A 41,802-nucleotide genomic window follows, 5' to 3' on the forward strand; every position below is an offset into this window, starting at 1 on the left:
CTGCAGTGCAGGGCGCCACCGCCCACCCACAGCAGCGAGGAAGTGGCGGCGCTGGCGGATCTGGGGGTGGCGGTGATCTCCTCCACCCATGGCCGCGGCATCCTGCCCGATGCCCATCCGCGCAGCCTGGGCGCCTTCCACAACTCGGCGGCGGTCGAGGCGCTGATGGCCGAGTGCGATCTGGCGCTGGTGGTGGGCTCGCGCCTGCGCAGCAACGAGACCCGCACCTATTCCCTGGCCCTGCCGCGCCCCCTGTACCAGGTGGACGCCAGCCCGGCGGCGGCCCAGCGCAACTACCCGGTGGACCATTTCGTGTGCGGCGACGCCAAGGCGGTGCTGGCCGCCCTGGTGGCGGCGCTGCAGGGGCAGGCCAAGGCCAACCCCGAGTTCGACCGGGCCATCGCCGAGGCGAAAACGGCGGCGGTGGCGGCGCTCACCGAGCAGCTCGGCCCCTATGCCACCCTCTGCGGCCAGCTGCGGGCGGCGCTGCCCGATGACGGCATCCTGGTGCGCGACATCACCATGTCCGGCAGCACCTGGGGCAGCCGGCTGTTCCCCATCCAGGCGCCCAACACCAATATCCACTCCCTGGCCGGCGCCATCGGCATGGGCCTGGCCATGGCCATCGGCGCCGCCGTGGCCAACCCGGAGCGCAAGGTGGTGGGCCTGGTGGGCGACGGCGGCCTGATGCTGGGGGTGGGCGAGCTGGCGACCATGGTGCAGGAGCAGACCAACCTGATGCTGCTGGTGATGAACGACGGCGGCTACGGGGTGATGCGCGGCATCCAGAACCAGTACTTCGGCGGCCGCCAGTACTTCAACCAGCTGCACACCCCCGACTTCAAGGCCCTGGGCGAGGCCGTGGGCCTGGCCAGCTGGAAGGCGGCCAGCCTGGCCGAGTTCGAGCAGGCCATCGGCGAGGCCATGGCGGTGCAGGGCCCGGCCCTGGTGGAAGTGGAGATGAACGGCATAGGTCCGCTCAACTTCGCCGGCCCGCCCCAGAAGAAGCTGTACTGAGCGGGAGCGGGGGCCGACCGGGCACCGGGCAGGGTAAACGCTGGCCTGCATCAGGTGGTGGCGCGGGTCTTGTCCTCCGCAGAGAGGACGGCCGCCTGCTGGCTCAGCCATCCGACGACACTAGAGCACCGCTCAGTTTAAAACTTAGGCAGTGGTGATTCTTGGGGCGCGGGCGGCCCGCCCGCATAAGGATGGCACCGAGGCGGGCGAAGGCACAGGACAACCCGTGATGCCTGTTCTGCCTCAAGCCTCTTTAAAGCTGTGGTGTGGTAGGCCAGTCCGAGGGTTCCCGCTGCGCGGGAAAGCAGGCGGGCCGCCTGCGCTCCACCGGCAAGGCGCATATCTGCCAACGGCGGTGTTTTGCTGCCGGGGAGAAAGCGGAGCCAGGAGCGCCCTTTGTTTCACCGGAGCGTAACGGCCAGGCTTTGCAACCTTCATAAACAGGTGCCTGGGCACGCTGCGGCCCCGTCGTGCCCGCCGTTCTGGTGTTGCCGGCCGGCTTGCTTTTTACCGCTTGCGCGGTGGCTGTCGGCCCTGCCGGCAGGGGTCGGGATCCGGCCGGAGGGGTGTTAAAAAATTGTTTCAATTTTGGTTTGACAGGGGGAAACAAAGCGTTTTAGAGTTCGCATTGTCACATAAGAAACATTGTTTTGTATGTAAAACATTATGCCGGGGGCCGTTGGCACCCGGTGTCCTCGGATTCAACGGCACTTTTCAGGGTGCCAAGGAGAGCAAAATGGAATTGACTCGCAGACGCTTTATCGGCGCGGCCATGGCCGCCGCCGCCCTGCTGGCCGGAGGCGTGCAGGCCGACGGTTATCCCAGCAAGCCGGTGTCCATCGTGGTGTCCTACCCGCCCGGGGGCGACGTGGACGCCATCGCCCGGCTGTTCGCCGACAAGCTCACCAGCCGCCTGGGGCAGCCGGTGATCGTGGAGAACCGCCCCGGGGCGGCGGGCACCATCGGCAACAGCTATGTCAGCCGGGCCAAGGCCGACGGCCACACCCTGCTGTTCACCCCCAACACCTTCACCACGGCGCCGCTGGTGATGGCCCTGCCCAAGGAATCCCGCTACGACGTGCTCAACGGTTTCGAGCCGGTGATCCTGGCCAGCAAGCAGTCGGTGCTGCTGGTGGCCAACCCCAAGTCCGGCATCAGCAGCGTGGCCGACCTGGTCAGCCAGTCCCGCGACGGCAAGCGCCTCAACTACGCCAGCCCCGGTGCCGGCTCGCCCATGCACATCGCCGCCGAGTGGCTCAACAGCGCCGCCGACATCAAGGTGCTGCACATCCCCTACCGGGGCATCGGGCCCATCATCCCGGATCTGCTCGCCGGCCATGTGGACCTGGGTTACGTGGTCTACGGCCCCGTGGCCCAACTGATCGAGTCGGGCCAACTGGTGCCGGTGGCGGTGACCGATCCGGAACGCTCGCCGGTGCTGCCGGAGCTGGCCACCGTGGCCGAACAGGGCTACGACCAGGTGCGGCTCGGCGCCTGGCACGGGCTGATGGCGCCGAAGGGCACACCCGACGAGGTGGTGCGCCTGCTCAACCAGCACCTGAACGAGATACTGCAGCTGCCCGAGGTGGCGGAGCAGCTGGCGAGCTTCGGCGCCGTGCCGGTGGGCGGCGAGCCCGAGGCCCTGGGCGCCATCAACGCGGACGATCATGCCCGGCTGTCGGCCCTGATCGAGCAGCTCGACATCCGGGGCAGTTGAGTCCGGCCGACGGGGCCTGGGCCCCGCCGCCGGCGAGAGAGGAGTTCCCTGGCGGGGATAAATCCCGCCAGGGGATGGCGAAACAAGGAGGAGGGTTTTGCCATGTTGAAGCGAGACATCAAAGGCATTCTCGGGGGGGCCGGCCTTGCCGCCGTCGGTCTCTTCGCCGCCTGGTACGGCCAGGTGAATTATGAGTTCGGCGGTGTTCACAACATGGGGCCCGGCTTCCTGCCGGTGATCCTGGGCGGCGTGCTGGCGCTGCTGGGCGCCCTTATCGCCATACCGGCCTGGTTCCGTGCCGGCGCGCCGGTAAGCACCGAGTGGGGCAGCGCCGGTTTCGTCATCCTCAGCATAGCGGTGTTCGGCGGCCTGCTGGCCCTGGCCGGCCTGGTGGTGGCCACCCTGGTCGCGGTGTTGCTGGCCCTGGTGCCCGACCGCAAGCTGGGCTGGGGCACCAAGTGCAAGGTGGCGCTGGGGATCGCCCTTATCACCTATTCGATCTTCTCCCTGGGGCTGGGCATGGCGATCAAGACCTGGCCCTGGAGCGGCTGAGGTCCGCGAGGCTTACCGTCGTGGCCGCCACCTGCCTGGGCAGGTGCGCCGGCCGGTTCGAAACCTGAGGATAAACCGGAACAGACAATGGGTATTTTTGACGGACTATGGCTGGGGCTGCAGGCCGCTATCCAGCCGACCATGCTGCTGTATTGCTTCATCGGCGTGTTTCTGGGCACCCTGGTCGGGGTCTTGCCCGGGGTGGGCGCCATGGCGGCGATCTCGCTGCTGCTGCCCATCACCTACTACATTCCTTCCACCGCCGCCATCGCCATGCTGGCCGGGGTGTTCTACGGCTCCCAGTACGGCGGCTCCATCGCCTCCATACTGCTCAACCTGCCGGGCACCCCCTCGTCGGCGGTGACCAGCCTGGATGGCTACCCCCTGGCGAAACAGGGCAAGGCGGGGGTGGCGCTCTTCACCGCCATGACCGGCTCCTTCGTGGGCTCCATGCTGGGCCTGCTGTTGCTGATCGGCTTCGGCTCCGCCCTGTCCCGGGCCGGGCTGGCCTTCGGCCCGGCGGAGTACTTTGCGCTGATGCTGCTGGGGCTGATCGCCGCCTCGGCGGTGGGCTCCGGCTCGCCGGCCAAGAGCCTGGCCATGGTGGTGCTGGGGCTGCTGCTGGGGGTGGTGGGCACCGACGTGAACACCGGCCTGCCGCGCTTCACCTTCGGGGTGCCGGAGCTGATGGACGGCATCAACCTGGTCGCCCTGGCCATGGGGCTGTTCGGCATCTCCGAGGTGATCACCAGCATCAGGGCGGGGGGCGCGGGCAGCGTCAACGCCCGCTTCAGCCTGCGTTCCATGCTGCCCGGGCGGGACGAGGCCCGGCGTTCGGTATGCCCCATGCTGCGCGGCACCGCCATCGGCAGCTTCTTCGGCGCCATGCCGGGCACCGGGGCGGCCATCGCCTCCTTTATTGCCTACGCGGTGGAGAAGAAGGTGTCCCGGGAGCCGGAGCGTTTCGGCAAGGGTGCGCTGGAGGGCGTGGCCGGGCCCGAGGCGGCCAACAACGCCGGCGCCATGACCGCCTTTATTCCCACCCTGACCCTGGGCATTCCCGGCGACGTGGTGATGGCGCTGATGCTGGGCGCCATGATGATCCACGGCATCCAGCCCGGGCCGCTGATGGTGTCGGAAAACCCGGCCATGTTCTGGGGGCTGATCGTCAGCTTCGGCCTCGGCAACCTGATGCTGCTGGTGCTGAACCTGCCGCTGATCGGCATCTGGGTGTCGCTGGTCAGGATCCCCTTCAGCATGCTCTACCCGGCGATCCTGGTGTTCATCTGCCTCGGGGTCTACAGCGTCAACAACAATGTGTTCGACATCTACGTGGTGGCCCTGGTGGGGGCGGCCGGCTACCTGCTGGCCAAGCTGGGTTTCAACCCGGCGCCCCTGCTGCTCGGCTTCGTGCTGGGGCCCATGCTGGAGGAAAACCTGCGCCGGGCCCTGCTGTTGTCCCGCGGCGATCCCATGACCTTCGTCGAGCGGCCGCTGAGCGCCGGGCTCTTGTTCCTCTGCGTCGCCCTGCTGTCCTGGGCGGCCTGGGGCGCGCTGCGCAAGCTCATCCGCGAGCCCAAGCCGCTGGCCGACCCACAGGTTTCCTAACCCCTGGCATCCCTATCCATCCCCGGGCCCCGTCGGCCCGGGCGGGCGGCCTTTGTCCCGCACAGGGCGCCGCCGGTTTTTTTCAGGAGTATTCCGGCCATCCGGGCCGGTATTTAACGGAGTAAGTAACAGATGAAATTGCACAAACTGGCCACCGCCGTCACCACCGTTCTCGCCCTGTCCGCCCCCTTGCAGGCGGCCACCTGGTCCGACACCTTCGTCGGCTACCGCTACGGTTCGGATTTTACCGAGCCGAACAACCCCGAGAAGGTGAGCAAGAACATAGTGCAGCTGACCCACGCCAGCGGTTATTCCCTGGGCCAGAACTACTTCAACCTGGACGTGCTCAAGTCCGGCAGCGAGGATCCGGCCAGCGGCAGCAGCGACGGCGCCACCGAGTTCTACCTGGCCTATCGCCACCAGCTGCACCTGGGCAAGCTGTTCGACACCGATCTCGGCTTCGGCCCGGTGAAGGATGTGGCGCTGACCGCCGGCTTCGATCTCAACACCAAGAACTCCGCCTTCGCGCCGCGCAAGCGCTTCCTGGCGGTGGGGCCGACCCTGAAGTTCGACGTGCCCGGTTTTCTCGACCTGAGCCTGTTCTATGCCTACGAGAGCAACCACTGCGGCCTGGCGTTCTGCACCCACAAGGATCTGAGCTTCGATCCCTACTACCAGATCAACCTGGCCTGGGGTCTGCCGTTCGAGGCCGCCGGCCTGCCGCTGAAGTTCCAGGGTTTCACCAACTACAACGGCGCCAAGGGCAAGGACTATTTCAACAACGAGACCAAGCCCGAGCATCTGCTGCGCACCTCGCTGATGCTGGATGTAGGCCAGTTGGCCTTCAACAAGAAGAACACCTTCTGGGTCGGGGTGGGCTACGAGTACTGGCGCAACAAGTACGGCAACCACGGCAAACCGGGAGTCGATACCGACGCCCCCACCCTGAACATGGAATGGCATTTCTGAGCCGGCTGACCTTGCCGGGGGAGACCCCTGCACTGTCATGAAATCGTGACAACGGCCGTCATGAAAGCGTGACGGCCGGGGGGGCGGCCGCAGGGGGCGGCTCTCTTGGCGGCCGCCCCCTGCGGCCTTAGGATCTCGCCCCCTTGTGTTGCAGCCGTCGCCCCTATGAACAGCCGCCATCCCCTGTCCGAAGACATCATCGCCCTCCTGTCCGGTACCCTGCTGGTGGCCCTGGGGGTGTTCCTGCTCAAGCAGGCCGGCCTGCTTACCGGCGGCACCGCCGGCATCGCCCTGCTGCTCGCCCATTTCAGCGGCACCGGCTTCGGGGTCTGGTTCTTCCTGATCAATTTACCCTTCTATGCGCTGGCCTGGCTGCGGATGGGGCCGGCCTTTACCTTCAAGACCTTTGTCAGCGTGTCGCTGGTGTCCCTGTTCAGCGAGCAGCTTCCCCATTTCCTGGCGGTGGCCTCGGTGTCGCCGCCCTTCGCCGCCCTGATGGGCGGCCTGCTGATCGGGGTGGGCATGCTGATCCTGTTCCGCCACCAGGCCAGCCTGGGCGGCATCGGCATACTGGCGCTCTACCTGCAGGGCCGCTTCGGCATCAGTGCCGGCAAGCTGCAGATGGCGGTGGATTCCCTCATCGTGCTGGTGTCCTTCACCGTGGTGCCGCCCTGGCTGTTGCTGCTGTCGGTGCTGGGGGCCGTGCTGCTCAACCAGGTGCTGGCCTTCAACCACAAGCCGGGGCGCTACAGCGCCCCGGCCTGAGGCAGCCCCCGCCGCTATACTTGTAATGACCGGCGGGGAGGGGAACATCATGACCACAAGCGAACTGCGCGAGCTGTATCAGGCGGGAAAACTGCGCTCGGCCCGGGTGTGCCACGACACCCTGAGCATGGGCTGGCTGGTGACCTTTTACGACGACGAGGGCAACCAGTTCGAACTGACCGACACCCTGGGCTGCCGGGTCAGTTACGAGAGCCCCAAGGCTGCGGAAGACAAGGTGCACCAGGTGGCGGATTGCCCGACCCGGGTCGACAGCCTGTACCGTTTCTTCGAAGTCTGAGCCGGAGAGCCCGGCTCAGCGTCCTTCTTCCATCAGGATCTGGGTGGCCTGGATCTCGTGTTCCTGCAGGAAGGCGAGCAACTTCATCATGTTGTCCACCGTCACCTCCCGGTCGGAGGCCAGCACCAGCTCGGCTTCCTTGAGTGCGGGCAGGCGCTCGAGCAGCACCGGCTTGAAGCTTTCCCAGTCGGCGTATTTCTCCCCCTGCAGGGCCCAGGCGGGATCCCCGGCCAGCAGGTTGATGGTCATGGCCTTGTTGTCCTGCACGCTGTTCAGCGCCTCGCTGTCGGTCTTGGGCAGATCCACCTCCAGCGATTGCAGCGGGATATTGGCGGTGAGCATCAAAAACACCAGCACGATAAAGATGATGTCGAGCAGGGGGGTGATGTCGGGAGTGAGCGCCCGCCAGCCGGACTGGGCGGGCTCGGGGCGGCCTATCATGCCTTGCCTCCCAGCGCCACGCCTTCCAGGTAGAGGTTGCACTGGTTCAGCTCATGGGTGAGCTTGTCGAGCAGGCGGTCGGCCCAGAGCCCGAACAGCTGGGCGCCGGCGATGGCCGGCAGGGCGATCAGCAGACCGGCGGCGGTGGTGCTCATGGCCAGCCCCAGGCCGTCCGCCAGCAGCGACGGGGTCACCGGATCCTGGCTCTGGCTGATGCTCCTGAACATCTCGATAAGTCCCAGCACGGTGCCAAGCAGGCCCAGCAGCGGGCTGATGACGCCCACCAGGGTGAGCACCCGCAAACCGGCGTGCAGCCGGCGGCGCTGCTGCTGCAACCAGACCGAGGCCAGATCCTCGCGGGTGGACTTGTCGCATTGCCGGTGCCGGACCAGCAGGGAGCAGCCCTGCAGGGTCAGCGACCTGGCATGGCTCATTTCCGCGTCCGGATAGGCGTGGCCCTGGCGGCGCAGGCGGCGCTTTTCCTGCTCGCCGCGCAGGCTGGTCCACAGCAAAGTCAGGCCGCGCTCCAGCCAGAGCGCCAGGGTGAGCACCGAGCAGAGGATCAGGGGCCAGCTCATCGGGCCCAGTTGTTGATGCAGTTGGTTCAGAAACGACATGTGTTTTAGTCCAGTTTGAAACGAACGGGGATCTGTACGCGGTGCGCCAGGGCGCGGCCGTTTTCTACATAGGCGGAGAAATGCCATTTGGCGATGGCGGTCAGCGCCGTCTGATCCAGCACCTTGACGCCGGACGACCTGGCCAGCAATCGCTTGGTCTGCCGGCCGTTTTCATCCAGCCAGACCTCGACTACCACAGTGCCTTCGAGTCCCCGGCGACGGGCCTGGGACGGATAGGGGATGGGCGCCGGCCGGGTCTTGAAACTGGGGGTGTCAATCCGCTTGGGCGCGCTGCTCTGGGTCACCTGGGGCTGCGGCTTGGGATCGACCTTGGCGGTTGGCTCGGACACGGGCTCAGGTGCCGGTTTGGGCTCGGGCTTGGGCACCGGCTTGGGCTCGGGTTTGGGCACCGGCTTGGGCTCGGGCTTGGGCACCGGTTTGGGCTTGGGCTCCGGCTTGGGTTCGGGCTCCGGCAGCGGCGGTGTCGGTTCGGGCCTGGCCACGGCAGGCAACATCTGCACGCTGATCGGGCCCGGGTTGCTGTCGGGCGCCAGGGTTATTTCCAGCTCCTGGCGCTCCATGGCCTGAACCATCAGCCCGTGCAGGATAACGGAAGCCAGTGCGAACAGGGTGTAGCGACGAAAACTCAAGGTAAATCCCCGGATCCAGATAGCGATGACATACTGGGGCAATAGAATACGTATTTTAAAAAGGATGTCTATTGTTATGGCTAATGATAACCACTTTCATTTGTTTTGGCGGCACTTGTCCCGCTGCGCAACAGGCCTGACCACAAGCCAGGGAAGTGACTGAATTTCCCGGGCTTTTTTGTTTTTTTGTTTGCAAGAGCGGGGCCGCTGTGTCACAACATGGTGCATACTATGATGAGCCCCAACGCGAACAAACGAAAAGGAAGACCCTCATGGCTGTAGAACATGTCGGCGATATCATGGCCCGCCAGTTGTTGACCCTGAGCCAGGATGCCACCCTGAAGGACGCCCACGATCTGATGCGGGAGAAAAGCATCCGCCATATTCCGGTGGTGGACAAGGACAGCGGCAAGCTGCTCGGGGTGTTGACCCAGAAGCGGATGATCGCCACCGTCATGAGCCTGCTGGCGGATTACGGCGTCAGCGCCCTGGAGCGGCGCGAGCGCCAGGTCCGGGTGATGGACATCATCGACTCGGACTTCGAGAGCGTTGACGCCAAGGCTCCGCTGACCGAGGTGGTGCCCTTTTTCCTTAGCAACAAGCACGGTTGCCTGACGGTGGTGGACCAGGACGGCCGGCTGGAGGGCATGGTCACCTCCTCCGACTTTGTGCGACTGTGCGCCGAGCTGCTGAAGGAAAGGTCTAAAGCCTGAAGCCTGATGCCGGAAGCCAGAAGCTGGGGGCCGGAAGCAAAAGCAGGGCGTTTCCGGCCTCCAGCCTATGGCTTTCCGGTCACGCCGCCGCTGACGATAAAGGTGGTGACGGTGCCGGCGGGGATGTCCAGCGGCCGTACCTTGTCCTTGTCGACGATCAGCACATTGCCGGCGAAGTTGTAGGACTGGGGCAGGTAGACGGCGACCTTGTCCTTGAGTCCGAATTCCTCCATTTCCTCCCGGGTGATAAAGCCCAGCACCATCACTTCTCCCCCCATCAGGCTGACCGCCACCGGCTTGTCGAAGCGTTTGTTGTCGCCGAGCAGGGCATTGAACAGATCCCGCAGGGAATTGTAGAGCATCTTCACCAGGGGAATGCGGGTGAGGACGGCGTCGAACAGGCTGAGGAAGAAGCGGCCGAGATAAAAAGAAGCAAACATGCCGGTGAGGATGATCAGCACCAGGGTCACCAGACCGCCGGCCAGATCCGACACCCAGCCCGCCTCCAGCGCCGGAAACACCAGTTGCAGCAGCGAACCCAGGGCCGAAAACAGGGTTTCGTTGAGCATGGTGAAGATCAGGTACACCAGGTAGACGGTCAGCACGAAGGGCAGCAGGATCAGCAGGCCCTGGAAGAAAAAGCGGATGAGTCGTTGCATGTCCGGGTTCCTTGAAAGGGGAAGGAGCATGATGGCAGAACTTTGGCCGAATGCCAGCCCGGCCGGGCCTGGCAGAGTCAGGACGGGTCGTGGGGCTAGTGCCGGCCTGCCAGGCCGCGCAGGACGTTCAGCCAGCGGGCGTACCAGGGCGGGCTGAACCGCCGGCTCTGTTCGGCGGCGAACAGCGCCTTTTGCAGCAGCAGGGAGCTGGGCCTGTGACCGTAGTGGGCGTGCCAGCTGCGAGCCACTTCATCCAGGATCAGCCGGCACTGGTGATCGTAGAGGGTATCATTGTTGTAGGAAGGCGGGCTCCGGCGGTAATCCACCCCGTAGTGATCCAGGATGCGGCGAAAGCTGGCCACCAGTTGCCGGTATTCGTGTTGGTTCATGCGCGCTCCTCTGTTGCTTCAAGTATACGCCGCCAGCCGTGCCATTCTGGCTCTTTTCTGCCCATTCGCCGCCATCAGGGTAAAATAACCGGTTTTTCACCGACATCAGGCTTTGCAAGGCCGCCCGGCCTTGGTATGGTGGGGGCGGTTGCGTAAAAGAGAAATCACTGTATGTCAAATAACGAGTGATTTTTCTTTAAGTTTGGTTGTAAAGATTTATTTACATGTGAGGATGTCATCATGCAGAAAGACACACTGAATAATATCCATATCCAATCCGAACAGGTGATGATCACCCCGGCGGAGCTCAAGGCCAAGCTGCCCATCTCCGAGCAGGCGCTGGCCTTCATCGGCCAGGCCCGGCAGACCATCTCCGATATTATTCATCGCAAGGATCACCGTCTGCTGGTGATCTGCGGTCCCTGCTCCATCCACGATATCGACGCAGCCAAAGAGTACGCAACCCGCCTCAAAAAACTGCATGATGACTACCGTGATAGCCTCTATATCGTGATGCGCGTCTATTTCGAGAAGCCGCGCACCACCGTCGGTTGGAAAGGCTTTATCAACGATCCTCACCTGGACGGCAGCTTCGACATCGAACTGGGCCTGCACAAGGCGCGTGAGCTGCTGTGCTGGCTGGCCGAGCTGGAGCTGCCCCTGGCCACCGAAGCACTGGATCCCATCAGTCCCCAGTACCTGGCGGAGCTGTTTTCCTGGTCCGCCATCGGCGCCCGCACCACCGAGTCCCAGACCCACCGGGAGATGGCTTCGGGGCTGTCCATGCCGGTCGGCTTCAAGAACGGCACCGACGGCAACCTGGGCACCGCCATCAACGCCATGAAGGCGGCGGCCGAGCCCCATGCCTTCATGGGCATCAACCAGGAAGGGCAGGTGGCCCTGCTGGTGACCCAAGGCAACCCGGACGGCCACGTGATACTGCGCGGCGGCAAGCAGCCCAACTACGACTCGGTCAATATCGCCCTGGCGGAAAAGGCGATGACGGCGGCGGGCCTGGCGCCCAAGCTGGTGGTGGACTGCAGCCACGGCAACTCCAACAAGGACTACAGCCTGCAGCCGCTGGTGGCGGAGAACGTGGTGCACCAGATCCAGGAAGGCAACCAGTCCATCATCGGCATCATGCTGGAGTCGCACCTTGCCGAGGGTAACCAGTCCAGCGAGCAGCCCAAGGGCGACATGCGCTACGGGGTGTCGATCACCGACGCCTGCATTGGCTGGGACACCACCGCCGAGCTGCTGGCCAAGTGCCGCGAGCAACTGGCCGCGCCGCTCAAGGCCCGCCTCGGCTGAGCCGCCGGCTCGCCTCCTTGAACCTGAGCCCGTGCCGGCGGATGACTGTCGCCGGCGGCCAATAGCGGGCATAATAGAGCACCGTGTCCGGGAAGGGCCGGTGCTTTTGTAATTGGGATGAAGCCAATGGTAGATGAATTGCAGGTCCTGCGGGATCAGATTGACGAGGTCGACCAGCAGTTGGTCGAACTGTTTGCCCGCCGGTTGAAACTGGTGGCGGGCGTGGGTGAAGTAAAAAGCCGCCAGGGCGTGCCCATCTATGCGCCCGACCGGGAAGCCGCCATGCTGGCCCGGCGCCGTGCCGAGGCCGAGGCGAAAGGCGTACCGCCAGACCTGATTGAAGATGTGCTGCGCCGCGCCATGCGCGAGTCCTACGCCAGCGAGAAGGATACCGGCTTCAAATGCATCAAGCCGGAGCTGTCCAAGGCGGTGGTGATCGGCGGCGCCGGCCAGCTCGGCGGTCTGTTCGCCCACCTGCTGCGCTTGTCCGGCTACCCGGTCGAGATCCTGGAAAAGGATGACTGGGACGGGGCCGACGCCCTGTTGGGCGACGCGGGCCTGGTGGTGATTGCCGTGCCCATCGACCAGACGGTGGCGGTGATCGAGCGGCTGCCGGTGCTGCCCGCCGACTGCCTGCTGGTGGACCTGACCAGCGTCAAGAGCGAGCCGCTGGCGGCCATGCTCAAGGCCCACACCGGCCCGGTGCTGGGGCTGCACCCCATGTTCGGCCCCGACGTGTCCAGCCTGGCCAAGCAGGTGATCATCTACAGCGACGGCCGCGGCGCCGGTCAGTACGAATGGCTGCTGGCCCAGATGCGGATCTGGGGCGCCCGGCTGCAGGCGGTGTCGGCGCAAGAACACGACCAGGCCATGAGCCTGGTGCAGGCCCTGCGCCACTTCACCAGCTTCGCCTACGGTGCCCACCTGTGCGCCGAGCAGGCGGATCTGGCCCAGCTGCTGCGCCTGAGCTCGCCCATATACCGGCTGGAGCTGGCCATGGTGGGCCGGTTGTTCGCCCAGGATCCGGCGCTGTACGCGGACATCATTTTGTCCTCGCCCCGCAACCTGGAGATGATAAGACGCTACCACCGCCGCTTCGGTGAGTTGCTGGATCAGCTGGAAAATGGCGGACGTGAGGCTTTTATCGAGCAGTTCGCCACCGTTAGCGCCTTCTTCGGCGACTATGCCGACATCTTCCTCAAGGAAAGCCGACTGCTGCTGGCCCAGGCCAACGACAGCCGCCACCACCAGGACTGACGCGACCCAAAAAGGCCTGGGTCTCCCGGGCCTTTGGCCGACTTATTCGGTCATTACAACGCCTTTGTCATCAAACTGAAAAGGCCCGGTTTCCCGGGCCTTTTTACTGTCCGCGTTATCCCCGGTACAGCCGGTGGGCGAGGGGGGCGAGGGCATCTGCCTGCTGGCCGTCGGCCAGTTCGACGCAGAAGCCCTGCAGGCCCGCTTCCTTCAGGGCGTGGGCGAGCCCGGGCGCCAGCGCATCGTTGCCGTCGAGCCGGCCGAGCAGGGGCAGGTGGGTCTGCTGCTGCAGGGCCAGCAGTCCGGCCAGGGGCAGCCCCCGCTCGTCGAGCAGGGCCAGTTGCTGGTTGCCTTCGCTCAGGATGAGCTCGGCGTCCGCCAGCGAGGCGGCGGCGTCCTGCTGCAGGGGCAGCAGCAGGGGGCGGGTACAGCGGCCGGCGGCGATCAGCAGTTCGCTCCGCAGGGCCTGCTCCGGCTGCAGCAGCAGCAGGTCGAGGTATTCCGCCGCCCGGTTGAGTTCTTCCGCCTTGCTCACCCTGGTCATGGCCGCCAGATCGAAGCGGGCCGCCACCTCGCGCAACCGCTGCAGGTGCTGCAGCCCCTGCTGGATATCGCCGTTGTCGAAGCAGGGCACGGCCAGCACCTGGCCGCCGCTTTCCTTCAGCTTGCGGGCGGCTTCCTGCAACTGCTGATCCCCGGGCCAGGCGGGCAGCATGGCGATCAGCAGGGGCTCATCGGTGCCCAGGTAGAAGCGGCCCACCTGCAGGCGGGTGTCGTCGTGCTTGTAGGCTCGGCTGTGGCGGGGCTGCTTGTCCTCGGCCGGCGCCGCGGCCTGGCCCTGGCTGAGGGCGCCGGAGGGGATCCGGGTCGGCGCCACTTCGGCGCTGGGATAGCAGCCCAGCACCTTGATAAAGCGGGTGATGCGGCCCAGCTCCTTCAGCGCCGACTGCATCTCGGGACTGTTGACGTTGGCGGCGACGTCCACGTAGAACATCTCTTCCCAGGGATTGCCGATGATGGGGCGGGATTCCAGCTTGGTCATGGTGATGTCGTGGCTGCGCAGCACCAGCAGGGCCTCCACCAGGGCGCCGCTCTGCTGGCCGGTGGACATGATGAAGCTGGTCTTGGCCGGGATTTGCTCGGCCACGTCGATGGGCTTGCGCGCCACCACGATAAAGCGGGTCATGTTCTGCTTCTGGTTGGCCAGGCCGCGCACCAGCGGCTTGAGACCGTGCAGCTCGCCGCCGTCGGCGCTGCCCATGGCGCCCACGTCCGGGCGCTTGAGGCCGGCCACCAGCTCCATGGCGTTGGAGGAGGCGGCGCAGAACTCCACCTTGACCCCGGGCAGCGTCTTCAGGTACTGGGAGCACTGCTGGTACACCTGGGGGTGGGTGTAGAGGGTCTTCAACTGGCTGACGTCGGTGTCCACCGCCACCAGCAGGCAGTGCTCTATGGGCTGGGTCAGCTCGCCGACGATGGACAGGCTGGTGTGCTGCATCAGATCGAAGACGTCGTTGATGGAGCCGGAGCTGGTGTTCTCGATGGGCAGTATGCCGTACTGGGCCTGGCCCGATTCCACGGTGTCGAGGATCTGCTGGAAGGTCTCGCAGCTGTGCTCGATGATGCCGGCCTGGAAGCGGGACAGGTACTTGCGGGCCGCCAGGTTGGAGTAGGAGCCGCGCAGGCCGAGGAAGGCGACGCTGATGGACGGCACCTGGTCCTGGGGGTTGAGCAGATCCTGCAGCAGCGCCTGCTGGGACAGCACCGAGTCTTCGATGATGGTGTGGTAGAGGCGGGTAACATAGTGGGCGTCCAGGCCGAGCTGCCGGCCCTGGTTGACAAGCTCCACCAGCAGCGCCTGCTCCCGCTCCTGGTCCCGTATCGGCCTGGGGTTTTCCAGCTTGGCGCGGGCCACCTCCAGGCTCAGGGCCTTGCGCCTGGCCAGCAGGGTCAGCAGCTCGCTGTCCAGGCGGGTGATGTGGGTTCTGATCTCGTCCAGATTCATGAGTAGGGCTTCCTTCGTCGCCAGTCCGGCTGAATAAAAAAGCCTCCCGGTGGGAGGCTTGGCGGTTCGTCTTTCGCTTGTTTCTTGCTTGCGCCAATGCCTCCCGTGTCAGGATGCAAAAAAGAAGTGAAAGAAAAACAGGGATACGGGCATCTTAGGGTCGCAACGGCCATGGGTAACCCCCATAGGAATACTGAAAAGCGCCGGCGCTGGCAAGCCCTTTGCCGGATTTTTTGGCCTTCGGTCCGGTAAAAGCACAAAAACGGCCTTGCGGCCGTTTTTGTGCGGATGAGGGGATTATTCGTCTTCTTCGATTATCGGTTGGGTCACGTTGGCCCGCTGGGCCAGGGGTTTTTCCGCGTAGCGGCCGAGCTGGCGTTCCAGCTTCTGCCCCAGTTCGTTGATGGCGGCGTAGAGATCTTCATGTTCCGCCTGGGCAAAGAGGGTGTCGTTAGGCACTCCCGCCTTGGCTTCCACCAGGTAATTCAGGCCTTCTTTCTGAATCACCACATGGGGGTTGATAAGCACGATTCGGCGCCGGTTGAGTTTGTCGAAACGACTTTCGATCCGTTCACGAATGGCGGGAGAAATGTCGACGACATGGCTGGTAATCGCAATAGACATAGGGACCCCCTTGCTGTTTCTTCGTTTGTGTTCGACTTCAGGTTACCCGGGCGGGGAATTAATTTTGTGATTGAAATCAAGTTTTTGTCGGCCGATACCGGGCTGCGGCAATATTTGTGAGCCAGCCGCGGCTCCGGCCAAAAAGCCCTTGTCAGCTGGGTGCGAAACAGGACAGACTCGAACGGATAAACTCTCCGTCCACTCCTGCCGGTCGTCCGCTGACGAGTCACCGCCGCCGCTGTCTCAGGATCGGGGAGAATTTGCCGTGCCCCATTGGCAGCCCTCCCCGTATTCCTTAGGATAGCGCTATCTTATTAGAAGAGGGGTGGAGCCGTGAAAAGCTGGGTTGGAGTTGGATTGCTGCTATTGAGCCTGGGGAGCCTGGCCGAGGCCTCACCGTTGCGCGAGCGCTATCAGCAGGCCGAGCAGGCGTTGAAAAAGAACGAGGTCTCCCGCTACCAGCAATTGCGCCAGGGGCTGGATGCCTACCCTCTCACCATCAACCTCGATTACCAGTACCTGGCCGATCGCATCACCCAGCTGAGCACGGCCCAGATCCGCGACTTTATGGCCCGTTACCCCGACTCCCAACAGGCGGATCGGCTCGAACGGCAGTACCTGTTCCGCCTGGCCCGGGAACAGCGCTGGCAGGAGTTTCTGGCCTTCTATCCCCAGTTGCCCAACAGCGTCGAGCTGCAGTGCGCCCACTACCAGGCCAAGTGGGCGACCGGCGATCGGGCCACCGCCATCGCCGGGGCGGAGCGGCTGTGGCTGCATGGCCAGTCCCGGCCCGGTATCTGCGATCCCCTGTTCGAAACCTGGCGCAGTGTTGGCGGGCGCAACGACGAGCACATCTGGCAGCGCATGCTGCTGGCCTACGAAAGCGGCCAGGAGGGGCTGATCGCCTTCCTGAGCCGTCTGCTGAGCCCTTCGGTCCGCCCCGCGGGGGAACTGCTGCAATCTCTTCACCAGAACCCGCGACAGCTGGACCGGCCCGAACGTATCCAGGCCCCCTCGGCGCGGCACAAGGCCGCGGTGGCCATGGCCCTGGCCCGGCTGGCGGACTCGGAGCCCGAACTGGTGATGAGCCTCTATCCCAAGTATCAGCGCAGCCACCATATCGACAAAGCCCAGATGGCGGTGGTGGAACGGGCCCTGGCCCGCCGGCTGATGTTCAACCGTACCCGGGACTATCGCAGCTGGCTCGACAGCCGGCTGCCGGAGGTGGGGGACGCCGAGCTGTTCGAGCTGCGGGCCCGCCTGGCGATCTGGGAGCAGGACTGGCCTCACCTGGTCGGCTGGATCGACCGGCTGCCGGCCGAAGCCCGGCAGGACAGCCGCTGGCTGTATTGGCGTGGCCGTGCCCTGGCGGCCCAGAACAAGGCGGCGGAAGCGGACGCGGCCTGGCAGAAGGCGGCCCAGTCCCGGGATTATTACGGTTTTCTGGCGGCCCAGCAGAGCCGGCGCGACTACGCCCTGCAGAAGAAGCCGCTGGCGCCGGCGCCGTCCTGGAGCCAGGCCAGCCGGCAATGGCCGGCCCTGCTGCGGGTCGAGGAATGGCTGGCCCTGGGCGACAGAACCGCCGCTCGCGGCGAGTGGCATCATCTGCTGGGCAAGGTCGACGAAGCGGCCGGGGTCGCCCTGGGCAGCCTGGCCCTGAGCCGGGGCTGGTACGACAAGTCGATCACGGCCAGCATCCGGGTGCAGGCCTGGGATCACCTGGATCTGCGCTTCCCGGTGGTATACCGGGACATCTTCCAGCGCCAGGCCCGGCGCCTGGGGGTGGACGAGGCGACCCTGTTCGCCATCGCCCGCCAGGAAAGCGCCTTCTATGAGCTGGCCCGCTCCCCGGTGGGGGCCGGCGGCCTGATGCAGCTGATGCCGGCCACCGCCAGGGAGACCGCCCGCAAGCACGGCATCACCCAGTTCCGCCACCCCGCGGACGTCTATCGGCCCGAGGTGAACGTGCAGCTCGGCTCCAGCTATTTCAAGGAGTTGCTGGAGCGTTACAACCATAACCGGATCCCGGCCATCGCCGCCTACAATGCCGGCCCCGGCCGGATCAGCCGCTGGCTGAGCGAGAGCGGCAGCCGGCCGCTGGATGTGTGGGTGGAGAACATTCCCTACCGGGAAACCCGGGGCTATGTGCAGAACGTGCTGGCCTTTTCGGTGATTTACCAGGATATGCTCGGCCAGCCCAAGACCTTCCTCAAACCGGCGGAACTCGCCTATGTCTACTGAGCCGAGCGTCGCCATCCTCGGCCTGGGCTGGCTGGGCGAGCCCTTGGCCGTCACCCTGGCCGGCCTGGGCTACCGGGTGGCCGGCACCACCACCGATGCAGCCAAGGCCGAGCGGCTGCGGCAAGCCGGCATCGAGGCCGCGCTTTGGAACATCAATGATCCCCTGCCGCCGGCCTGGCCGACGGCGCTTGCCGCCGATACCCTGGTGTTGTGCGTGCCGCCGGGCAAGGTGTCCGACTATGCCGCCACCCTGGGGCGGGTGACGGCGTTGGCGGCCAGGGCAGGGGTGCGCCGCCTGCTCTTTACCAGCGCCACCTCTGTCTATGGCGGCACCGGCGTCAAGACCGAGGCCGATACCGGGCCGGATTCCGAGCGCGGCGAGCGCATGCTGGCGGCGGAACTAAGGGTGCGCGCGAGCGGCATCCCCCGGGTGCTCTGCCTGCGGCTGTCGGGCCTGGTGGGCGGCAGCCGCGAGCCGGGGCGTTTTCTCGCTGGCCGCCGCTTCGAGGGCGGCGAGGAGCCGGTCAACCTGGTGGCGCTGGAGGATCTGCTGCGCTTTATTCCCGCCATACTGGCGCGGGAAGACTGGCCGGAAACCCTGAACGTCAGCGCCCCCCATCACCCCCGCCGGCAGGATTTCTACCGCCAGGCGGCCGAGCTGCGGGGCCTGCCGCCGCCGGACTTCGACGGCGGCGGCGAAGGCAAGAGCATCGACGGCGGCGCCCTCTGCCGCTGGCTGGGCCTCGACTACGAGGTGACGGACTGGTTCAGCTGGCTGGCTGAGCGTAAGGCGCGGGGCTGATCAACGGCGCCAGGGCCAGGATCAGGGCGTCCCGGTAGACGCTGCGCCTGTCCAGCAGGTTGCCGGTCAGCACGCCGATGGCGCCGCCCTGCTGCTTGCAGTTGGTTAAATTGAACAGGCGATCCATGGCCTGGCCCAGTTCCTCCCCCTGAGACAGGGCGCTGGCCACGAATGGCGGCAGGGTCAGGCTGGCGCTGCGGGCGGCGTTGTCCAGCCCGGGGCCCAGCACCTGCAGCCAGGCGAAGGTGAGCAAGCGTTCTCCCCGCCGTTCGACGCCCCCTTCCATTCCTATCCACAGCTCCGCGTCGGGGCGGCATGCCCGTGCCGCCAGCGCCCGGTTGCGGGCGCCGGTCAGGGTTTCCTCGTCGCTCATGGGCTGACTGGCCACGCCCGAGGGCACGGCCAGGCCATGCAGGCTGATGGCCCGCTCGGGAAACAGCAGCTCGAGCGCCTGGCGGGCGGCCGCTATCTTGGCCGGGTTGAGGGAAGCGACGATGACGTTCATGGGCAACCTTTGGTGTGGACAATTGCGGGTACAGGTCAGGCTGATTATTATGCCAGTTTACTTGCCAGATTGGAGCAATTGACGGAAATGAGTGAAGAGCTGAGCCCGAGGGGCGAGCTGTTGCTGCGCACCATGGCCATGCCGGCGGACACCAATGCCAACGGCGACATCTTCGGTGGCTGGATCATGTCCCAGATGGATTTGGGCGGCAGCCTGCTGGCCAACGAGATCGCCCTGGGGCGGGTGTGCACGGTGGCGGTGAACGAGATGACCTTCACCCGTCCGGTGCAGGTGGGCGATGTGGTGTGCTGCTATGGCGAGCTGCTGAAGCAGGGCCGCAGCTCCATGACCATCAGGGTGGAAGTCTGGGTCAAGCCGGTGCTGGTGCCGGAAAGCGGCCCCCGCTACCGGGTGGCCGGGGCCCAGTTCGTCTACGTGGCCATCGACGGGGACGGGCGCCCCCGTGCGGTGTCGCAACCGGCACTGGGCGGAACGGGAACGGCTGCCGGGGGAGCATGACCGCGGCGGCCTCCGGCCAGGCCCCCTGGCGGCGGTGCTCCGGCTGGGAGAAGAACATTAAAAAGGGAGCCTCAAGGCTCCCTTATGGTCATACTGACGCCTGAATCTCAGCCCGAGTTGACCGAAACGATCAGGGTCTGGCCGGCGCGCAGGCTGTGCTTGTCGTTCAGGCGGTTCCAGCGCAGCAGATCGTTGATGCTCACGCTGAAACGGCTGGCGATGGCCGACAGCGAATCACCCGCCTTGACCAGGTAGACGCCATCGGAAGGCGCCGGCTGGGCGGCCCGGGCGGCGGAGGGCAGCATCAGGGTCTGTCCCACCCGGATGGTATTGCCGCTCAGGTTGTTCGCCTGCCGGATGGCCTCTATGCTGGTGCCGTGGCGGCGGGCGATGGCGCCCAAGCTGTCGCCGCCCCTGACCTGGTAGCGCTGGAACTCCCGGCGCTCCTGCTGGGGCAGATCGGCCATGGCCAGCTCGAAGCCCTGGGCATGGTTGACCGGCACCAGGATCTCCGCATTGCGGGCGGGCGAGGTGGCGGCCTTCTTGAAGCCGGGGTTCAGGGCCTTGAGCTGGTTGCGGTTCATCCCGGCCAGGTCGGCGGCCATGTTCAGATCCACCTGACCTTCCACTTCTACCACCGCCAGCTGGGGACGGTTGGGGACTGCCGGCACGTCCATGCCGTAGTGGCTCTGGTGCTTCAGGATATCGGCCAGGGCCAGCAGCTTGGGCACGTAGTTCTGGGTTTCCTTGGGCAGGGACAGGGACCAGTAGTCGGTCGGCTTGCCCTGCCGGCGGTTGGCCTTGATCGCCTGCTGCACCCGTCCTTCGCCCGAGTTGTAGGCGGCCAGCGCGTGCAGCCAGTCACCATCGAAGAAACCGTGCAGGTATTCCAGATAGTCGAGCGCCGCCCGGGTCGAGGCCATGACATCGTAACGGCCGTCATACCAGCTGTCGTAATGCAGGCCGAAGTTCTTGCCGGTGCCCTGCAGCATCTGCCACAGGCCGGCCGCGTGTCCGCGGGAATAGGCCTTGGGATCGAAGGTGCTTTCCACCACCGGCAGCAGTACCAGTTCCATCGGCATGTTCCGCTTCTCTATCTCTTCCTTGATGAGATAGAGAAAAGGTCTGGCGCGTTCGGATACGGAACGCATGTATGCCGGGTGTTTCAGGTACCAGTTGCGCTGGGCGACCACCCTGGGGTGATCCAGCGGCATTTCGAGCTGCATCTGTTCGGCCAGTTCGAGCCACAGATTTTGCTGCTGGGCAGCCGTCTGCTGGCGGAACTGCCGATTGCTCGACGAGTGGGCGACGGTGCGGTAAGTGCCGCCGTCGGCGGATGCTTTGCTTTGCACCCTGAGCGACGAGTACGCCGCCGATTTCGGGTAGAGCTGGCTGTGTGTTGCCTGCCCTCCAGCTGTTTCCTGATGGCCATAGGGATGCCGCGCCGAATCGGCCGGCATCGCCTGGCAGCCCGCCAGGAGCAAGGCACTGGATATAATACAGAGTCTTCTCATGGTGTCTGCGTCTCACAAAAACGGCGGCCAGTGTATGCTTTGTGAGCAGTTTAATCAAGTTCGTTAAAAATCGTCCTTCCAGCGGCGAAGTGCGGCGAACACCTCGGCGTCTTCATTTAACTCCGCCATGGCATGGTGCCGGGCCGCGGCGCGAACCCCCGCCAGATGGGGGCGGAGGAAGACGTTGACGGCCTTTTCCAGGCCGATGGAGCTGGGCAGGGTAGGGATCCCCTGCTGGCGCAATTTGGCCACTTTTTGCAGATATTTTTTTAATTCGGGGTTGTTTGGCTCCACAGCGTGGCAAAAAGCCAGGTTGGCCTGGGTGTACTCGTGGGTGCAGTAGACCCGGGTTTCGTCGGGCAGGGCGGCCAGGCGGGAAAGGGACTGGTGCATCTGCTGCGGGCTGCCTTCGAACAGCCGGCCGCAGCCCCCCGAGAACAGGGTGTCGCCGCAGAACAGCAGCCCCTGGCCATGATAGGCGATATGGCCCAGGGTATGGCCGGGCACGGCCATCACCGCAAGTTCGAGCCCCAGCTCGGCCAGTTGGACCCTGTCGCCTTCCTGCAGGGCCGAGCCCCCGGGGGCCGGCATCGGCTCGGCGGCGGGGGCGTAGAGGCGGGCCTCGGGCCACCGGGCGAGCAGGGCCTTTACGCCACCGGTGTGATCCCGGTGATGGTGGGTGATGAGGATGGCGTCCAGGGTCAGGCCGCGCTCCGCCAGGGTCCGCTCGACCGGGGTGGCGTCGCCCGGATCCACCACGGCCGCGTGATCGCCATTGCTTATCAGCCAGATGTAGTTATCGTTAAAGGCGGGGATGGGACTAATGTTGAGCATGATGTGTCCTCGAGGTCGTGTTGTGCATTAGCTTATCAGAGGCGCCATGAAATCAGCCAGTACACCGCAGGTTCCTGACAGTTGGCGGCGATTGCCGCGCGGCGGCCAGCTTGCCGAGCAGTTGCAGCAGCGCCTGGACGAGTGGGCGCCGGGCCTGTTCGGTTTCAACCTGCTCAAGATCGACGCCCTGGGGGCCGCCCTGTCGTTGGACAAGAGCCGGATCCGCCAGTCGGTGGTCATGGGGCAGCGTCCCTTCGAGGGCATGGATCTGCTGGCGGACGCCACCGCCATGCCTTTTGCTCCCGGCAGCCTGGACGCCTGCCTGCTGGCCCACGTGCTCGATTACAGCGACCATCCCCATGCCATCCTGCGTGAAACGGAAATCGCCCTGCGCGATGATGGCTGGCTGATCCTGACCGGCTTCAACCCCTACAGCAGCGCCGGCCTGGCCTGTGCCCTGCCGGCCCTGCGCCGCCGCCTGCCGTCCTGGCACCGGATGCTGGCACCGGGACGGCTGGAGGACTGGCTCAAGTTGCTGGGATTCGAGGTGGTGGCGCGGGATTACCTGGGGTTCACCCGCGTCATGCAGTTTGCGTTACCCGGCCAGTGGCGCGGCCGGCTCTGTCCGCGGTTCTGTCCGTCGCTGGCGGCGGTCTATGTCCTGCTGGCCCGCAAGCGGCGTTTTCCGCTGACCCCGGTGCGGGAGCTCAAGCCGGTGCGCAGTGCCCTGACCCAGCCGGGCATGGCCCGTCAGCGCGAGTAGCCGGTGTCTTCATTGACGGCCTGGTGCAGGGCGGCTTCCCTGGCCAGCTCGTCGCAACGTTCGTTTTCCGGGTGGCCGGAATGTCCCTTGACCCAGTGCCAGCTTACCCGGTGCCGCTGGCACAGCTCGTCGAGCTGCTGCCACAGATCCGCGTTTTTCACCGGCGTCCTGGCGGCGGTCTTCCAGTTGTTGCGCTTCCAGCCCTTGATCCACTGGGTGATGCCCTGGCGCACGTACTGGCTGTCGGTGGTCAGTTCGACCTCGCAGTCGTGGCTGAGGGCGGCCAGGCCGGCGATGGCCGCCATCAGCTCCATGCGGTTGTTGGTGGTCAGACGGAAGCCCCGGCTCAGCTCCTTGCGGTGCTGCTTGTAGAGCAGCACGGCGCCATAACCGCCCGGGCCCGGATTGCCGAGGCAGGAGCCATCGGTATAAAGCTGGATCTGTTTCATGGGTGTTCATGTCTGGAAAATTGAAGGCGAAGTCTGCCACAGGGGCGGGGTCCGGGCCAGTGCCACCGCCCCGGTAGCGCGAGCGGGCCCGGTTATTTATACTGGCGGCCGTATTGTGCGGAGGAAACAGCGATGAGCCAGCAAGGCCACCAGCGGCAAATTGTCCTGGATACGGAAACCACCGGTATGAACATGGGCGCCGGGCCCCACTATCTCGGGCACAGGGTGATCGAAATCGGCGCGGTGGAGGTGGTCAACCGGCGCCTGACCGGCCGGCATTTCCATGTCTATCTCAAGCCGGATCGCAAGGTGGACGAGGAAGCCATCCAGGTGCATGGCATCACCGACGAGTTTCTGGCGGACAAACCGCTCTTTACCGCCAAGGTGGGCGAATTCCTCGCCTTTATCGCCGGGGCCGAGCTGGTGGCCCACAACGCGCCCTTCGACGTCGGCTTTCTCGACTACGAAATGGAGCTGATGGGGCGGCCGGAGCGGATGGCCCAGTTGTGCAAGGTCACCGATACCCTGGCCCTGGCGCGGCAACTGTTTCCCGGCAAGCGCAACAACCTGGATGTGCTCTGCGACCGCTACGGCATAGACAACAGCCACCGCACCCTGCACGGGGCCTTGCTCGATGCCGAGATCCTGGCCGATGTCTACCTGCTGATGACCGGCGGCCAGACCAAGCTGAACCTGCAGAGCGACACCGGCTCGCAGGAGGACAGCGGCCGTCAGGGAATACGGCGCCTGAGTGCCGAACGTCCGGCGCTCAGGGTGATCCGGGCCGGCGAACAGGAATTGCAGGCCCACGAGGCCAGGCTGGATCTGGTGATGAAGAAGGGGGGCAGTTGCCTATGGCGGGGAGAATGAGCCGGCTGTGGCTAGTGGCGCTGCTGGCGCCCGTCCTGGCCAAGGCCGCGGAACAGGAGAGCCGCTGGCTGAGCAATACCTTTCGCATCGACCCCTCCATTTCCGCCGTGACCTTGTTTATCGAGCGGGAAGATGACAGCACCCCCGTGGTGCTGATCCGTCCCGACGGCAGCAAGTATTACTACCAGCGTCATCCGGACACCATCAGTTGGGCGTCCACCGCCAGCCGCGACATCATCACCCTGTGGCAACCCGAACCCGGACCCTGGCAGGCCACCGGCAGGATCAGCGCGGAACGGGGGCTTTCCCTGGTGAGCCCGTTCCGCCTGCAACTGGCCCCCTTGCCCGCGCGCCTCTACCGGCAGGAAATCATCAAGCTCGACGCCGAACTCAGCCACGAGGGGACCCGGCTGGACGCGGCCTACTACCTCGAGGGACTGTCCCTGACCGCGCAACTGGTCGGCCGGCGCGATGCCGATACGGATCCCTTTGCCCTGGCTCCCCGGGTGATCGGCGTTTTTGCCGACGATGGCACCGGCCTGGATGCCTATCCCGGCGATGGCCGGCTGACGGCCGAAGTCCTGGTCGATGCGCTGCCGGGGCCGTACCTGTTTCAGGCGCAGACCACCAACCAGGTACTGGCGCGTACCCACGAGCAGGAGCTGCTGGTGTACCCCACGCCCCTGAGCCTGCGGATGACCACGCCGAACGAGGACGGGAGCTGGCAGATGCTGCTGGAGGTGGACAGCGAACTGCAACCCGACAGCCTGGTGGTAACGGGAACACTGACCAACCCGCTGGAGCAAAGCATCGCCGTGTCTGGTAGCGGACGGGTGATCGAACTGCCGCCGGCCGTGCAGCCCGGCAACTACCGCTGGCAGGGGCGAGCCTTCGCCACCACCCGGGAAGGGCGGGAGGTCCAGTTCCAGCTGCCGGAGCAGGTGATACGGGTCAGCCCCCCGCTCGCCGCGACCACTCCGGCGGCTCCCCCCTCGTTCTGGCTTTCCTGGCCGGTGCTGGGCGGGATCTCGGCGGCCGTGTCCGCGCTGCTGCTGGTGGCCATCTGGCGCTGGCGTCGCAAAGCCCGCGGCAGGAAAGTGTCGGGGAAGAAGGCCGCCGGGGGCTGAGCCTGGCGACCGGCGCGGAGGGAAAAAACCGTTCCGCTCCCGGTTCGGTTTAAAAAGTGTTCGAACGGTCGCAATGCAGCACTTTGCGCTTGACCCCGGCACTCGCCGAAACTATGATGCCTCCCGCCTGAAGCAAGCAGTATCAGGCCTCGGAGCGGTAGTTCAGTTGGTTAGAATACCGGCCTGTCACGCCGGGGGTCGCGGGTTCGAGCCCCGTCCGCTCCGCCAGATTAAAGCAAAAAGCCACCTCAGGGTGGCTTTTTGCTTTTATGTCCTCAGTGAAATTACACTTCATCAACCTGTCAAACCATTCCTCGTGACCCAGCCCCTGTTTAGACCCGATGTCAAAATGGATCTTCAGTGGAGTCACCTTTCTTTTTGGTGCCCAGCTCTGCAGCTCTGTAGGTGGTTGACTGAATTACTAAATCGCAGCCCAGCATCACCATTTTGCGATATATGCTGGTATAGTCTTTAGTTCTTGTACATGGCCATGTAAATAACTGTTCCGAATGGTAGATCACTACCGGCAGCGACTGGGTTCCGCTAAGCAAACCCTCCGCGGCGGAGCCCCCAGGGATGGGGTCATGGCGTGTCTGCGTGCGGGGACCGGTCGATGTAGCACTATTAGGATCAGTTATTTAGCTTGCAGTAACCAACAGTCAGCAAGGCGTATACCCAGCCATCGAGGAGATGGTTGCCTGCCGTGGCAAGCGGGCCCGGTGAACTACTTATGGTAGAGCAGATGACAACGACTCAATTCGAAAAATTTGCACAACAAGTTGATCCCTTCATCCTCGAATCTCTCGAGAATATGCGTAGGAAGTTGCTTGATCTGACTAGCAGGAACCGGCTGCTCAACTTTCCGATTGATCAGAAAAATCTAAAAAGTAGTTCGTTGCGTATTGTCAACGAGCTTCCGGACCAACTCTACCAAACCTTGCTCAGTGAGCAGGAAATGCAGTTTGTTGCTGTGCCTGACCCGAAGCGCAAGCAGCTTATCGCTCAGGGCTATCTGGGGATTGAAGAAGACGGCAGCGAGAAACGACTGAAGCCCGATCCCAGTGCGCGAGAGTGGGCCAGAGTCCTGGGGATCGATAACAGTTATGAACTGCCCAAGGCTGACCCGGAGCATACCAAGCCTGAGCATTGTGACAATGACATTCAGGTGCTGTTGTTTCCCAATGAGATGGAAGCCCGGTTGCGGGGTATCCGTAACAAGGCACAGACTGCGATTGAAGAAACCGGGGCTGGGATCCTCTATTTGGCGCTGGGATTTCTCGAGTGGTTTGAGTCTCCCATCTCAGACAAAAGCAGACTAGCACCGTTATTTACCGTTCCGGTCATGTTAGAGCGAGGCAAACTGGATGCCGCCGCGGGGGTGTACCGGTACCAGATAAAATACACGGGTGAGGATATCATCCCTAACCTGTCGCTCAGGGTTAAACTGCTCAACGATTTTGGTATCGAACTGCCGGAGCTGGAAGAGGATATGCTGCCCGAGCAGTATTTTTCCAAGGTTGAAGCCATCATCGCTCAATCCCAGCCCCGGTGGTCACTCAAGCGCTATGCATCCTTGGCCCTGCTCAACTTTGGCAAGATGCTGATGTATCTGGACCTTGATCCGGCGCGTTGGCCACTGGATAACTGCAATATCACTAAGCACCCGGTAGTGACTCGCTTCTTTACCAGTAAGGAGTCGGACGAAAACGGCGGTGACGGAACGGGTCTTGAGCATAAGATAGATGAGCTTGATGATATCCATCAGCGTTTTCCGCTCATTGATGATGCGGATAGCTCCCAGCACAGTGCCCTTATTGATGCGGTAGATGGCCATAACCTGGTCATTGAAGGCCCGCCGGGCACCGGAAAATCACAGACCATTACCAACCTGATTGCTGCCGCCATGCTGAGCGGTAAAAGAGTGCTCTTTGTTGCCGAAAAGCTGGCGGCTCTAGAAGTGGTCAAGCGGCGGCTCGACAAGGCCGGATTAGGCGATTTTTGCCTTGAGCTGCACAGTCACAAGTCGCAGAAGCGAAAAGTACTGGATGAGATAAACTCCCGAATCGTTGGTCAGTCAAAGCTGCAAAGTATCCAGAAAATCGATGCCGAAGTGGCCCGTTATGAAGAGCTGAAAGAGCAGCTGAATGACTATGCCAAAGAGATAAACGGGGTCTGGGGAGCAACAGGTAAAAGCATACATGACATTTTCAGTGGTGCTTCACGCTATCGTCGTAAGTTGACTATCGACCCTACTCGCTTACATGTAACCGGCCTGTCCGGGGCAGACCTTGATGAGGTTAAACTGCTCAGGCTGCGTGATCAGATCAAGGCATTCAAAGGCATTTATGCTGAAGTTCGTCAGCAGATTGGCGATGATGCGGCCATATACGATCACCCTTGGAGCGGTGTAACCAATACCGATATTCAGATCTTTGACAGTGAACGAATAGTCCTGTTGTTAAGCGGCTGGCAGCAGTCACTTGATCAGTTGCTTAATGCCACGGAAGAAATGCTCTCGAACTGGCGGCTTGATCCGGAAGAGCTCAAGACGTTGTCACAGCTTGCCAGCCTGAGCCAGGACTCTGCTCAGTTGCCGGAGTTGAATGGTCAGGAGCACTTCCCTGTCTTGAGTCAGTTGAGTCAAGAAACTATCGATGAAATTGACCGCTATGTGAACGACTTTATCGCCCTTCAGCAGTTGTATGAGGTGCTGGGAACGGAGCTGGTCCGGGAAAAACTCCCCCTGCTTGAGAGCGGCGAGGTGCCACCGGAATTTTCAAATCCTGTCGTCTGCTTTGGATCATCAGATCAGTTATTGCTGTCGGATGTTGTCAGGTCCGTGCTCAACCTGAGCAAAGTCTCAGAAAAACTGTCTGCGCTTGTCGTTAATCAACAAGAGTTAAAAGTGGCACTACCGGAGCCGCTTGCAGCCCTGATGACCAACAGCAAGCAGGGGCTGTCAGCCTTTGTCGAACTGATTGAGCTGGTGGCCGAGCTCCCGGTTGAGTTGGTGAGGTTACGGACAAGTTGTTTTGATGATGATGAACTGGATGCGGTTCTTGCCAATTTGAAACAGCAGTTGCAGGAGCTGCTGCCACTGCGAGACACACTGCAAAACACCTATCGCCTGGATGCACTGCTGTCTCATGAAGACTTGCTCCACATGCAACAGCAGTTTGCCAATGCAGGCATGTTCAAATGGTTCAGTAGTGATTGGCGTGCTGCCCGTAAATCTCTTAAAAACATGGCAAAGAGCCCTGACATTAAGGTAACGGAACTGGCCGGGCAACTGGACACGCTGATCGACTATTCCGAGCGGGTAGGGCGCTTGGAAGAATGTCATTTCAGCAAGTTCCTTGGGGAGCACTACGCCAGTCTGGACACAGATATTGAGTCATTACTGGCGCTGAGAGCCTGGTATCACCGGGTTCGAGAGACTTATGGCGTTGGCTTTGGTGCAAGAGTGACAGCCGGCAGTGCGTTGCTCGACCTTGACGCGCAATTAATCAAGGGTATCCAGCAACTCCATAAACAAAATATGGTTACTTCTGTTCAGGACACCATCACGGGATTCGAACAGATATTAAGGTTCTATCCCAAGTTGCAGCAGTCATTCAGTGAGCAGGAGCCGTTAACAGGTGCGGCTGGTCAGGTTGAAAAGATCATTATGTCTCTTTCCTCCGTGCTCGAGACGATCCAGGCCTGGTTTGTGAAGCAGGATATTTCCCTGCTGAAGCTGGGTCAAAGCGTGTCACAACTTGAGCAGTTAGCCGGATTGCAGCAGCAACTGAGCCATAACCCGGTCGTCGTTAGTCTGTTTGGAGATGTTGCGCCATTGAACTGGGGGCCGGGCAAAGATAACCAGGCGGCTCTAAATACCATTCAAAGCACACTGACCTTTGCCCGAAAACTGGAGCAGCTTTCGGTGAAGTCACTGGCACATACCATTAGGGAGCTGCAATCAGCCGAACAGTTCCAGCAGTTGCGGCACGAAGCCCTTGAATATCAGCAGCAGTGGCGGCAGCAGGAAGCCAGCTATAACGCTTATGCAGAAGCCACTCAGCTTGATAAACATCTCTGGCTGGCATCAACCGACGGTACCATCCCCGGAATTACTCAACGTAACGACAGAGCCGTCTCCAACCCTCGCTGGCTGAACGGCTGGGTTAACTTTGTACGCTCAGAGCAAGAGATGTCTGCTAACGGCCTGGAGAACATCTGGCAGGAAGTGATGGTGGGCAATGTTTCTATTGATCAGGTTGATGAGGGTTTGTCACTAGCCATCTATGACCAGCTGGCCAGAGAGATTATTGCGGAAAAACCGCATCTGGCGCGCATCTCTGGCCTTAGCAAGAACCAGGATCAAAAAACATTCCGCCACTACGACAAGGAGCTTCAAACGCTGCAGCGCAAGCGTATTGCCAGTATTGTCGCCCAGAGAAAAGTACCGGAAGGGGTGTCAGGTGGCCGCAAGTCGGAATACACCGAGCTGGCGCTGATAAAGCACGAGCTGGGCAAGAAAACCCGGCATATCCCCATACGCCAGTTGATCAACCGTGCCGGTAGGGCCCTGCAGGAACTCAAGCCTTGCTTTATGATGGGACCCATGTCTGCGGCTCACTACCTGCAGCCGGGTGAAATCCATTTTGATCTGGTGGTAATGGATGAGGCCTCTCAGGTCAAGCCTGAAGACGCGCTGGGTGTTATTACTCGAGGAAGTCAGCTGGTGGTGGTGGGTGACCCCAAACAGCTACCGCCCACCAGCTTCTTCGACCGTGCGGATATGACAGGAGAAGATGAGCGCGAATTCAACTCACAAGTGCAACACCCGCCTATGCAGCCTGACGTAGCTCCTCAAAAACGACGGCGGGCTGCCTGAACTCCAGGCATTTTCTTGGCCGGAGGTTGAGTTTTATCTGCACCTGTTCGATTTCATCATCAGTGACCTGCCGTAGGTCCGTCCCTTTCGGAATGTACTGGCGCAACAAGCCGTTGAAGTTTTCGTTCAGACCCCGTTCCCAAGATGAATACGGATGGGCAAAGTAGGCCTCCGTATGCAAGGCGGCTGCGATCGCCTTGTGCTCGGCAAATTCACCTCCGTTGTCGAAGGTGATGCTATGCACATGGTCAGCATAGGGGGACAGCATCTCGATGACCGCATCTCTGACCACATCGGCATGTTTGCTCTCAACCCGTTTCACCAGGTAGAGGCGACTTTTCCGCTCGGCCAGGGTAACCAGCACCCCGCTGCCCTGTTGGCCAAGCACCGTATCTGCTTCCCAATCACCGAGTCGTTCCCGGTTATCGACGATGAGTGGCCGTTCATCAATGGAACGTGCCTCCAGGATAGGCGAGCGCTTGCCATGCCGGCCTTTGCGATACCGCTTGTGCCCTTGTCGCAGCTGCCGATAAAGCCGGCCGCCACGGGCTTTGTCCCTGGCCACATAACAGTAAATCCACTCATGGCTGACCGGAAAGCCAATGCGCTTGGCGATGGCACTGATCTGCTCAGGGCTCCATTGCCAGCTCAGCAGCAGTTCAACGAGCTGCTGAGTATCGCTATCAACCTGATACTTCCTGGCCTTGGCCCGTCGTATCAATGTCTGCTGATGTGCCTGCGCCGGTACATAGTCACCCTGATGGCGGTTTCTCCTGAGCTCTCGGGAGATGGTCGAGCGATGTATGCCAACCCGCTGAGCAATCCTGGAGTGTGAAAGTCCTTCTGCAAGGAGCACGGAAATCTGGTATCGTTGGCCTTCAGTCAACTGTTGGTAGCTCATGGTAGTACTGCTTTGATTTTGGCGATGAGAAGCATACCACTACCAGCAGTTGGCTACCTCCCGCCGTTCACCCATGAGTGTTGCACTTATTATCTGAATTCCCGGAGGATGTGGCTGCCGTGGTGCAGACCGACAGCATTCTGGATGCTGCTTTGCCTTTGTTCCCCATGCGCCGCTTGCGTTGGCATTATCGCTCTCAGCATGAACACCTGATTGCCTACTCCAACCGTAACTTTTACGACAGTGATCTGGTGGTGTTCCCATCGCCTCATGCTCAGTCGGGCGAATTTGGTATCAAGTTTACCCATGTAAAACAGGGGCGATTTGTAAACCAGCACAACATAGAAGAAGCAAGAGTCGTGGCCGAAGCCGTGGCCCGCCATGCCATGCAAAATGCTCAAGAATCACTGGGTATCGTTGCCATGAACTCGAAGCAGCGCGAGCAGATTGAAAGAGCAGTGGATGAGCTTTGCAAAACACGGCCGGAGCTCAGCAACGCCATTGATGCTCTGCGCAATCAGGAGGATGGCCTCTTCATCAAGAACCTGGAAAACGTTCAGGGGGATGAACGGGATGTTATTTTTATTTCCTTTACCTATGGCCCTGCCGAAGTTGGAGGCCGGGTATATCAGCGCTTCGGGCCCATTAACTCCGATGTTGGCTGGCGTCGCCTGAACGTACTGTTTACCCGTTCCAAAAAGCGCATGCATGTGTTCAGCTCCATGAAGTCTGAAGACATTCTGGTGAGTGAAACCACCAAAAGTGGTGTGCGAGCCTTGCGTGGCTTCCTGCACTTTGCCGAAAAGGGCAATATGGATGGCATCAGTTACGCTACCGGCAAGGCACCGGACAGTGATTTCGAAATTGCGGTCATGGAGGCACTGCAGGCTGCCGGCTTCCACTGTGATCCTCAGGTTGGCGTGGCAGGTTTCTTCGTCGATATTGCGGTCAGGGATCCGGGTAATCCGGGGCGTTACCTGATGGGCATTGAATGCGATGGCGCTACCTATCACTCGGCAAAATCGGCCAGAGACAGAGACCGCCTTCGCCAGGAGGTTCTGGAGCGATTAGGCTGGCGCATTCGACGCATCTGGTCCACCGACTGGTTCAGTAATCCGGATGGGGAGTTGGACCCGATTATTCGAGAGCTGGATCAGCTGAAAACAGCCACCACACAGCAGCCTTTTGCCGAAGAAGCGATAGCAGATGAGGTGGATGAGCAGCACGAACCAGTTGTTCAGAGTGAAGGTCCGCAAGGGTTTGATTCAGGAGGTGAGCCTCTAACCGTGCGCCTTAAACGCTTTGCCGAGCAGGTGATTGAAGTGGCGTTCCCCGATACACCAGCCGAGCGGCGGCTGCTGCGCCCAGCCATGATAGAAGCGCTGGCCGAGCATCAGCCCTACTCGCGTTCCGAGTTTGTGGAGATGATCCCCAAGTATCTGCGTGACGCCACTGAGCCCAAGGAAGCGCATCGTTTCCTCGACCGTATTCTGGAGATCCTGGAAGGTAATGAAGTAAACACTGAAGTATTGCGCTAAACCCTCATCATGGGTCTGAACTGGCAGGCCCGTGATAATGCTCAGCATGCTTTGACCTTCACCGACGAAGCGGATAACTTACCCATAGGCATGGAGCCAATCGAATTATTCTATAAATAAACATAAAAAATGCACGCTTGGCGGAAGGCACATGGAACATAACTCCAACTTCGATTTCCTCAGCGAACACGATCCGCTGTTTTTGCAGCTGGCCCGGGCCGCCGAGCAGGCCTTTGCCGGCGATCCCAACACTACGCTTATCAAGCTGCGTCAGCTGGGCGAGGCGCTGGCCCGGAACATGGCTGCCCGCATCGGTCTGGAGCTGGAAGAGCGCACCACCCAGGCCGACTTGCTGTACCGGCTCAGCCGGGAGCTGGGGCTGGACCCGTCCGTGCGGCAGATGTTTCATGTGCTGCGCGTTGAAGGCAACCGCGCCACTCATGAATTTCACACTCGTCATAAAGAGGCGATGGACGCCCTCAAGCTGGCCCGGGAGCTGGCGGTTTGGTTTCATCGTGCCTTTGGTGCCGAAGGCGATGGGTTCAGGCCCGGTGCCTTTATGCCACCCGCCGACCCCAGTGCCGAGCTGCGCCAGCTCAAGGCCCAGATTACCCAGTTGAATGCCCAGCTGGAAGGCGCCAGCGAGCAGCTGGAAAATCAGCAGCAGGAAGCGGAAAAGCAGCAACAACTGGCCGAGCTGATGGCCAGGGAAAGCGCCGAACACGCCGAGCTGGCCAGCCTGATGGACCAGGAAGCCAGAGCCATGGCCGAGTTGGCCCGGCAACACGAGCAGGAGCTGGCGCGCCAGCAGGCCGCCTTTGAGGCCCGGCTCAAGGCCGAGCTGCAACAGCAGGCCGAGCAAAGCAAGGCCGTGGCGGAGGTATCCCGCCGCACCCAACAGGCAAGCAAGCAGCTGAACCTGAGCGAGGAGGAAACCCGCGTACTTATCGACATGCAATTGCTGGAGGCCGGCTGGGAAGCCGACACCGAGCAATTGACCTGGGCCAACGGCACCCGCCCGGAAAAAGGCAAGAATCTTGCCATTGCCGAATGGCCCACCCAGGGCAAGGCACCGGCAGACTATGTGCTGTTTGCGGGGTTAACCCCCATTGCCGTGGTGGAGGCCAAGCGCAAGAACCTGGATGTGGCCGGCAAAATCCATCAGGCCGAGCGTTATTCCCGCGGCCTGCAAATGGAGCAGAGCTGGCAAGCCCCCTGGGCGCTGGCGGGCTTGCCCCAGCCCTGGCGGGACGGCAATGGCCATAGCTTTCAGGTGCCCTTTGTCTATTCCTGTAATGGCCGGCCCTTTGTAAAACAGCTGGCCGAAAAGTCCGGCACCTGGTTTCGCGATGCGCGCGCCGCCGCCAACCTGGCCCGGCCCCTGCAACAGTTTCACAGCCCACAAGGCCTGCTCGACTTGCTTACCCGCAGCCAGAGCGAGGCAGAGGCTCAACTGGCGCAGGAGCCTTATGGTTACCTCAAGCTGCGGGACTACCAGCAAAAGGCCATTGAATCGGTAGAGCAGGCCCTGGCCCGGGGGCAGCGCCATTGCTTGCTGGCCATGGCCACCGGCACCGGCAAAACCCGCACCATCATTGGGTTGATGTACCGCTTTTTGAAGGCCGAGCGCTTCAAGCGCATTCTGTTTCTGGTGGATCGCACCGCCCTGGGCGAGCAGGCGCAAAACGCCTTTGACGACATGCCCTTGGAGCAGAACTTTACCTTAAGCAAAATCTATAACGTGGCCGAGCTGGGCGACATGGCCGCCGAGAGCGAAACCCGCATTCAGGTCGCCACCGTGCAGGCCATGGTGAAGCGGGTGTTTCAGTCCGACAATCCGCCGGCCATTGATGACTATGACTGCATCATCATCGACGAAGCACACCGCGGCTACACCCTGGATCAGGAAATGAGCGAGGGCGAGCTGGCCACCCGGGATGCCAGCCAGTATCTGTCCAGCTACCGGCGGGTGCTCGACTACTTTGATGCGGTCCGCATTGGCCTCACCGCCACCCCGGCCAGGCACACCTCGGAAATTTTCGGTCGCCCGGTATACACCTATTCCTACCGGGAAGCGGTGGCCGACGACTGGCTGATCGACCACGAGCCGCCCATTCGCTATGAAACCCTGCTCAGCCAGGAAGGCATTCACCTTGCCAAGGGCGAGCAGGTGGAGGTGATCAACACCCATACCGGCGAGGTGGAGCTGGCCGAGCTGGAAGACGAGCAGCACTTTGAGGTGGAAGCCTTTAACCGCCGGGTGATTGCAGAAGACTTTAACCGGGTGATCTGCCGGCAGCTGGCCAAGGAGCTGGACCCGCTGGGCGATGAAAAAACCATGATCTTCTGCGCCACCGATCTGCACGCCGACATGGTCAAGCGGCTGCTCGATGAGGCCTTCAAGGAGCAGTATGAAGAGGCCTACAACGAGGCCGCGGTGCGCAAGATCACCGGCCAGAGCGACAAGGTCGGCACCCTTATCCGCCAATACAAGAACGAGCGTTACCCCAACATTGCCATTACCGTGGACCTGCTCACCACCGGCATTGATGTGCCGCCCATCTGTCATCTGGTGTTTCTGCGCCGGGTGAAAAGCCGCATTCTGTTTGAGCAGATGCTGGGCCGGGCCACCCGCCGCTGCGACGACATCGGCAAGACGGTGTTCAAAATCTACGATCCGGTAGACATCTACGCCACCCTGCAGGAGGTGAACTCCATGCAGCCCTTGGTGAAGGATCCCAATATCAGCCTGGATCAGTTGGTGAGTGAGCTGACCGACGACCACCTGATGGAGCAGGCCCTGAGCGCCCCCGGCACCCTGGCCGGCCAGTCTCATGCCGACGACCTGCTCAATGCCCTGTGCCAGAAGGTGATGCGCATTACCCGCAAGGCCGCCAGCAAGGCCGAAACCCGGCCCGAGCTCAAGCAAAAACTCACCGAGCTGGGCGACCAATGGGGCACCGAAGCTGATAAACTCCACCAGCATTTGCATGAGCTGGGCCCGGCCGGTGCCGCCGGCTTTATGCGCCGTCACGGTAACCTGCTTAGCGCCCTGGCCGAGGTAAAAGATCTGTTGGGCTCCGAGCGTAACCCGGTGATTTACGCCGGCTCGGACGAGTTCCGGGCCCGCACTCAGAGCTATGGTGTGCACGAAAAACCCGCCGACTACCTGGACAGCTTTGACGACTTTATTCGCCAGCAGCTTAACCAGTCGGTGGCCCTGGGCGTGGTGGTGAACCGGCCCAAGGATCTGACCCGGGAGCAGCTCAAGGAAGTGCGGCTGCTGCTGGATGCCCATGGCTACAGCGAGGCCAGCCTCAACAGCGCCTGGAGCAACCAAAGCAACCAGGACATTGCCGCCAGCATTATCGGCCATATTCGCCGGGCGGCCATGCGCGAAGAGCTGGTGCCCTTTGCCGAGCGGGTCAGCCGGGCCATGGCCCATATTTACAACCACCACGACTGGACCCCCAAACAGCGCAAATGGCTGGACCGGCTCGCCAAGCAGCTCACCCACGAGGTGGTGATTGACGAGCAGTTTATCAATCAGGCCTTTGCCCGGGACGGCGGCGCCAAGGTGCTCGACAAACAGCTCGATAACCAGCTAAAAACCGTGCTTAGTGAGCTGGCCGAGCAGCTATGGCAAGTGGCCTGAGGCCATAACAAACCATTTGAACAGAGAACCCGATGACCAATAACGAAATCGTCCAGAAGTTGTGGAACCTGTGTGATGTGCTGCGCGATGACGGCATCAACTACAGCGACTATGTCACCGAGCTGGTGCTGCTGCTGTTTATCAAGATGGAGCATGAAAACACCGAGGCCGGCCTGCTCGGCAAGCACGCCCTGCCCGAAGGGTGCCGCTGGCCCGATCTCACCGGTCGCAGTGGTCTGCCGCTGCTGAACGACTACAAACAGATATTGCTGGATCTCTCCAAGAGCCGGGACAGCCTGATTGCCGCCATTTATGCCGATGCCCAAACCCGGCTGCGCGAGCCCCGCCACCTGGAGCAGATGATCACCGCCCTGGACGCCATCGACTGGTTCAGCGCCCGGGCCGATGGCCTGGGGGATCTCTATGAAGGCCTGCTGGAAAAGAACGCCGGCGAAACCAAGTCCGGTGCCGGCCAGTATTTTACCCCCCGCGCCCTTATCGACAGCATGGTGCGTTGCATCAAGCCCCAGCCCGGCGAGGTGATTCAGGACCCGGCCGCCGGCACCGCCGGCTTTTTGATTGCCGCCGACCGCTACATCAAGGATCAGACCGACGACCTCTACGATCTGGACCATCAGGCCCAGGAGTTTCAGCGCAACCGCGCCTTTGTGGGCGTGGAGCTGGTGCCCGGCACCCGCCGGCTGGCGCTGATGAACTGCCTGCTGCACGGCATGGAAGGGGACGACGAAGGCGTGGTGCACCTGGGCAACAGCCTGGGCCAGGTGGGGATGAACCTGCCCAAGGCCGACATCATTCTGGCCAACCCGCCGTTCGGCACCGCCAAGGGCGGCGAGGCCAGCATCAGCCGGGACGATCTCACTTACCCCACCAGCAACAAGCAGCTGGCCTTTTTGCAGCATATTTACCGCGGGCTCAAGCCCGGTGGCCGCGCCGCCGTGGTGCTGCCCGATAACGTACTGTTCGAGGCCGGTGCCGGCACCGACATTCGCCGGGATCTGATGGACAAGTGCAACCTGCACACCATACTGCGCCTGCCCACCGGCATCTTTTACGCTCAGGGGGTAAAGACCAACGTGTTGTTCTTTACCAAGGGCAGCGCCACCGATCCCCGCCAGCAGGAAGCCTGCACCCAGCAAGTGTGGGTGTATGATCTGCGCACCAATATGCCGAGCTTTGGCAAGCGCAGCCCCTTTACCGCCAGACACCTGCAACCCTTTGAGGCCGTCTATGGCGACCAGCCCAACGGCACCAGCCCCCGCACCGAAGGGGAGTGGAGTTTCGGCAGTGAAGAGATTGAAGTGGCCGAGACCGCCGAAAACCAGGGTGTGGCCCAGGATCTGACCACCAGCCGCTGGCGCTGCTTCAGCCGCGACTGGATACGCGACACCAAGGGCGACTCCCTCGATATCAGCTGGCTGAAGGACAACGACAGCGTGGACGCCGCCAGCCTGCCCGAGCCGGATGTGCTGGCCGCCGAGGCCATGAGTGAGCTCACCGAAGCCCTGCGCGAGCTGGATCAGCTGATGCAAGCGCTGGGAGCAGGGGATGAGGCTCAGACGCAACGGGAGTTGTTAGTGCATGCTTTGGGACTGGAGGATAAGAATGACCATTGCTGAAAAGCCTGATGTATGGAAAGCCACTTCTCTTGGCTCATTGTGTATAAAAATCGGCTCAGGTTCTACTCCGAGAGGAGGACAAAGTGCTTATGTGGAGTCAGGAACTCCACTAATTCGATCAATGAACGTTCATTTTGATCAATTCAAAGAAGAAGGCTTGGTATTTATTAATTACGAGGCAGCCGAAAAGCTAAAATCAGTAGAGGTTTTCGCGAACGATGTTTTACTCAATATAACAGGAGCCTCGATTGGTCGAGTTAATCTTGCTCCTGAAAAATATGCTGGTGCAAGAGTTAATCAGCATGTCTCTATTATTCGACCAGTGAAAGGGGTTGAACCATCTTTCATTCGCTATTTCATATCTGCACCGGAGCAACAGAATTATATTAACAGCTCTGAATCAGGTGCTACGAGACAAGCATTAACAAAAGAAAAGATTGAAGGTTTCCTTATTCCGCTTCCCCCCCTCGCAGAACAGCAGGAAATCGCCGACCGCCTGGATATCCTGCTGGCGCAGGTGGACACCCTCAAGGGCCGCCTCGACGCCCTGCCGGCCATTCTCAAACGCTTCCGCCAGTCCGTTCTGGCCGCCGCCGTCAGTGGCAAACTGACGGAGAAGTGGCGAAAGGGTGAGCAATTTAGAGCGCAATGCGGCAGTTTGTCCAACTTTGTTGGTATAGACATAGGTCATGCGTTCAAAAGCAAGGAGTTTACCGAGCATGGGGTACGTTTACTTCGAGGGCAAAATATAGAGCCTGGTGCGTTACGCTGGGGAGAAACTAAATTTTTTCCTGAAGAAAAATTACAACCCTTTGAGCATTTGTTCATCAGTGAGGGCGACATAATTCTTGCTATGGACCGACCACTAGTATCCGCTGGACTCAAACTTGCTCGTGCCAAATCAGATGATCTTCCTTGTATATTGGTTCAGCGGGTTGCTAGATTTAAGAACTTCCAAGAGCTAACACCTGATTATTTGATGCTGTTGTTAGAAGACACAGCCTTCAGCAATTATCTACTTCCAAACCAGACTGGGAGTGATATTCCACATATTAGTGGGAAGCAAATACTCGGGTACCAAGTATTAATCCCTAGTGAGCAGGAACAAACCGAAATCGTCCGTCGGGTTGAACAGCTCTTTGCCTTTGCCGATCAGATTGAGCAGCGGGTAAAGGCAGCCCAAAGCCGGGTAAATCATCTTACCCAGTCCATTCTGGCCAAGGCCTTTCGCGGCGAGCTTACCGCCGACTGGCGCGAGCAGCACCCGGAGCTTATCAGCGGCGAGCACAGTGCCGAGGCCCTGCTGGCCCGCATTCAGACCGAGCGCGCGGCCCAGATGCCAGCCAAACGCACCCGCAAGCAAAAGGCTGGCGCATGAGCATAGGGCGCACCATTCGTATTTACCTGGACGACGGCTCCATCACCGGCATTCGCCACGCCGAAATCGTTAACTGGACCGGCCAGGCCATTTCCGCGCCCCGCACTCAGCTCAAGGCCCTGGCCGGCTGGCCCGAGTCCAACAAGCCGGGGGTGTATTTCCTGTTCGGCATCGACGACGACTCCGGCAGCCAGGCGGTGTACATCGGCGAGGCCGAAAACGTGCTGGAGCGCCTGGGCCAGCACCTCACCGGCAAGGACTTCTGGAACGAGGTGGTGTTCTTCACCAGCAAGGACGAAAACCTGACCAAGTCTCATGTGAAATACCTGGAGTCGCGCCTGGTCGAGCTGGCCAGCGCCGCCAATCGCTACGTGCTGCTGAACGGCAACAACCCTCAGTTGCCGTCTTTGCCCCGTGGCGATCGTGATTCCATGGAGGAATTCATCGGCAACCTGCGCACCCTGCTGGGTGTGATTGGCCACAAGGCACTGGAGCCGGTGGCCCGCCATGAAAAGGTGAAGCAAGAGCAGGTGCTGATCCCCAATCCAGCCGAAGCGAGCACCGAGCAAGGCTTTACCCTGAACCATAAAAAACTCAAGGCTAACGCCATCGTCAATAACGAAGGCATAGTGGTACTGCAAGGCTCGGAGCTCTCCGCCAAAGTGAATAACTCTCTGGCGGAAGGCTACCGCAAACTGCGCCAGCAACTGCAGGATAACGACATCATAGCCGACGCCAACGGCCGGCTTATCTTTACCAGAGATCAGCTGTTCACCAGCCCATCCCAGGCCGCCGCCATCATAGTGGGTTACCCCATGAACGGCCGCACCTGCTGGATTGATAAGCAGGGCCGCAGTATTAAAGATCTCGAAGAGCAAACGGCCCCTGACCAGCACTCAATAAGCCGGCAGTAAAGATTTGGACGTTTCAGACAGACGCAAAATTTGGCGTCTGTCATTTTATCAAGGAAGTAACCATGGCTATTGAGTGTGAGCACTGCCATACCGCGGTTGTTTTTGTTACCGAAAGCACATTGAACGATATAAAAAAGCTGCTGCAGCCAAACATCAAGACCTTGTCAACACAGGCCACAGCGCCTTCCAGCAGCCTGCACGCCATTTACCCCCGGTGCGATGCCTATGCCCTTGGACTGGATTTGAACACTGCCTTTCCCATCATTCTGCAAAACGGGCAGCAGACCACCATTCACGAGCTGGATCTTTGGTAAACCCCAGAGAAAGGGATATTGAATGTATCTGGATAAGTTTCTCACAGAATATGACGACAGCCTGAGCAGCGAGCTGAACATTGATCCGTTGGGCATGCTGGTGATCTGGTCTGCATTTGGCCAGGCCATTTTCAAAGGTCGTGTTAACTCCATCTCAAATGATGTGCGCAATTATACCCTTAATTTGTTTCATCACTATGTGCTCAAGAGCCTGGTGGAAGACGATGCTGTATTACTGGGCTCGGCACTGCACAAGCGTTATTCCAGCAAGGTAGATCTCAACTTTCGCTATGCCTGCCTGATCCACCTGGAAAACCTGTTTGTGTATTCCATGCTCGCCCATGAATCGAGTGCAGGCGCAGACACGGTGGGAGTATTGGGCATATCCAAAGCCCGGCGCAGATGGAATGAGAGTAATAATCCTATGATCAAGTTTGGCCACGAAAGTGACTGCCAGGTGCTGGTGCGGCAAACCATGCTGGGGGTGAGCGGCCGTTATAAAACCCCCATGATTGAAATGAAATTTTTCGACCGGGAATATCGCTACGATCTGCCGGGGGGCGAGCCTCAGTGGAGCAGGGTGGAGGAACTGGTGGCTAAAACCCCATCACTGCAAAGCCTGTATACCCAGCTGCGCACCTATCTACAGCAGTTGATTGCTCAGTCGTCTGCCCGTGAGCTGAAGTTTAACGTTGAAGCGGTAAGCCGGTCTTTGCAGTTGGCGTATGTGGAAGCTTTTTCCACGCCCGCATTTGTGGGCTCCTATTCCCGGGAGTTCTGGCTTGCCGTTACTGAGCTGGACAGAGGCGCTGCCGGTGCTCTGTATCGTGTATTGCAGAAGAGCCTGAACAATCCCCGGGCTGAGAAACTCAGCCCCCCCGAGTTGTTTGCCAAAGCCTCTGAAGACCCGTCGCTAGATGCTGCCGAGAAAGACAGAATAGCGCATATATGCCTGCTTGAACCTTTGCTTACCGAGCTGGATTTGATGTTTACCCTGATGCTCACGGAGAAACGCCAGCCCCTGGAGCAGGCAGCGGAAGCATGGAAGCGGTTGGGCCGCAACGAGCAAACCTTGCCCCGGCTGGCGGCCGAGATAGAAAACCAGCCATCCATGTTCAGTGTGTTGTCCGATACCGGCAGAAAGAGGCTCAGGCAATTGCTGGACGTGAGTAAAGAGCCCAGTGTCGAGTGCCAGATGCGGGCGTTGCATGATTATCACTGCCGGGTAATGGAGCGGCGCGGGCAGGGTGAGAGCGTGAACATTTTGTTAAAAACCAAGGTATTCATGCTCACTGCGCCGCCATCGCCCTCAGTCCCGCTGCCAAGACCTGATCCAGATAGTCTGTGTTCATGCTGGCTATCTTCTGCTT

General features: G+C 61.5%; 35 protein-coding genes, 1 tRNA gene, 1 pseudogene and 1 other annotated feature. Of the genes and pseudogenes, 25 read left to right on the plus strand and 12 right to left on the minus strand.

What is annotated here, in order from left to right; genetic code table 11:
* The 7 genes from CGX12_RS07640 to CGX12_RS07670 form a co-directional block, all read left to right on the plus strand.
* Window positions 1-1,017: thiamine pyrophosphate-dependent enzyme (locus CGX12_RS07640; RefSeq protein ID WP_254918233.1), on the plus strand; the 1,017-nt coding region annotated here is incomplete at its 5' end.
* A 736-nt stretch (window positions 1,018-1,753) separates the two neighbouring features.
* Window positions 1,754-2,734, plus strand: coding sequence for a Bug family tripartite tricarboxylate transporter substrate binding protein (locus tag CGX12_RS07645; RefSeq protein ID WP_094039300.1), 981 nt, complete (start codon window positions 1,754-1,756; stop codon window positions 2,732-2,734).
* A gap of 102 nt (window positions 2,735-2,836) precedes the next feature.
* The gene (locus tag CGX12_RS07650; RefSeq protein WP_094039301.1) at window positions 2,837-3,286 is read left to right on the plus strand and encodes a tripartite tricarboxylate transporter TctB family protein; all 450 of its coding nucleotides are present in this window, start codon (window positions 2,837-2,839) and stop codon (window positions 3,284-3,286) included.
* An 87-nt stretch (window positions 3,287-3,373) separates the two neighbouring features.
* Window positions 3,374-4,894: a tripartite tricarboxylate transporter permease gene (locus tag CGX12_RS07655; RefSeq protein ID WP_094039302.1), complete on the plus strand. Its 1,521-nt coding sequence runs from the start codon at window positions 3,374-3,376 to the stop codon at window positions 4,892-4,894.
* Between the two features lie 132 nt (window positions 4,895-5,026).
* Entirely contained in the window at window positions 5,027-5,863 is an 837-nt protein-coding gene (locus tag CGX12_RS07660) for a hypothetical protein (RefSeq protein WP_094039303.1), read from the plus strand.
* 165 nt (window positions 5,864-6,028) lie between these two features.
* Entirely contained in the window at window positions 6,029-6,628 is a 600-nt protein-coding gene (locus CGX12_RS07665; RefSeq protein ID WP_094039304.1) for a YitT family protein, read from the plus strand.
* 49 nt (window positions 6,629-6,677) lie between these two features.
* On the plus strand, window positions 6,678-6,926 hold the full coding sequence (locus tag CGX12_RS07670; RefSeq protein ID WP_094039331.1) for a hypothetical protein: 249 nt from the start codon (window positions 6,678-6,680) through the stop codon (window positions 6,924-6,926).
* Window positions 6,927-6,941: 15 nt separating this feature from the next.
* Here the strand turns inward: CGX12_RS07670 and CGX12_RS07675 are convergent, their stop codons facing one another.
* From CGX12_RS07675 to CGX12_RS07685, 3 genes are read right to left on the minus strand one after another with little or no spacing between them, the layout of a single operon-like run.
* Window positions 6,942-7,367: an ExbD/TolR family protein gene (locus CGX12_RS07675; protein ID WP_094039305.1), complete on the minus strand. Its 426-nt coding sequence runs from the start codon at window positions 7,365-7,367 to the stop codon at window positions 6,942-6,944.
* A complete protein-coding gene (locus tag CGX12_RS07680) occupies window positions 7,364-7,984 on the minus strand; it encodes a MotA/TolQ/ExbB proton channel family protein (protein ID WP_094039306.1) in 621 nt (206 codons plus the stop codon). The genes CGX12_RS07675 and CGX12_RS07680 overlap by 4 nt, the downstream gene beginning before the upstream one ends.
* A 5-nt stretch (window positions 7,985-7,989) precedes the next feature.
* Complete coding sequence (locus tag CGX12_RS07685) at window positions 7,990-8,634, minus strand: energy transducer TonB (protein WP_198401740.1); 645 nt, start codon at window positions 8,632-8,634, stop codon at window positions 7,990-7,992.
* Window positions 8,635-8,906: 272 nt separating this feature from the next.
* Between CGX12_RS07685 and CGX12_RS07690 the strand changes: the two genes are divergently transcribed.
* Entirely contained in the window at window positions 8,907-9,347 is a 441-nt protein-coding gene (locus tag CGX12_RS07690; protein ID WP_094039307.1) for a CBS domain-containing protein, read from the plus strand.
* A gap of 65 nt (window positions 9,348-9,412) precedes the next feature.
* Here the strand turns inward: CGX12_RS07690 and CGX12_RS07695 are convergent, their stop codons facing one another.
* Window positions 9,413-10,006 (minus strand): DUF502 domain-containing protein, encoded by a 594-nt coding sequence (locus CGX12_RS07695; protein WP_094039308.1) that lies wholly within the window; start codon window positions 10,004-10,006, stop codon window positions 9,413-9,415.
* Between the two features lie 95 nt (window positions 10,007-10,101).
* Entirely contained in the window at window positions 10,102-10,395 is a 294-nt protein-coding gene (locus CGX12_RS07700) for a hypothetical protein (protein ID WP_094039309.1), read from the minus strand.
* Between the two features lie 240 nt (window positions 10,396-10,635).
* Between CGX12_RS07700 and CGX12_RS07705 the strand changes: the two genes are divergently transcribed.
* Complete coding sequence (locus CGX12_RS07705; protein ID WP_094039310.1) at window positions 10,636-11,706, plus strand: 3-deoxy-7-phosphoheptulonate synthase; 1,071 nt, start codon at window positions 10,636-10,638, stop codon at window positions 11,704-11,706.
* A 126-nt stretch (window positions 11,707-11,832) separates the two neighbouring features.
* Complete coding sequence (gene tyrA / locus CGX12_RS07710; RefSeq protein WP_094039311.1) at window positions 11,833-12,963, plus strand: bifunctional chorismate mutase/prephenate dehydrogenase; 1,131 nt, start codon at window positions 11,833-11,835, stop codon at window positions 12,961-12,963.
* Window positions 12,964-13,819: 856 nt separating this feature from the next.
* On the opposite strand, the pseudogene CGX12_RS20235 reads toward tyrA, so the two are convergent.
* Window positions 13,820-14,968, minus strand: a pseudogene (locus tag CGX12_RS20235) (chorismate mutase); the annotation flags it as partial.
* A 32-nt stretch (window positions 14,969-15,000) separates the two neighbouring features.
* Window positions 15,001-15,122, minus strand: a sequence feature (Phe leader region).
* A gap of 143 nt (window positions 15,123-15,265) precedes the next feature.
* Window positions 15,266-15,592 (minus strand): ribosome hibernation-promoting factor, HPF/YfiA family, encoded by a 327-nt coding sequence (hpf, locus tag CGX12_RS07720; protein WP_094039313.1) that lies wholly within the window; start codon window positions 15,590-15,592, stop codon window positions 15,266-15,268.
* A 357-nt stretch (window positions 15,593-15,949) separates the two neighbouring features.
* Between hpf and CGX12_RS07725 the strand changes: the two genes are divergently transcribed.
* On the plus strand, window positions 15,950-17,833 hold the full coding sequence (locus tag CGX12_RS07725) for a transglycosylase SLT domain-containing protein (RefSeq protein ID WP_232513326.1): 1,884 nt from the start codon (window positions 15,950-15,952) through the stop codon (window positions 17,831-17,833).
* Window positions 17,823-18,635, plus strand: a complete 813-nt coding sequence (locus tag CGX12_RS07730; RefSeq protein ID WP_094039314.1) for an NAD(P)-binding domain-containing protein — start codon at window positions 17,823-17,825, stop codon at window positions 18,633-18,635. The genes CGX12_RS07725 and CGX12_RS07730 overlap by 11 nt, the downstream gene beginning before the upstream one ends.
* Here CGX12_RS07730 and yjjX read toward each other — a convergent pair.
* On the minus strand, window positions 18,601-19,140 hold the full coding sequence (yjjX, locus tag CGX12_RS07735) for an inosine/xanthosine triphosphatase (RefSeq protein ID WP_094039315.1): 540 nt from the start codon (window positions 19,138-19,140) through the stop codon (window positions 18,601-18,603). The genes CGX12_RS07730 and yjjX overlap by 35 nt on opposite strands.
* Window positions 19,141-19,227: 87 nt before the next feature.
* On the opposite strand from yjjX, the gene yciA reads away from it, so the two are divergent.
* Window positions 19,228-19,659: an acyl-CoA thioester hydrolase YciA gene (yciA, locus tag CGX12_RS07740; protein WP_094039316.1), complete on the plus strand. Its 432-nt coding sequence runs from the start codon at window positions 19,228-19,230 to the stop codon at window positions 19,657-19,659.
* Window positions 19,660-19,766: 107 nt separating this feature from the next.
* On the opposite strand, the gene CGX12_RS07745 is transcribed toward yciA, so the two are convergent.
* On the minus strand, window positions 19,767-21,011 hold the full coding sequence (locus CGX12_RS07745) for a LysM peptidoglycan-binding domain-containing protein (protein WP_232513325.1): 1,245 nt from the start codon (window positions 21,009-21,011) through the stop codon (window positions 19,767-19,769).
* Window positions 21,012-21,236: 225 nt separating this feature from the next.
* Entirely contained in the window at window positions 21,237-22,007 is a 771-nt protein-coding gene (gloB, locus tag CGX12_RS07750; RefSeq protein WP_094039318.1) for a hydroxyacylglutathione hydrolase, read from the minus strand.
* A 46-nt stretch (window positions 22,008-22,053) separates the two neighbouring features.
* Between gloB and CGX12_RS07755 the strand changes: the two genes are divergently transcribed.
* Window positions 22,054-22,770 (plus strand): class I SAM-dependent methyltransferase, encoded by a 717-nt coding sequence (locus tag CGX12_RS07755; RefSeq protein ID WP_094039319.1) that lies wholly within the window; start codon window positions 22,054-22,056, stop codon window positions 22,768-22,770.
* Here CGX12_RS07755 and rnhA read toward each other — a convergent pair.
* Entirely contained in the window at window positions 22,758-23,219 is a 462-nt protein-coding gene (rnhA, locus tag CGX12_RS07760) for a ribonuclease HI (protein WP_094039320.1), read from the minus strand. The genes CGX12_RS07755 and rnhA overlap by 13 nt on opposite strands.
* 132 nt (window positions 23,220-23,351) lie before the next feature.
* Here rnhA and dnaQ point away from each other — a divergent pair, with 132 nt between their 5' ends.
* The 4 genes from dnaQ (at window position 23,352) to CGX12_RS07780 (ending at window position 30,095) form a co-directional block, all read left to right on the plus strand.
* Window positions 23,352-24,089, plus strand: a complete 738-nt coding sequence (gene dnaQ, locus CGX12_RS07765; RefSeq protein WP_094039321.1) for a DNA polymerase III subunit epsilon — start codon at window positions 23,352-23,354, stop codon at window positions 24,087-24,089.
* A complete protein-coding gene (locus CGX12_RS07770) occupies window positions 24,086-25,216 on the plus strand; it encodes a hypothetical protein (RefSeq protein WP_094039322.1) in 1,131 nt (376 codons plus the stop codon). The genes dnaQ and CGX12_RS07770 overlap by 4 nt, the downstream gene beginning before the upstream one ends.
* A gap of 151 nt (window positions 25,217-25,367) precedes the next feature.
* Window positions 25,368-25,444, plus strand: a tRNA-Asp gene (locus CGX12_RS07775).
* A 502-nt stretch (window positions 25,445-25,946) separates the two neighbouring features.
* A complete protein-coding gene (locus CGX12_RS07780; RefSeq protein ID WP_094039323.1) occupies window positions 25,947-30,095 on the plus strand; it encodes a DUF4011 domain-containing protein in 4,149 nt (1,382 codons plus the stop codon).
* Here the strand turns inward: CGX12_RS07780 and CGX12_RS07785 are convergent.
* A complete protein-coding gene (locus CGX12_RS07785; RefSeq protein WP_094039324.1) occupies window positions 30,049-30,996 on the minus strand; it encodes an IS30 family transposase in 948 nt (315 codons plus the stop codon). The genes CGX12_RS07780 and CGX12_RS07785 overlap by 47 nt on opposite strands.
* A gap of 119 nt (window positions 30,997-31,115) precedes the next feature.
* On the opposite strand from CGX12_RS07785, the gene CGX12_RS07790 reads away from it, so the two are divergent.
* The 7 genes from CGX12_RS07790 to CGX12_RS07820 form a co-directional block, all read left to right on the plus strand.
* Window positions 31,116-32,534 carry a PDDEXK-like endonuclease domain-containing protein gene (locus tag CGX12_RS07790; RefSeq protein WP_254918234.1) on the plus strand — a complete coding sequence of 473 codons (1,419 nt, stop codon included), beginning with the start codon at window positions 31,116-31,118 and terminating at the stop codon, window positions 32,532-32,534.
* 151 nt (window positions 32,535-32,685) lie between these two features.
* The gene (gene hsdR / locus CGX12_RS07795) at window positions 32,686-36,189 is read left to right on the plus strand and encodes a type I restriction-modification system endonuclease (RefSeq protein WP_094039325.1); all 3,504 of its coding nucleotides are present in this window, start codon (window positions 32,686-32,688) and stop codon (window positions 36,187-36,189) included.
* 32 nt (window positions 36,190-36,221) lie between these two features.
* Complete coding sequence (locus tag CGX12_RS07800; RefSeq protein WP_094039326.1) at window positions 36,222-37,826, plus strand: N-6 DNA methylase; 1,605 nt, start codon at window positions 36,222-36,224, stop codon at window positions 37,824-37,826.
* Complete coding sequence (locus tag CGX12_RS07805; protein ID WP_094039327.1) at window positions 37,813-39,204, plus strand: restriction endonuclease subunit S; 1,392 nt, start codon at window positions 37,813-37,815, stop codon at window positions 39,202-39,204. The genes CGX12_RS07800 and CGX12_RS07805 overlap by 14 nt, the downstream gene beginning before the upstream one ends.
* Window positions 39,201-40,118, plus strand: a complete 918-nt coding sequence (locus CGX12_RS07810) for a GIY-YIG nuclease family protein (RefSeq protein ID WP_094039328.1) — start codon at window positions 39,201-39,203, stop codon at window positions 40,116-40,118. Before CGX12_RS07805 ends, CGX12_RS07810 begins: the two co-directional genes overlap by 4 nt.
* 62 nt (window positions 40,119-40,180) lie before the next feature.
* Complete coding sequence (locus CGX12_RS07815; protein WP_094039329.1) at window positions 40,181-40,432, plus strand: hypothetical protein; 252 nt, start codon at window positions 40,181-40,183, stop codon at window positions 40,430-40,432.
* A gap of 22 nt (window positions 40,433-40,454) precedes the next feature.
* The coding region (locus CGX12_RS07820) for a hypothetical protein (protein WP_094039330.1) at window positions 40,455-41,802 on the plus strand (1,348 nt) is incomplete at its 3' end.

Source organism: Zobellella denitrificans (assembly GCF_002237365.1).
Taxonomy (GTDB): Bacteria; Pseudomonadota; Gammaproteobacteria; order Enterobacterales; family Aeromonadaceae; genus Oceanimonas; species Oceanimonas denitrificans.

Coding starts and splice junctions, on each gene's coding strand:
- CGX12_RS07665 (WP_094039304.1), top strand. CDS start 6,029: ATGAACAGCCGCCATCCCCTGTCCGAAGACATCATCGCCCTCCTGTCC.
- CGX12_RS07770 (WP_094039322.1), top strand. CDS start 24,086: ATGAGCCGGCTGTGGCTAGTGGCGCTGCTGGCGCCCGTCCTGGCCAAG.
- CGX12_RS07705 (WP_094039310.1), top strand. CDS start 10,636: ATGCAGAAAGACACACTGAATAATATCCATATCCAATCCGAACAGGTG.
- CGX12_RS07695 (WP_094039308.1), bottom strand. CDS start 10,006: ATGCAACGACTCATCCGCTTTTTCTTCCAGGGCCTGCTGATCCTGCTG.
- CGX12_RS07780 (WP_094039323.1), top strand. CDS start 25,947: ATGGTAGAGCAGATGACAACGACTCAATTCGAAAAATTTGCACAACAA.
- CGX12_RS07785 (WP_094039324.1), bottom strand. CDS start 30,996: ATGAGCTACCAACAGTTGACTGAAGGCCAACGATACCAGATTTCCGTG.
- tyrA (WP_094039311.1), top strand. CDS start 11,833: ATGGTAGATGAATTGCAGGTCCTGCGGGATCAGATTGACGAGGTCGAC.
- yjjX (WP_094039315.1), bottom strand. CDS start 19,140: ATGAACGTCATCGTCGCTTCCCTCAACCCGGCCAAGATAGCGGCCGCC.
- yciA (WP_094039316.1), top strand. CDS start 19,228: ATGAGTGAAGAGCTGAGCCCGAGGGGCGAGCTGTTGCTGCGCACCATG.
- CGX12_RS07815 (WP_094039329.1), top strand. CDS start 40,181: ATGGCTATTGAGTGTGAGCACTGCCATACCGCGGTTGTTTTTGTTACC.
- CGX12_RS07655 (WP_094039302.1), top strand. CDS start 3,374: ATGGGTATTTTTGACGGACTATGGCTGGGGCTGCAGGCCGCTATCCAG.
- CGX12_RS07730 (WP_094039314.1), top strand. CDS start 17,823: ATGTCTACTGAGCCGAGCGTCGCCATCCTCGGCCTGGGCTGGCTGGGC.
- CGX12_RS07690 (WP_094039307.1), top strand. CDS start 8,907: ATGGCTGTAGAACATGTCGGCGATATCATGGCCCGCCAGTTGTTGACC.
- CGX12_RS07675 (WP_094039305.1), bottom strand. CDS start 7,367: ATGATAGGCCGCCCCGAGCCCGCCCAGTCCGGCTGGCGGGCGCTCACT.
- rnhA (WP_094039320.1), bottom strand. CDS start 23,219: ATGAAACAGATCCAGCTTTATACCGATGGCTCCTGCCTCGGCAATCCG.
- CGX12_RS07680 (WP_094039306.1), bottom strand. CDS start 7,984: ATGTCGTTTCTGAACCAACTGCATCAACAACTGGGCCCGATGAGCTGG.
- gloB (WP_094039318.1), bottom strand. CDS start 22,007: ATGCTCAACATTAGTCCCATCCCCGCCTTTAACGATAACTACATCTGG.
- CGX12_RS07800 (WP_094039326.1), top strand. CDS start 36,222: ATGACCAATAACGAAATCGTCCAGAAGTTGTGGAACCTGTGTGATGTG.
- CGX12_RS07700 (WP_094039309.1), bottom strand. CDS start 10,395: ATGAACCAACACGAATACCGGCAACTGGTGGCCAGCTTTCGCCGCATC.
- CGX12_RS07645 (WP_094039300.1), top strand. CDS start 1,754: ATGGAATTGACTCGCAGACGCTTTATCGGCGCGGCCATGGCCGCCGCC.
- CGX12_RS07805 (WP_094039327.1), top strand. CDS start 37,813: ATGACCATTGCTGAAAAGCCTGATGTATGGAAAGCCACTTCTCTTGGC.
- CGX12_RS07755 (WP_094039319.1), top strand. CDS start 22,054: ATGAAATCAGCCAGTACACCGCAGGTTCCTGACAGTTGGCGGCGATTG.
- CGX12_RS07660 (WP_094039303.1), top strand. CDS start 5,027: ATGAAATTGCACAAACTGGCCACCGCCGTCACCACCGTTCTCGCCCTG.
- CGX12_RS07650 (WP_094039301.1), top strand. CDS start 2,837: ATGTTGAAGCGAGACATCAAAGGCATTCTCGGGGGGGCCGGCCTTGCC.
- hsdR (WP_094039325.1), top strand. CDS start 32,686: ATGGAACATAACTCCAACTTCGATTTCCTCAGCGAACACGATCCGCTG.
- hpf (WP_094039313.1), bottom strand. CDS start 15,592: ATGTCTATTGCGATTACCAGCCATGTCGTCGACATTTCTCCCGCCATT.
- CGX12_RS07810 (WP_094039328.1), top strand. CDS start 39,201: ATGAGCATAGGGCGCACCATTCGTATTTACCTGGACGACGGCTCCATC.
- dnaQ (WP_094039321.1), top strand. CDS start 23,352: ATGAGCCAGCAAGGCCACCAGCGGCAAATTGTCCTGGATACGGAAACC.
- CGX12_RS07670 (WP_094039331.1), top strand. CDS start 6,678: ATGACCACAAGCGAACTGCGCGAGCTGTATCAGGCGGGAAAACTGCGC.